The 56,533-nt window shown below is 65.4% G+C and carries 55 protein-coding genes (2 of these 55 only partly in view); 26 read left to right on the forward strand and 29 right to left on the reverse strand.

Going from position 1 to position 56,533, the window contains the following annotated elements:
* Both acnA and A7X65_RS21385 read left to right on the forward strand, forming a co-directional pair.
* A protein-coding gene (acnA, locus tag A7X65_RS21380; protein WP_063688383.1) for an aconitate hydratase AcnA crosses the window boundary here: on the forward strand, positions 1 to 362 show its 3' end. Its footprint begins 2,299 nt before the window's first position; 362 of the gene's 2,661 nt are visible here — the last part of the coding sequence; its start codon lies beyond the left edge, outside the window; it ends in the stop codon at positions 360 to 362.
* A gap of 109 nt (positions 363 to 471) precedes the next feature.
* Positions 472 to 1,791, forward strand: a complete 1,320-nt coding sequence (locus A7X65_RS21385; RefSeq protein WP_063688384.1) for a dicarboxylate/amino acid:cation symporter — start codon at positions 472 to 474, stop codon at positions 1,789 to 1,791.
* Between the two features lie 6 nt (positions 1,792 to 1,797).
* Here A7X65_RS21385 and A7X65_RS21390 read toward each other — a convergent pair whose 3' ends face one another.
* Both A7X65_RS21390 and A7X65_RS21395 read right to left on the reverse strand, forming a co-directional pair.
* On the reverse strand, positions 1,798 to 3,171 hold the full coding sequence (locus A7X65_RS21390; protein WP_063688385.1) for a hypothetical protein: 1,374 nt from the start codon (positions 3,169 to 3,171) through the stop codon (positions 1,798 to 1,800).
* 94 nt (positions 3,172 to 3,265) lie between these two features.
* Complete coding sequence (locus tag A7X65_RS21395) at positions 3,266 to 4,537, reverse strand: allantoate amidohydrolase (protein ID WP_063688386.1); 1,272 nt, start codon at positions 4,535 to 4,537, stop codon at positions 3,266 to 3,268.
* 403 nt (positions 4,538 to 4,940) lie between these two features.
* Here A7X65_RS21395 and A7X65_RS21400 point away from each other — a divergent pair, with 403 nt between their 5' ends.
* From A7X65_RS21400 to A7X65_RS21425, 6 genes are read left to right on the forward strand one after another with little or no spacing between them, the layout of a single operon-like run.
* Positions 4,941 to 6,053: a BMP family ABC transporter substrate-binding protein gene (locus tag A7X65_RS21400; RefSeq protein WP_063688387.1), complete on the forward strand. Its 1,113-nt coding sequence runs from the start codon at positions 4,941 to 4,943 to the stop codon at positions 6,051 to 6,053.
* Complete coding sequence (locus A7X65_RS21405; RefSeq protein ID WP_063688388.1) at positions 6,050 to 7,162, forward strand: ABC transporter permease; 1,113 nt, start codon at positions 6,050 to 6,052, stop codon at positions 7,160 to 7,162. Before A7X65_RS21400 ends, A7X65_RS21405 begins: the two co-directional genes overlap by 4 nt.
* Complete coding sequence (locus A7X65_RS21410) at positions 7,162 to 8,088, forward strand: ABC transporter permease (protein ID WP_063688389.1); 927 nt, start codon at positions 7,162 to 7,164, stop codon at positions 8,086 to 8,088. Before A7X65_RS21405 ends, A7X65_RS21410 begins: the two co-directional genes overlap by 1 nt.
* 17 nt (positions 8,089 to 8,105) lie before the next feature.
* A complete protein-coding gene (gene biuH, locus A7X65_RS21415) occupies positions 8,106 to 8,789 on the forward strand; it encodes a biuret amidohydrolase (RefSeq protein ID WP_063688390.1) in 684 nt (227 codons plus the stop codon).
* Entirely contained in the window at positions 8,786 to 10,318 is a 1,533-nt protein-coding gene (locus A7X65_RS21420; RefSeq protein ID WP_063688391.1) for an ABC transporter ATP-binding protein, read from the forward strand. The genes biuH and A7X65_RS21420 overlap by 4 nt, the downstream gene beginning before the upstream one ends.
* Before the next feature lie 13 nt (positions 10,319 to 10,331).
* Entirely contained in the window at positions 10,332 to 10,817 is a 486-nt protein-coding gene (locus A7X65_RS21425; protein WP_063688392.1) for a nucleoside deaminase, read from the forward strand.
* A 207-nt stretch (positions 10,818 to 11,024) separates the two neighbouring features.
* Here A7X65_RS21425 and A7X65_RS21430 read toward each other — a convergent pair whose 3' ends face one another.
* Entirely contained in the window at positions 11,025 to 12,134 is a 1,110-nt protein-coding gene (locus A7X65_RS21430; RefSeq protein ID WP_063688393.1) for a hypothetical protein, read from the reverse strand.
* 573 nt (positions 12,135 to 12,707) lie between these two features.
* Here A7X65_RS21430 and A7X65_RS21435 point away from each other — a divergent pair.
* From A7X65_RS21435 to A7X65_RS21450, 4 genes are all read left to right on the forward strand, one after another.
* Positions 12,708 to 14,279 carry an ABC transporter ATP-binding protein gene (locus tag A7X65_RS21435; protein ID WP_063688394.1) on the forward strand — a complete coding sequence of 524 codons (1,572 nt, stop codon included), beginning with the start codon at positions 12,708 to 12,710 and terminating at the stop codon, positions 14,277 to 14,279.
* Positions 14,263 to 15,354, forward strand: coding sequence for an ABC transporter permease (locus A7X65_RS21440; protein ID WP_063688395.1), 1,092 nt, complete (start codon positions 14,263 to 14,265; stop codon positions 15,352 to 15,354). Before A7X65_RS21435 ends, A7X65_RS21440 begins: the two co-directional genes overlap by 17 nt.
* Positions 15,341 to 16,258 (forward strand): ABC transporter permease, encoded by a 918-nt coding sequence (locus A7X65_RS21445; protein WP_063688396.1) that lies wholly within the window; start codon positions 15,341 to 15,343, stop codon positions 16,256 to 16,258. The genes A7X65_RS21440 and A7X65_RS21445 overlap by 14 nt, the downstream gene beginning before the upstream one ends.
* A gap of 78 nt (positions 16,259 to 16,336) precedes the next feature.
* Positions 16,337 to 17,413, forward strand: coding sequence for a BMP family ABC transporter substrate-binding protein (locus A7X65_RS21450; protein ID WP_063690672.1), 1,077 nt, complete (start codon positions 16,337 to 16,339; stop codon positions 17,411 to 17,413).
* 110 nt (positions 17,414 to 17,523) lie between these two features.
* Here A7X65_RS21450 and A7X65_RS21455 read toward each other — a convergent pair whose 3' ends face one another.
* Positions 17,524 to 18,873, reverse strand: coding sequence for an 8-oxoguanine deaminase (locus A7X65_RS21455; protein WP_063688397.1), 1,350 nt, complete (start codon positions 18,871 to 18,873; stop codon positions 17,524 to 17,526).
* A 150-nt stretch (positions 18,874 to 19,023) separates the two neighbouring features.
* On the opposite strand from A7X65_RS21455, the gene A7X65_RS21460 reads away from it, so the two are divergent.
* From A7X65_RS21460 to A7X65_RS21470, 3 genes are read left to right on the forward strand one after another with little or no spacing between them, the layout of a single operon-like run.
* Positions 19,024 to 19,848, forward strand: a complete 825-nt coding sequence (locus A7X65_RS21460) for an FAD binding domain-containing protein (RefSeq protein WP_063688398.1) — start codon at positions 19,024 to 19,026, stop codon at positions 19,846 to 19,848.
* On the forward strand, positions 19,845 to 22,568 hold the full coding sequence (locus tag A7X65_RS21465) for a molybdopterin-dependent oxidoreductase (protein ID WP_063688399.1): 2,724 nt from the start codon (positions 19,845 to 19,847) through the stop codon (positions 22,566 to 22,568). The genes A7X65_RS21460 and A7X65_RS21465 overlap by 4 nt, the downstream gene beginning before the upstream one ends.
* Positions 22,569 to 22,593: 25 nt before the next feature.
* Positions 22,594 to 23,991: a nucleobase:cation symporter-2 family protein gene (locus A7X65_RS21470; protein WP_063688400.1), complete on the forward strand. Its 1,398-nt coding sequence runs from the start codon at positions 22,594 to 22,596 to the stop codon at positions 23,989 to 23,991.
* Here A7X65_RS21470 and uraD read toward each other — a convergent pair.
* The 4 genes from uraD to A7X65_RS21490 form a co-directional block, all read right to left on the reverse strand.
* The gene (gene uraD / locus A7X65_RS21475) at positions 23,988 to 24,875 is read right to left on the reverse strand and encodes a 2-oxo-4-hydroxy-4-carboxy-5-ureidoimidazoline decarboxylase (RefSeq protein ID WP_063688401.1); all 888 of its coding nucleotides are present in this window, start codon (positions 24,873 to 24,875) and stop codon (positions 23,988 to 23,990) included. The two genes, A7X65_RS21470 and uraD, sit on opposite strands and share 4 nt — an antisense overlap.
* Before the next feature lie 7 nt (positions 24,876 to 24,882).
* A complete protein-coding gene (gene puuE / locus A7X65_RS21480; RefSeq protein ID WP_063688402.1) occupies positions 24,883 to 25,818 on the reverse strand; it encodes an allantoinase PuuE in 936 nt (311 codons plus the stop codon).
* Complete coding sequence (locus tag A7X65_RS21485; protein ID WP_036045261.1) at positions 25,819 to 26,232, reverse strand: DUF3830 family protein; 414 nt, start codon at positions 26,230 to 26,232, stop codon at positions 25,819 to 25,821.
* An 88-nt stretch (positions 26,233 to 26,320) separates the two neighbouring features.
* Positions 26,321 to 26,605, reverse strand: coding sequence for a hypothetical protein (locus tag A7X65_RS21490; RefSeq protein WP_063688403.1), 285 nt, complete (start codon positions 26,603 to 26,605; stop codon positions 26,321 to 26,323).
* 30 nt (positions 26,606 to 26,635) lie between these two features.
* Here A7X65_RS21490 and A7X65_RS43190 point away from each other — a divergent pair, with 30 nt between their 5' ends.
* Positions 26,636 to 27,046, forward strand: a complete 411-nt coding sequence (locus A7X65_RS43190; RefSeq protein ID WP_245323741.1) for a hypothetical protein — start codon at positions 26,636 to 26,638, stop codon at positions 27,044 to 27,046.
* Positions 27,047 to 28,129: 1,083 nt separating this feature from the next.
* Here the strand turns inward: A7X65_RS43190 and A7X65_RS21500 are convergent.
* A complete protein-coding gene (locus A7X65_RS21500; RefSeq protein ID WP_082885018.1) occupies positions 28,130 to 28,522 on the reverse strand; it encodes a hypothetical protein in 393 nt (130 codons plus the stop codon).
* Positions 28,523 to 28,812: 290 nt separating this feature from the next.
* Between A7X65_RS21500 and A7X65_RS21505 the strand changes: the two genes are divergently transcribed.
* Positions 28,813 to 29,070, forward strand: coding sequence for a DUF2798 domain-containing protein (locus tag A7X65_RS21505; protein WP_063688405.1), 258 nt, complete (start codon positions 28,813 to 28,815; stop codon positions 29,068 to 29,070).
* A gap of 48 nt (positions 29,071 to 29,118) precedes the next feature.
* On the opposite strand, the gene A7X65_RS21510 is transcribed toward A7X65_RS21505, so the two are convergent.
* From A7X65_RS21510 to A7X65_RS21520, 3 genes are all read right to left on the reverse strand, one after another.
* Entirely contained in the window at positions 29,119 to 30,903 is a 1,785-nt protein-coding gene (locus tag A7X65_RS21510) for a chloride channel protein (protein WP_063688406.1), read from the reverse strand.
* A gap of 11 nt (positions 30,904 to 30,914) precedes the next feature.
* Positions 30,915 to 31,568, reverse strand: a complete 654-nt coding sequence (locus A7X65_RS21515) for an L-fuculose-phosphate aldolase (protein ID WP_208608622.1) — start codon at positions 31,566 to 31,568, stop codon at positions 30,915 to 30,917.
* Positions 31,569 to 31,719: 151 nt separating this feature from the next.
* A complete protein-coding gene (locus A7X65_RS21520) occupies positions 31,720 to 32,346 on the reverse strand; it encodes a MarC family protein (protein WP_063688407.1) in 627 nt (208 codons plus the stop codon).
* Between the two features lie 165 nt (positions 32,347 to 32,511).
* Here A7X65_RS21520 and A7X65_RS21525 point away from each other — a divergent pair, with 165 nt between their 5' ends.
* From A7X65_RS21525 to A7X65_RS42725, 4 genes are all read left to right on the forward strand, one after another.
* Positions 32,512 to 33,078: a YciE/YciF ferroxidase family protein gene (locus A7X65_RS21525; RefSeq protein ID WP_063688409.1), complete on the forward strand. Its 567-nt coding sequence runs from the start codon at positions 32,512 to 32,514 to the stop codon at positions 33,076 to 33,078.
* 153 nt (positions 33,079 to 33,231) lie between these two features.
* Entirely contained in the window at positions 33,232 to 33,615 is a 384-nt protein-coding gene (locus A7X65_RS21530; protein ID WP_063688411.1) for an Hsp20/alpha crystallin family protein, read from the forward strand.
* A gap of 8 nt (positions 33,616 to 33,623) precedes the next feature.
* Entirely contained in the window at positions 33,624 to 36,029 is a 2,406-nt protein-coding gene (gene lon, locus A7X65_RS21535; RefSeq protein ID WP_063688412.1) for an endopeptidase La, read from the forward strand.
* Positions 36,030 to 36,033: 4 nt separating this feature from the next.
* Positions 36,034 to 36,189 (forward strand): hypothetical protein, encoded by a 156-nt coding sequence (locus tag A7X65_RS42725; protein WP_167358281.1) that lies wholly within the window; start codon positions 36,034 to 36,036, stop codon positions 36,187 to 36,189.
* Positions 36,190 to 36,261: 72 nt separating this feature from the next.
* Here the strand turns inward: A7X65_RS42725 and A7X65_RS21540 are convergent, their stop codons facing one another.
* The 7 genes from A7X65_RS21540 to A7X65_RS21570 all read right to left on the reverse strand — a co-directional run bounded on the left by A7X65_RS21540 (position 36,262) and on the right by A7X65_RS21570 (position 44,415).
* Entirely contained in the window at positions 36,262 to 36,564 is a 303-nt protein-coding gene (locus tag A7X65_RS21540; protein WP_008139488.1) for an HU family DNA-binding protein, read from the reverse strand.
* Between the two features lie 335 nt (positions 36,565 to 36,899).
* A complete protein-coding gene (locus A7X65_RS21545) occupies positions 36,900 to 38,132 on the reverse strand; it encodes an acetyl-CoA C-acetyltransferase (RefSeq protein ID WP_063688414.1) in 1,233 nt (410 codons plus the stop codon).
* Positions 38,133 to 38,399: 267 nt separating this feature from the next.
* Positions 38,400 to 39,863, reverse strand: coding sequence for a GH1 family beta-glucosidase (locus A7X65_RS21550; protein WP_063688416.1), 1,464 nt, complete (start codon positions 39,861 to 39,863; stop codon positions 38,400 to 38,402).
* 121 nt (positions 39,864 to 39,984) lie between these two features.
* A complete protein-coding gene (locus tag A7X65_RS21555; RefSeq protein WP_063688418.1) occupies positions 39,985 to 40,962 on the reverse strand; it encodes a Bug family tripartite tricarboxylate transporter substrate binding protein in 978 nt (325 codons plus the stop codon).
* A gap of 92 nt (positions 40,963 to 41,054) precedes the next feature.
* The gene (locus A7X65_RS21560; RefSeq protein ID WP_063688421.1) at positions 41,055 to 41,900 is read right to left on the reverse strand and encodes a fumarylacetoacetate hydrolase family protein; all 846 of its coding nucleotides are present in this window, start codon (positions 41,898 to 41,900) and stop codon (positions 41,055 to 41,057) included.
* Positions 41,897 to 43,519: a bifunctional 3-(3-hydroxy-phenyl)propionate/3-hydroxycinnamic acid hydroxylase gene (locus tag A7X65_RS21565; protein WP_063690678.1), complete on the reverse strand. Its 1,623-nt coding sequence runs from the start codon at positions 43,517 to 43,519 to the stop codon at positions 41,897 to 41,899. The genes A7X65_RS21560 and A7X65_RS21565 overlap by 4 nt, the downstream gene beginning before the upstream one ends.
* Positions 43,516 to 44,415 carry a VOC family protein gene (locus A7X65_RS21570; protein ID WP_063688423.1) on the reverse strand — a complete coding sequence of 300 codons (900 nt, stop codon included), beginning with the start codon at positions 44,413 to 44,415 and terminating at the stop codon, positions 43,516 to 43,518. The genes A7X65_RS21565 and A7X65_RS21570 overlap by 4 nt, the downstream gene beginning before the upstream one ends.
* 133 nt (positions 44,416 to 44,548) lie before the next feature.
* Here A7X65_RS21570 and A7X65_RS21575 point away from each other — a divergent pair, with 133 nt between their 5' ends.
* A complete protein-coding gene (locus A7X65_RS21575; RefSeq protein WP_063688426.1) occupies positions 44,549 to 45,259 on the forward strand; it encodes a GntR family transcriptional regulator in 711 nt (236 codons plus the stop codon).
* Positions 45,260 to 45,289: 30 nt separating this feature from the next.
* Here the strand turns inward: A7X65_RS21575 and A7X65_RS21580 are convergent, their stop codons facing one another.
* The 9 genes from A7X65_RS21580 to A7X65_RS21615 all read right to left on the reverse strand — a co-directional run bounded on the left by A7X65_RS21580 (position 45,290) and on the right by A7X65_RS21615 (position 52,002).
* The gene (locus A7X65_RS21580; protein ID WP_063688428.1) at positions 45,290 to 45,694 is read right to left on the reverse strand and encodes a hypothetical protein; all 405 of its coding nucleotides are present in this window, start codon (positions 45,692 to 45,694) and stop codon (positions 45,290 to 45,292) included.
* Positions 45,695 to 45,755: 61 nt separating this feature from the next.
* Positions 45,756 to 45,926, reverse strand: a complete 171-nt coding sequence (locus A7X65_RS41915; RefSeq protein ID WP_156527942.1) for a hypothetical protein — start codon at positions 45,924 to 45,926, stop codon at positions 45,756 to 45,758.
* 146 nt (positions 45,927 to 46,072) lie between these two features.
* Complete coding sequence (locus tag A7X65_RS21585) at positions 46,073 to 46,342, reverse strand: hypothetical protein (RefSeq protein ID WP_063690680.1); 270 nt, start codon at positions 46,340 to 46,342, stop codon at positions 46,073 to 46,075.
* Positions 46,343 to 46,529: 187 nt separating this feature from the next.
* On the reverse strand, positions 46,530 to 46,763 hold the full coding sequence (locus A7X65_RS42730; RefSeq protein WP_063688431.1) for a hypothetical protein: 234 nt from the start codon (positions 46,761 to 46,763) through the stop codon (positions 46,530 to 46,532).
* Positions 46,760 to 47,059, reverse strand: a complete 300-nt coding sequence (locus A7X65_RS42735; RefSeq protein WP_063688434.1) for a hypothetical protein — start codon at positions 47,057 to 47,059, stop codon at positions 46,760 to 46,762. The genes A7X65_RS42730 and A7X65_RS42735 overlap by 4 nt, the downstream gene beginning before the upstream one ends.
* 116 nt (positions 47,060 to 47,175) lie before the next feature.
* Positions 47,176 to 47,511, reverse strand: a complete 336-nt coding sequence (locus A7X65_RS21600; RefSeq protein WP_063688436.1) for a hypothetical protein — start codon at positions 47,509 to 47,511, stop codon at positions 47,176 to 47,178.
* 102 nt (positions 47,512 to 47,613) lie between these two features.
* Complete coding sequence (locus A7X65_RS21605; RefSeq protein ID WP_063688439.1) at positions 47,614 to 47,847, reverse strand: hypothetical protein; 234 nt, start codon at positions 47,845 to 47,847, stop codon at positions 47,614 to 47,616.
* Positions 47,848 to 47,990: 143 nt separating this feature from the next.
* Positions 47,991 to 50,480, reverse strand: coding sequence for a TonB-dependent receptor (locus A7X65_RS21610; protein ID WP_063688442.1), 2,490 nt, complete (start codon positions 50,478 to 50,480; stop codon positions 47,991 to 47,993).
* 163 nt (positions 50,481 to 50,643) lie between these two features.
* On the reverse strand, positions 50,644 to 52,002 hold the full coding sequence (locus tag A7X65_RS21615) for a histidine kinase (protein WP_063688444.1): 1,359 nt from the start codon (positions 52,000 to 52,002) through the stop codon (positions 50,644 to 50,646).
* Between the two features lie 193 nt (positions 52,003 to 52,195).
* On the opposite strand from A7X65_RS21615, the gene A7X65_RS21620 reads away from it, so the two are divergent.
* Both A7X65_RS21620 and fghA read left to right on the forward strand, forming a co-directional pair.
* The gene (locus A7X65_RS21620) at positions 52,196 to 52,816 is read left to right on the forward strand and encodes a response regulator (protein WP_008562541.1); all 621 of its coding nucleotides are present in this window, start codon (positions 52,196 to 52,198) and stop codon (positions 52,814 to 52,816) included.
* Positions 52,817 to 52,894: 78 nt separating this feature from the next.
* Positions 52,895 to 53,740, forward strand: a complete 846-nt coding sequence (gene fghA / locus A7X65_RS21625) for an S-formylglutathione hydrolase (RefSeq protein ID WP_063688447.1) — start codon at positions 52,895 to 52,897, stop codon at positions 53,738 to 53,740.
* Positions 53,741 to 53,912: 172 nt separating this feature from the next.
* Here fghA and A7X65_RS21630 read toward each other — a convergent pair whose 3' ends face one another.
* Positions 53,913 to 54,416: a DUF3280 domain-containing protein gene (locus A7X65_RS21630; protein WP_063688450.1), complete on the reverse strand. Its 504-nt coding sequence runs from the start codon at positions 54,414 to 54,416 to the stop codon at positions 53,913 to 53,915.
* Between the two features lie 128 nt (positions 54,417 to 54,544).
* Here A7X65_RS21630 and A7X65_RS21635 point away from each other — a divergent pair, with 128 nt between their 5' ends.
* Both A7X65_RS21635 and A7X65_RS21640 read left to right on the forward strand, forming a co-directional pair.
* Positions 54,545 to 55,726: an ABC transporter substrate-binding protein gene (locus A7X65_RS21635; RefSeq protein WP_063688452.1), complete on the forward strand. Its 1,182-nt coding sequence runs from the start codon at positions 54,545 to 54,547 to the stop codon at positions 55,724 to 55,726.
* A 22-nt stretch (positions 55,727 to 55,748) separates the two neighbouring features.
* Positions 55,749 to 56,533, forward strand: partial view of a YVTN family beta-propeller repeat protein gene (locus A7X65_RS21640; protein WP_063688455.1) — the 5' portion only. Its footprint extends 184 nt past the window's final position; the window shows 785 of its 969 coding nt (coding positions 1-785); its start codon is at positions 55,749 to 55,751; the stop codon falls past the right edge of the window.

Genomic DNA, 56,533 nt, shown 5'->3' on the forward strand with positions numbered 1-56,533 from the left:
CCGTGCTGGCGCTGAGCTTCGAGCGCATTCATCGCTCCAATCTGATCGGCATGGGCATTCTGCCGCTGCGTCTTCCCGCGAACCACGGGCCGCAAGCGCTTGGGCTGAGGCCGGACGACAGGCTAGAGATCGACGCAACCGTCGAAGCGCTCGCGCCGCGCGCCGCGGTCGCCGTTCGCATCCTGCGGGACGGCGCCGAGATCGACCGCTTCACGGCGACCGCAGCGGTGGAGACCAACCTGGAATGCGAGATCCTGCGCGTCGGCGGACTGCTGCCGCTGATCCTGCAGCGAAATTCGACTGAAGCGGCCGGTGAGGCCCGCAGGCCGGCTTCCTTACGGCCTGTCGCCGCACCGCTTTGAGCCACTGAGGGGCAAACTCCCGGTTTCCAGGGGGTAACCGCGACATTCTGGCACGGTTGTTGCTCCCTTTTTGGACGACGGAAGCGTCGTCCGAAACGGGGGAGTTCTCATGTCGACCATTGCCGCGGCCCCGGCCGCCGAGTCCAAGCCGCTCTACACCTCGCTGTTCGTCCAGGTCCTGGCCGCGCTCGTGCTTGGCGTCATCCTGGGGATGGCCGTCCCGGATTTCGCCATCGGCCTCAAGATTCTCAGCGACGCCTTCCTGAAGCTGATCTCGATGATCGTGGCGCCGATCGTGTTCTGCGTCGTCGTTCACGGTATTGCCGGTGCCGGCGACCTCAAGAAGGTCGGCCGCGTCGGCGTCAAGGCGCTGGTCTATTTCGAGGTCATGACGACCGTGGCGCTCGTGGTCGGCCTTCTGCTCGCTTATCTCTTCGGCCCCGGCCACGGCATGAACATCGATCCGTCGACGCTGGACGCCAAGGCGCTCAACACCTACGCCGACAACGCCCACAAGCTGTCCGGCGGCGGCATCGGCGCCTTCCTGATGAACGTAATTCCGACCACCTCCTTCGACGCGCTGTCGCGCAACGATGTGCTCCAGGTGCTGTTCTTCGCGGTTCTGTTCGGCGTCGGCCTTGCCCTCGTCGGCGGCGAGAAGGGCGCGCTGGTCACCAACATGATCGACGCGGCCTCCACGGTGCTGTTCCGTGTCATGGGGCTCATTGTACGCGTCGCACCGCTCGGCGTGCTCGGCGCAGTCGCCTACACCGTCGGCAAATACGGCGTTGGCTCGCTGAAGCAGCTCGTCTCGCTGGTAATGCTGTTCTACGTCTCGGTCGGCATCTTCGTGCTGGGCGTGCTCGGCGGCGTGATGGCGCTCGCCGGAATCAACATCCTCAAATTCCTCGCTTACCTGCGCGAGGAGCTGATGATCGTGCTCGCGACCGCCTCGTCGGACGCGGTGCTGCCGCAGATCATGAAGAAGCTGGAGCGCATGGGCGTGAAGGATTCCGTGGTCGGGCTCGTCATCCCGACCGGCTATTCCTTCAACCTCGACGCCTTCTCGATCTACCTCACGCTCGCCGTCGTGTTCATCGCGCAGGCGACCAACACGCCGCTGTCCTTCGGCGATTTGCTGCTGGTGCTCGGCGTCTCCCTGATCACGTCGAAGGGCGCGCACGGTGTTCCGGGTTCAGCCATCGTGATCCTGGCCGCGACATTGAACGCGGTACCGAGCATCCCCGCGATCGGTCTCGTGCTGGTGCTGTCGGTCGACTGGTTCATCGGCATGGCCCGCGCGCTCGGCAATCTCGTCGGCAACTGCGTGGCGACGGTCGTCGTGGCGGCCTGGGAAGGCGATCTCGACCGCGCCAAGGCGGCCAAGGTTCTCGAGGGCGGTGAGCTCGTGGATGTGACCGCGGGATAAGGTCGATCAATCATTCCACTGGAGGAGCGGCGTTCCATACGCCCTCCTCCAGACCGACAGGAAACGCGGAAACCAGGAATGCGCCACCGCGCCCTTGTAGGCCCAGGTGCGATATTTCAGGCCCTGCTCCGAGATCAACTCCTGATACCCGCCGTGGACCTCGGTCGCGGTGCGGATGTCCTTTAGAATCCCCTGCGCATAGACCCGGTAGGTGTCGCTCCCCGAGGCTTCGTCGAAGTCCAGCATGCGATCCGCGAACTCGACGTTGAACGTCGGCCAGGACGAACGTCCCTGGTAGGCCGGCGCCGCGATCTTGTGGATCATCTTGTTGCGCGGATTGTCCGTCGAGACGAAGAAATGGAACGTGCTGGGGATGCGGAAGCGCGGCTCGGCGATGATCAGATCCGTCGTCGCCGCGAACAGCGCGCGCTCGCCGGCATCGCTCATGTCCCAGAAGCCGCGATGCACGCTGACGAAATCCAGCGCGACCAGGGACACCGGCGGGCCCGCCGGGCCGTCGAGCGAATGCCTGACATAGCCTTCCTTGCCGAACAGGCGGAGCAGGTCCCTCTTGTACTGCGCGAGGTCGCGCCCGAGCAGCCGCTTCAGCTCGCTCTCGTCGACTACCCCGAGCTGCACGCCCCACACGAAGGTCGTGTAGACGCAGGCATTGGTGACGAAACGCCGGCGCTCGGCCCGCGTGTCCGTTGCCGCCGAGCGGGGCCCACTGGCGTCGCACAGCAAATATCCGACACCATAGGCCTCGAACGATTCGAGTTCGCTCGCAAGCTTCAGGATCGCCCGCTTCAGATCGGCGCCGTATTCGGCCAGCAGCAGGCGGCCGGCATGCGCGCATTGCGACATCGCCAGATAGGACGACGCCCGCTCCTCGGCCGAGAGCATCTGCTGGAGGCCGGCGATAATGCCGAGCAGCGTGTCCGAGGGGCGCGAGAAATAGTTCACGCCGAGATACCGGCCGCGTCCCGCCGGGACGATGGTCGTCGTGACGACGTCGGCGCGAACCGCCTCCAGCAGCAGGCGCACGCTTTTTTCGAGCAGGCGCGCCCGGCGCACCGCGTCCTGCGAGTCCATGATGGTCTCAGGGTCGAGAACATCAGGGTAGAACCAGGCGAAGTCGCGCGGGTAGTAGGCCGAGGCGTGCGGCGCGCCGGTGACGAGGAACGCCTCGGTCACCGAAAAGGCGCTGTCCATCGAGTGCCGGTAGAGGTCGGCGATCGCCGACAGCGAATGGGGCGACTGTCTCAGGAACCTGTCGCCGAGAAAGTTGACCGCCTGCAGTGCATTGGCGACGAAGGTCGCAGCCATGCCCTGGTAAAACCGATTTCCGTGGCGTGATGGCAAGGAAATTTCGCCGCTCATATGCGCTTGGTGTCTCATGATCCCGGCGATGGCCGGTCATCACTCCAATCGTGACCGATTCGTGTCTCACCCCGATGACGTTCGGCCCCGGCACTCAGCCCAGGCCGGCCGATTGCTCCCGCGGCCTGAAACTCTCGATCACCCCGAGCAGCACCCGCGCGCCGGCATCGGCATCGGCGAGCTCGACATGCTCGTCGGGATGATGGCTGATGCCGCCGCGGCAGCGCACGAAGATCATGCCGACATCGGCGATGTCGATCATGGCCATGCCGTCGTGGCCGGCCCCGCTCGGCAGCTCGAATACGCCAAAACCTTCCGCGCCGATCGCCTGCGCGATCTGCTCCTTGAGCCAGGGCGCGCAGGGCGCGGTGCGGTTCTCGTGGGTGACATCGAGCTGGAGCGCCAGTTGCCGACGCTTTGCAATCGCCTCGATCTGGCGGACGACGTCGGCAACCGCGCGCTTGCGGTGCATGTCGCTCGGCGCGCGCATGTCGATGGTGAAGGACACTTCGCCGGGAATGACGTTGGTCGCGCCGGGCCGCGCCTGGATGTAACCGACGGTGCCGACGAGGCCGTCCTCGTCGGTCCGGCAGAACTGCTCGATCGCCCCGATGCATTCGGCGGCACCGGCGAGCGCATCGCGCCTCAGCGCCATCGGCACCGTGCCGGCATGACCGGCCATCCCGGTGAGCCGCGCGGCAAGCCGTGTCGCGCCCGCGATCGCGGTGACCACGCCGACGGGCAGGTTCTGTGCTTCCAGCACGGGCCCCTGCTCGATGTGCAATTCGAGATAGGCGAGCAGCTCGCGCCGGGCCCTTGCGGCCGCGCCGATGTGATCGGGATCCAGTCCAAACTGAATGAGCGCATCGCGCATCGACACGCCGTCACGATCGCGCGTGTTCAGAACGCTCTCGTCGAATGTGCCGGCGACGGCGCGGCTGCCGAGCAGGGTCGAGGCAAACCGCACCCCCTCCTCGTCGGCGAAGCCGACGACCTCGATCGCGAACGGCAGGCGCTTGCCGCGGCGGTTGAGATCCGCGACGCAGGAGATTGCGGTGATGACGCCCAGCGGTCCATCCCATTTCCCGGCATCGCGCACGGTGTCGTAATGCGAACCGAGCATCAGGCAGGGCGCGCCCGGCCGCTCGCCTTCATACCGGCCGCAGACATTGCCGATCGCATCGAGATGCGCGCTCATGCCGGCCTCGCGCATCCAGCCCAAAATCAGGTCCGCGGCCGCGCGCAATTCCTTGCTGAGATAGATCCGGGTGAGCTTGTCGGACTCCTCCGAGATCGCGGCAAGCTCGTTGATGCGGCGAACGATCTCCTTGCCGAGTGATGCATCGTGAACGGTACCAGCGCCCATCTCGGCGAGCTTTCCATCTCTTGAGGACCGCAGCACGGCAGTCCTTGCGACAATCGATACAAGTTCGGTGCCAGCAAAAATCGCCGGCGGTGCCGTCCCAGTCAGGGCGTGGTTAGCATGGATACGCCTTGTCAGCCGACCGCCTGCCACCGGTCATGCACATCCCCGAACGGGTTAAGGCTGCTTAACTCCTCTGCATACAATAATGGAATAATGCCCATAAATTAACCTGCCGCTTTCCTGATCAAGATGTAGACCAGATATATAATTGTTATATTTCAATAGTTTGAATGCATATGCACGTATAATATCCTCTGGCACGAAGCTTGCGACATCTCGTCCGGCTCCGCCAGACCGGCGCGGCCGCGAGATCAGGCGGTTCGGCCGCCAAGGGGAGCGAGCAATGGATTTTGGCAGGATTTCACGACGTCATTTGTTGCAGGGCGGCGCGGCCCTCACCCTCGGTGCGGCAGCGGGCCTGCGCCCGGCCCTCGCGGCCGAGACCACCATCGGCTTCATCTATGTCGGCTCGCGCGACGACTATGGCTACAATCAGGCCCATGCGCAGGGCGCGGCGGCGCTGAAGAAGATTCCCGGCCTCAAGGTGGTCGAGGAGGAGAAGGTGCCCGAGACCGACGCGGTCGAGAAGACCATCGAGTCCATGATCAATCTCGACGGCGCCACCCTGCTCTTCCCGACCTCGTTCGGCTACTACAACCCGCACATGATCAAGATGGCCACCAAGTACCCGAAGCTGCGCTTCGAGCACTGCGGCGGCCTCTGGAGCGACAAGGACCCCAAGAACGCCGGCAGCTATTTCGGCTACATCGACGAGGCCCAGTACATCTCGGGCATCGTCGCCGGCCTGACGTCGAAGAGCGGCAAGCTCGGCTTCGTCGCGGCCAAGCCGATCCCTCAAGTGCTGCGCAACATCAACGCCTTCACGCTCGGCGCCAAGTCGGTCAATCCCAAGGCAACCACGCAGGTGATCTTCACCGGCGACTGGTCGATGCCGGTCAAAGAGGCCGAAGCCACCAACAGCCTGATCGACCAGGGCGTGGACGTGCTCACCTGTCACGTCGATGGCCCCAAGACCATGGTGGAGAACGCCGCGCGGCGCGGCGCGTTCGTCTGCGGCTATCACACCAACCAGTCGGCGCTGGCGCCCAAGGCGTATCTCACTGGCGCCGAATGGAACTGGGAAGCGCTCTATCCGAAGTTCGTCAAGATGATCGCGGCAGGCGAAGGCATTCCGAATTTCTATCGCGGCGGCCTGAAGGAAGAGATCGTGAAGGTCTCGTCTTACGGCGAAGCGGTCTCGGCCGAAGCGCGCAAGGCGGCCGACGATGCCAAGGCAAAATTCCTGTCGGCAGAAGGCTTCGCCATCTTCAAGGGCGGGCTTGTCGACAACAAGGGCAAGACGGTGATCGCCGCCGGTACCGACCGCGGCCAGAAGGATCCCGAGCTCGAGAAGATGGACTATCTCGTCGAGGGCGTGATCGGAGCGACTTCGTGACCACCGAAGCGGCGGATTCCACGGAAGCGGTCGGGGCAGTCGCCCCGGCCGCCGATCCCGGCTTCCTCCAGCGCTACGGCGGCACGATCGAATATGTGCTGATCCCGGGCGCGGCGCTCGTCGGCGCGCTCGCGGTCTTCGGCATCTTCGTCGCGATGTTCGGCAAGAACCCGCTCGACCTCTATTTCTACATGTATTACGGCGCGTTCGGCACCTGGTTCTCGTGGCAGAACACGCTGACGCGCGCCGCGCCCCTGATCCTCACCGCGCTCTGTACGGCACTCCCCGCGCAGCTCGGCATGGTCATCATCGGCGGCGAAGGCGCGCTGCTGATCGGCGCGCTATCGGCAACGAGCGCCGCGCTGGCGCTTCAGGGCATGCCGCCGTTCATCATCCAGACCGCCATGGTCTGCGCCGGCGTGATCGGCGGCGGCCTGTGGATCATGCTGTCGGGCGGCTTGCGCCAATACCGCGGCGTCAACGAAACGATTTCGAGCCTCCTGCTCGTCTACATCGGCCTTGCGATCCTCAACCATCTCGTCGAAGGCGCGATGCGCGATCCCGCCAGCCTCAACAAGCCGTCGACCCGAGAAATCGGTGCCGCCAACATGATCGGCTCCATTCCCGGCACCGACGTACATTGGGGTCTCGTCTTCGGGCTGATCGCCGCGATCGCCTCCTACATCCTGATCTATCACACCGTGTTCGGCTTCGCCGCGCGGGTGGCCGGCGGCAACATCCGCGCGGCGAAGATCGTCGGTCTCGGCGTCAGCAAGCTGATCCTGACCGTCTGCTTCCTCGCCGGCGGCGCGGCCGGGCTTGCCGGCATGGTCGAGGTCGCCGCCGTGCAGGGACGCACCAACGCCAATCTCGCGGCGGGCTACGGCTTCACCGGCATCCTCGTCGCCTTCCTCGCGCGGCAGAATCCGCTCGCCATCATACCCGTCGCAATCCTGCTCGGCGGCATCAGCGCCAGCGGCGGCCTGCTGCAGCGCCGCCTCGGATTGCCCGATGCATCGGTGCAGGTGTTGCAAGGCATCATCTTCGTCTTCGTGCTGGCCAGCGATGCGCTCTACGGCCGCATCGGCTTCCTGAAGGGAAAATCCTGATGGCAGACGGATCGATCGGACTCTGGACCGTCCCGCTCGCCGTGCTCGGCGGCGCCATTCGCGTCTCCACGCCGTTCCTGTTCGTGAGCCTGGGGGAATGCATCACCGAGCGCTCCGGCCGCATCAATCTCGGCCTCGAAGGCACGCTGGTGATGGGCGCGATGAGCGCCTATGGCATCTCCTACCTCTCGGGATCCCCGTGGCTCGGCGTGCTCGCCGCCGGCATCACCGGCGCGCTGCTCGGCGCGTTGCACGCCGGCATCTGCTCGCTGCCGCGGGTCAACGACGTCGCGGTCGGCATCGCCCTGATGCTGTTCGGCACCGGCCTTGCGTTCTATCTCGGCAAGCCGCTGATCGAGCCCACCGCGCCGCGCCTGCCCGCGATCGATTTCGGCTGGTGGAGCGACATCCCGCAGGTGCGCGCCGCATTGCGCATCAACGTGCTGTTCCTGATCGGCGTCGCGCTCGCGCCGATCCTCTATTGGGCCTTCCGCACCACGCGCTGGGGCCTTCTGATCCGCACCGCCGGCGAAAGCTCGGATGCCGCCCGCGCGATGGGCCATTCGGTGCTGTTGATCCGCCTGCGCGCCACCATGGTCGGCGGCTTCCTTGCCGGCATCGGCGGCTCGTTCCTGTCGCTGTTCTATCCCGGAAGCTGGAACGAGGGCCTCTCCTCGGGTCAGGGCATCACTGCCGTCGCGCTGGTGATCTTCGCGCGCTGGGATCCCCTGCTCTGCCTCTGGGCCTCGCTTGCCTTCGGCGGCGCGGCGGCGCTGGGACCTGCGCTGCAATCGGTCGGCGTCACCTCCGGCTATCATCTCTTCAACGCCGCGCCCTACATCCTGACGCTGGCGATCATGATCATCACCTGCTCGCCGAAGCGGACGCTGACCGGCGCGCCCGCCGAACTTTCGATCACACGCTAACACGCACGAGGTCGTTCATGCCCGAGCGCTACATCAAGTCCGAGCCCTATGCCTGGCCCTATAACGGCGATCTCCGTCCGGAGAATACCGCGCTCATCATCATCGACATGCAGACCGATTTCTGCGGGGTCGGCGGCTATGTCGACAAGATGGGCTATGACCTCTCCCTGACGCGGGCGCCGATCGAGCCGATCAAGCGGCTGCTCGCGGCGATGCGGAGCCAAGGCTTTCACATCATCCATACCCGCGAAGGGCATCGCCCCGATCTCTCCGACCTGCCCGCCAACAAGCGCTGGCGCTCGCGCCAGATCGGCGCCGGCATCGGCGATCCCGGCCCGTGCGGCCGCATCCTGGTACGCGGCGAGCCGGGCTGGGACATCATCGAGGAGCTGGCGCCGCTGCCGGGCGAGCCGATCATCGACAAGCCCGGCAAGGGCTCGTTCTGCGCCACCGACCTCGAGCTGATCCTGCGCGTCCGCGGCATCGAGAACATCGTGCTGACGGGCATCACGACCGACGTCTGCGTCCACACCACCATGCGCGAGGCCAACGACCGCGGCTTCGAATGCGTGCTGCTGCACGATTGCTGCGGCGCCACCGACAAGAGCAACCATGACCACGCCCTGAAGATGATCAAGATGCAGGGCGGCGTGTTCGGCGCGGTCTCGACCTCCGACGCGTTCATCGGAGCGATCTCGTGATCATCGGCGAAACGCCTCCGCCGTCCGGCGCCTTCGGCGTCGATGCCATCGCCATGACGATGCGGTTCGGCGACTTCCTGGCGCTGGACAATGTCGCGCTGAAGGTTCGGCCGGGCTCGTTCCATGCGCTGCTGGGCGAGAACGGCGCCGGCAAGTCGACCCTCGTCAAATGCATCATGGGCTACTACCACGCGACTGAAGGCGACATCCTCGTCGGCGGGCGCGAACAGGCGATCGCCAACCCCAAGGATGCCCATGCGCTCGGCCTCGGCATGGTCTACCAGCACTTCACATTGGTGCCGGCCATGACGGTTGCCGAGAACCTTGTGCTGGCGCGCGATGACGTGCCGGCCGTGGTGAACTGGCCCAGGGAGATGAAGGAGCTCGAGGCGTTCCTGGCGCGGATGCCCTTCAAGGTCCCGCTCGGCGCAAAGGTCTCCGACATTTCCGCCGGCGAACGCCAGAAGTGCGAGATCCTCAAGCAGCTTTACCTGAAGCGGCGTTTCCTGATCCTGGACGAGCCGACCTCGGTGCTCACTCCGGCGGAAGCCGACGAGGTGCTCGGCATGCTCCGCGGCATGGTCGTCAGGGGCGAGCTGACCATCCTGATGATCACCCACAAGTTCCGCGAGGTCATGGCCTTCGCCGACGAGGTCACGATCCTGCGCCGCGGCAAGCTCGCCGGCGCCGGCAAGGTCGCCGAGCTGACGCCGGATGCGATGGCGCGCACCATGATTGGCGCCGAGGAGCTGACGGTGCAGCCGCCGCGTACCGGCGAAGCCGGTCAGGCAAGGCTCGAGCTGCAGAAGCTCCGCGCCCTCGACGACGCCGGCGCCGTCGCCGTGCATGACGTTTCCCTCACCGTGCGCGCCGGGGAGATCGTCGGCATCGCCGGCGTCTCCGGCAATGGCCAGCGCCAGCTCGTCGAGGTGCTCGCGGGCCAGCGCGAAGCCGAGAGCGGCGATATCCGCGTCGCCGGCGATCCCTACCACGCCAGCCGCGAGGAGATGCGGCGCCACAAGATGTCCCTGCTGCCCGAGGAGCCGTTGAAGAACGCCTGCGTCGGCGGCATGAGCGTCGCCGACAACATCGCCTTCCGCGAATTCGACCGCGCGCCCTTCGCCACCGGCGGCTGGTGGCTCAACCGCGGCGCCTTCCGCAACGATGCCCGGAAGAAGATCGGCCAGTACAAGATCAAGACCCGCACACCGGATACGCCGATCTCGGCGCTGTCGGGCGGCAACGTGCAGCGCGCTGTGCTGGCCCGGGAACTTGCCGGCGACGTCGAAGTGCTGATCGCCGCCAATCCCTGCTTCGGCCTCGATTTCGCGGCGGTGGCGCAGATCCACGCCGAGATCATGGCAGCGCGCAATCGCGGCGCGGCGGTCCTGCTCGTCAGCGAGGATCTCGACGAATTGCTCGAACTGTCCGACCGGCTGGTGGTGATGTTCCACGGCGAATTCGTGTATGAAGCACGGACCAGCGAGGCCGACCTCACCGTCGTCGGCCGGCATATGGCAGGCCATTAGCCGCGGAGCATTGATGGGCAGCACCTCGGAACGCGACGAGCACTTCCTGCGCTTGTCCTTTGCGGTCGCACGCCGTTCGCTCACCCATGGCAACCATCCCTTCGGCTGCATCGTCGTCGATGCCGACGGCAATGTGCTGATCGAGCGCGAGAACGGCTACATGCCGGACCACGACGGCACCGCGCATGCCGAGCGCCTCGCAGCCACCCAGGCTTGCCGCACGCTCGACCGCGACGCGCTGGCCAAGGCCACGCTCTATTCCTCGGCCGAGCCCTGCGCCATGTGTGCGGGCGCAATCTACTGGGCCGGCATCGGCCGCGTCGTCTACGGCCTCAGCGAGCATCGCCTGCGCAGCGTCACCGGCAACCATCCGGAGAACCCGACGCTCGACCTGCCCTGCCGCGAGGTGTTTGCCAGCGGCCAGCGACCGACGGAGGTCGTGGGGCCGCTGCTGGAAGGCGAAGCCGAAGCGCTGCACGACGGGGTTTGGGCGAAATAGGTACTCAGCAAACACTCCCGTAGGGTGGGCAAAGGCGCCCTTGCGCCGTGCCCACGGTTCGCATGCAATAAGCCACAAATCGTGGGCACGCTCCGCTTTGCCCACCCTACGGCACCTAATCCACCCGACGTTCTTTCCTCAAACGAAGATGGCGCCGCGGAGGTTTGACGCGGCGCCATCGTCTTTCACCTGAAATCCCTCGGGTGATCAGAACTTTACGGTGATACCCGAGTAGAGCGAGGACTCCGTGCAGGATCCGGTGCTCACCTTGGTGGCACCGACGAAGGTGGTGCAGGCGAAGGCGTTGTTGTGATCGAGGCCGAACTTGTTCTGCCAGTAGCGATAGGCCACCCAGACGTCCACGAAGTGCGAGTACTTGTCACCCCAGAGCGCCTTCGAGGCATCCATCGTCAGACGGATCGGCTCCGAGTTGAACTCGACCTTGGTCGGATAGACGTTGTTGGCGACGCTGGCCGGAAGCGGCTCGGTGTCCGTGCCCTTCTTGCCATACCAGGCGGCGCGGCCGCTGATCGAGAAGTACTGCATGTTCGCCGGCAGGAAGCCGAGGTCCATGTAGTAGTTGGTTTCGATCGCCCAGGTCGGCTTGAACGAGGTGTTGCCGTCGGTCAGACACGGAGCGGAGAAGCCGGAACCGCACTGCGAGAAGGAGTTGTGGTTGGCGAACTCCCAGTAAACCAGGGGCGCGACGTTGAAATAACCCTTGTAGGGAAGGTCGAAGGCGAACTGCAGACCGGCGACGACGTCGCGCTTGGCGGCGCCGAAATAGCGGTTCTCGGTGTTGGCATCCATGCCAACCTCGAACGAGATGTTGTGCAGCGGGCCCTGCGTGAAGGCCTTGGTGTTGAAGATCTCGTTCCAGCCGAAGGTCGAACGGAACAGGCCGTAGATCTCGGTCGCGCCGGCGCAGCTCGCCGGTGTGAACGCGAAGCCCGCCGCCGGCGAAACGATACCGCCGGTCTGCGTGCAGGGAGCCGCCGGATCGTTGTGGTCCGACTTGAACATCGAGATCGTGAAGAAGTTGGTGCCGTAGGCCCAGGCGTCGAAATGGGTGAAGGAGTAGACCTGCTTGGTGGTCTTGGAGTTGATCACGCCGTTGGTGTTGGTGAACGCGCCGGGCTGGCTGGCGTCGAAGATGTAGGAGAAGGTGACGCGGTCGTCGATCACCAGGAAGAACGGAAGGTCCGGCGCCTTCTTGGCGGCCTTGACCGGCAGGTCCGCAGCCTGAGCCCAGCCTCCGGTGGCGAGCGTAGCAAGTGACAGCACCGTTGCTGCAACCGCCCTAGAACGAAACGACATCCTGAATACCCCCAAGTTTGGACACGTAAAAATGAACGTCCCTTGGGTGCGACACTTGCGCCGATCTCCCGAAGTGAGAAGCCTCAACTTTTTTCAAGGCATGCCGCATGTTTCAGCAGCCACGATTGCTCGCGCGCAGGATTCTGGGGTGTTTTGCGCGCGGCCATCACGCGCGTGCGGCCCCGCTAGAACTCCCCTTGCCTAACATTCCCGACTGATTTTGTTTGGCTTTTGTGTCGGCCGGATAGCGCAGACATGATCGTCGGCTGCGATCGCCGTCTTGATCGGCCATTGCATACTTGCGCTGGCACGTTTTTGCTCAGCTTCACGCCAAGTCTGCACAGCGGGTTCCGATTTCGTTTGGATCGTCACAAATTTGCAACAGGCGTCACACCGCGAGGGCGCTCTCGAACACCGGCGACGGATCATCGTCGGCCGGCGGGAGGAGATACTTGCCGACAACCGGCCGCCTGCCGAAGCGTTGAGCAAGGGATGACGCTTTTTCCCACCTTACGCGGCGGTTCAAACTAGCCCACTATTGAGGCACTTCACCCCACGCAAGCGCACCAGCGAATGTTAGATCCGACGTCTAATGGCCTGCATTCCGGCGAGCCCCCGCTGCTCCAGACGCTCGGGCTCACCAAGCGCTACGGGGATTTCCTCGCCAACGATGCCATCGATATCGACGTCTGGCCCAGGCAGATTCACGCGCTACTCGGCGAGAATGGCGCCGGCAAGTCGACGCTGGTCAAGGCGATCTACGGGCTGATCCAGCCCAGCGCGGGCGAGATCCGCTGGCAGGGCGAACGAATCGTGCTGTCGGGCCCGTCCGAGGCACGCCGCCGCGGTATCGGCATGGTGTTCCAGCATTTCTCGCTGTTCGACAACCTCACCGTCGCCGAGAACGTCGCCCTCGGTCTCGATGGGACAGAATCCTTCAAGGACATGTCGGCGCGGCTGGAGCAGGTATCGAAGACCTACGGTCTGCCGCTCGATCCCCGGCGCGAGGTCTGGCAATTGTCGGTCGGCGAGCGCCAGCGCATCGAGATCGTCCGCGCCCTGATGCAGGACCCGAAATTCCTGATCCTGGACGAGCCCACCGCGGTGCTGACGCCGCAGGAGGCCGACCAGCTCTTCATCGTGCTGGAGCGCCTCAAGGCCGAAGACCGTGCCATCCTCTACATCAGCCACAAGCTCGAGGAGGTGAAGCGCCTCTGCGATACCGCAACGATCCTGCGCGGCGGCAGGAAGGTCGAGACCTGCAATCCCAGGCTCGAGACCGCGGCTTCGCTTGCCCGCATGATGGTCGGCGGCGAGATCAAGGAAGTGAAGGCGCCTGCCGGCCGTAAGACCACGGTGCCACGGCTGGTCGTCAACGACCTCTCGCTCCCCCCTGGCGAGGCGCATGGCGTGCGCCTCGAGCACATCTCGTTCGAGCTGAAGGGCGGCGAAATCCTCGGTATCGCTGGCGTCGCCGGCAACGGCCAGGACGAGCTGTTCGCCGCGCTCTCCGGCGAGCGCTTGTCGAAGGACCCCGGCACCGTGGTGATCGAAGGCATCGCCGCCGGCCACCTTTCGATTACGCAGCGGCGCAAGCTCGGCGCCGCCTTCGTGCCGGAGGAGCGGCTCGGCCACGGCACCGCGCCGCGCATGAAGCTGTCGGAGAACGCGCTCCTCACCGGACATGCCGCGAGCGGCATGGTCCATCACGGTTTTATCGATACCGCGGCAACGCTGAAGACGGTGGACCGCGCAACCGAAACGTTTGACGTTCGCAAGGCCAAGCGCGATCCGGAAGCAGCATCGCTCTCAGGCGGCAATTTGCAAAAATTCATCGTCGGACGCGAGATCCTGCGCAATCCGGCGGTGCTGGTGGTGAGCCAGCCGACCTGGGGCGTCGATGCCGGTGCGGCCGCCGTGATCCGCCAGGCGCTGCTTGACCTCGCAACCGCCGGCGCGGCCGTGCTGGTGACCAGCCAGGATCTCGACGAGCTCGCCGAGATCGCCGACCGCATCGCCGTGATGTTCCATGGCCGGCTCTCCGCGCCGCTCGCGACAAGCGACGCGACCCGCGAAAAGCTCGGCCTGCTCATGGGCGGCAGCAGCCTCGAGCCGAGGGAGGCCGCGCATGCAGTTGGTGCTTGAGAAGCGCGCCGAGCGCTCCGGCACGATCGCGCTGATCTCGCCGCTGATCGCGATCGGCCTGACGATCGTCACCATGGTCATCCTGTTCGCGATCCTCGGCAAGAATCCGCTGCTTGCGCTGCACGCCTATTTCATCGCGCCCTTGACCGACAGCTATTCGCTGCAGGAGATCGCGGTGAAGGCGACGCCGCTGGTGATGATCGCGATCGGCTTGTCGCTGTGCTATCTCGCCAACGCCTGGAACATCGGCGCCGAGGGCCAGTTCCTGATCGGCGCCGTCGCCGGAAGCTGGATCGCAGTGAAGACGCAAGGCACCGACGCGGGCGTCTGGGTGCTGCCTGCGATGCTCGTGCTCGCAGCCGCCGCGGGCGCGCTCTATGCGCTGATCCCGGCGATCTGCAAAGTGAAGTTCGGTGCCAGCGAGATCCTGACCAGCCTGATGCTGGTCTATGTCGCCGATCTCTTTCTCGATTATCTCGTGCGCGGCCCCTGGCGCGATCCTCAGGGCTTCAACTTCCCGACCACGGCCGAGTTCGATCCCGTCGCGACGGTGCCGCTGCTGATCGAGGGCGGCCGGCTGCACCTCGGATCGATCATCGCCCTGTTCGTCGTCGCTGCAGCGGCCATCCTGCTCGGGCGCACCATCAAGGGTTTCGAGATCCGCGTGGTCGGTGCCGCGCCGCGCGCCGCGCGGTTCGGCGGCTTCAATGCCAACCAGTTGATCATCCTGACCTTCGCCGTATCAGGCGCGCTGGCGGGCCTTGCCGGCATCATCGAGGTCGCGGGACCCGTCGGGCATCTCCAGCCCGGCATCTCGCCCGGCTACGGCTTTACCGCGATCATCGTCGCCTTCCTCGGCCGGCTGAACCCGCTTGGAATACTAATTGCAGGCCTTTTTCTCGCACTGACCTTTATCGGCGGCGAGCAGGCGCAGATCGCGATGAAGATCCCGTTGGATGTCACCAAGGTCTTTCAGGGCATTCTGCTGTTCTACGTGCTCGCCTGCGACTCCCTCATTCTCTACCGCTTCAAGCTGGTGTTCCCGAACCGACAGGTGGCCAGTGGAACTCATTGAAGCCATCATCCTTGCGGTGCTCGCGGCGTCGACGCCGCTGCTGATCGCGGCAACCGGCGAGCTCGTGACCGAGCGCTCCGGCGTGCTCAATCTCGGCGTCGAGGGCATGATGATCGTCGGCGCGGCCTGCGGCTTTGCCGGCGCTTGGTTCACCGGCTCGGTTTTCATCGGCGCGCTGTTCGGCATCGTCGCGGGCATGCTGATGTCGCTGGTGTTTGCGCTGATGGCGCTCGGGCTGGCCGTCAACCAGGTCGCAACAGGTCTCGCACTGACCATTCTCGGCATCGGTCTCTCGGGCCTGATCGGCGCCGGCTTCGTCGGCGAGCGCATCACGCCCGCGGTACATCTTTACATTCCCGGCCTGACCGACATTCCGCTGATCGGCCGCGTGCTGTTTGGCGAGGACGGCTTCGTCTATTTCTCGATCGCGCTGATCGTCGGCGTCTGGTGGTTCCTGTACCGCACGCGAGCAGGATTGATCCTGCGCGCCTGCGGCGACAACCACGTCTCCGCGCATGCGCTCGGCTATCCCGTGCTCCGCATCCGCACCTTCGCCGTGATGTTCGGCGGCGCCTGCGCTGGACTTGCCGGCGCCTATCTGCCGCTCGCCTACACGCCCTTTTTCATTCCTGGGATGACCGCAGGCCGCGGCTGGATCGCGCTGGCTCTGGTGGTGTTCGCGTCCTGGCGGCCGGGCCGTCTCGTGGTCGGCGCTTATCTCTTCGGCGCGGTGACGATCCTGCAACTGCATGCGCAAGGATGGGGCGTCGGCATTCCCTCGCAATTCATGTCGGCGCTGCCTTATCTCGCGACGGTCATCGTGCTGGTTCTGCTGTCCCGCGCGCGCACTGGCGGTTCGACCGCGCCGGCCGCGCTCGGCACCGTGTTCGTGCCTGACCGCTAAATTTTCGTTTCCGCGGCATGCGCGATGGGGCGCGCAGGTTGCGGATCGTGGCTTTCCCCTGATGTTTGGAGATTGATGATGAGGAAATCACTTCGTGCGCTGGCTGCCGGGCTGTTGCTTGCCGGGAGCGTCAGTGCAGCCTCCGCCGCCGACAAGTTGAAGGTCGGCTTCATCTATTTGGGTCCGATCGGAGACCTCGGCTGGACCTACCAGCACGATCTCGGCCGCCAGGCGCTCGTCAAGGAGCTCGGCGACAAGATCGAGACCACCTATCTCGAGAACGTGCCCGAGGGCCCCGACGCCGAGCGCGCCATCGAGCAGCTCGTCCGCGCCGGCAACAAGCTGATCTTCACCACGTCGTTCGGCTACATGGACCCGACGCTGAAGGTCGCCAAGAAGTATCCGAATGTGCATTTCGAGCACGCGACCGGCTACAAGCGCGACAAGAACATGTCGACCTATTCGGCCAAATGGTATCAGGGCCGCTACATCCAGGGCCTGATCGCGGCCAAGATGTCGAAGTCGGGCGTGCTCGGCTATATCGGCTCGTTCCCGATTCCCGAAGTCGTCTCCGGCATCAACGCGACGATCCTCGCGGCCCAGACCATCAACCCGAACATCAAGGTCAAGATCATCTGGGCCAACACCTGGTTCGATCCGGGCAAGGAAGCCGACGCCGCCAAGGCGCTGATCGACCAGGGCGCCGACGTGATCATGCAGCACACGGACTCGCCAGCTGCCATGCAGATCGCCAGCGAGCGCGGCAAGCTCGCCTTCGGCCAGGATTCCGAGATGATCAAGTTCGGGCCCAAGACCCAGCTGACCTCGATCCTCGATACCTGGGGCCCCTACTATATCGAACGCGTCAAGGCCGAGCTCGCCGGCACCTGGAAGTCCGAGGACACCTGGGGCGGCCTCGACAGCCACATGTTCGCGATGGCGCCCTACACCAACATGCCTGACGACGTGAAGAAGATCGCCGAGGATGCCCAGGCCGCGATCACCGCGGGCAAGCTGCACCCGTTCAAGTGCCCGGTCATTGGGCAGGACGGCAAGGAGGTCGAGTGCAAGGGCGGCGCCAATCTCGCTGACGGCCAGATTCTCGGGATGAATTTCTACGTCAAGGGCATCGACGACAAGCTGCCGGGCAAGTAGCACGCTTCTTGCATTGCCTAAAACACCTGCTCCTCCCGGAGGAGGTTCGGAGGGGGTGGCCAGAAGCACCCGGCACTTGTGGTCGCCCCCTCCTTCAATTTTCGGCTTGATCAGCCCGTCTGCATGGCCCGCGCCGCCGAACTGTGGCGGCGGATGAGGTCGGCGACATCCAGGCCGGGGATCGCCCCGTCGATCACCGCCCATTTTCCCGCCACCATGACCCGGTCGGCCCGGTGCGCCCCGCACAGCACCAGAGCTGCCAGGGGATCGCCATGGCCGGAGAAGCGCAGCTCGTCGAGCTTGAACAGCGCGAGGTCCGCCGCCTTGCCGACCGCGATCTCGCCGAGCTCGGGACGGCCGACGCAGGCCGCCGAGCCCCTGGTGGCCCAGCGCAGCGCATCCTTGTGGCTGACCTTGGTCACGCCATAGCGCGCCCGTTGCAGCAGGAAGGCCGCGCGCACCTCCTGCATCAGGTTCGATCCGTCGTTCGAGGCGGAGCCATCCACGCCGATGCCGATGCCGACGCCCGCCTCCTCCATCTCGCACACCGGGCAGCAGCCGGAGGCCAGCAACTGGTTGCTGCACGCACAATGGCTGACGGTCGTCCCGGCCTTCCCGAGCCGCTTCATCTCGTCCGGATTGAAGAAGATTCCGTGAGCGAGCCAGGTCCGCGCATTGAGCCAGCCGCATTGCTCGAGATAATCGAGCGGACGGCAGCCATACATCTGTTCGCAGAATCTGTTCTCATCCTCGGTCTCGGCCAGATGGGTGTGCAGGCGCACGTCGAGCCTGCCGGCGAGATCGGCAGTGGCGCGCATCAGCGACGTCGTCACCGAGAATGGCGAGCACGGCGCCAGCGCGATCTGCACCATCGCGTCCGCGCCGCGCTGGTGATGTTTTGCGACCACGCGCGCGCTGTCGGCGAGGATGGTATCCTCGTCCTGGACGACGCTGTCGGGCGGCAGGCCGCCGTCACACTGTGACAGGTTCATCGAGCCGCGCGTGAGCAGCACGCGCATGCCGAGCCGCTGTGCGACGCCGACCTCGATATCGACGGACTCCTCGAGGCCCGCCGGGAAGACATAGTGATGATCCGTCGTGGTGGTGCAGCCCGAGAGCAGCAGCTCGGACATCGCCACGGTGACGCCGAGCTCCAGCCGCTCGGGCGTCAGCTTCGCCCACACCGGGTAGAGCGCCTGGAGCCAGGGAAACAGCTCGCGGTCCATCGCCGCCGGCAGCGCCCGTGTCAGGGTCTGGTAAAAATGATGATGAGTGTTGATCAGCCCCGGCAGCACGACATGCTCGCTCGCATCGAACACGGCGACATCGGCCGTCGCGGGCTTGCCGCCGGCCGGTACGAGCTCGACGATCCGGCCGTCCTTCACCACAAGGCCGTGATCAGCACCGTCGGCGAGGATGGCCAGGGGGTCCCGGATCCAGATCGGCTTTGGCTCGCTCATGATCCCGATTCTCCTTGAATTCGGTGACAGGCATTCAATGCGGCCAAGTGCCCGAACGCCATCTCGCACCGACTTGTTTGTTGCGACTTGGCTCCGGTCTTGCAAGACTCTATCGCACGATTCACCGGGCGGAAGCTTTCTGGCGCAGCCATGGATTTGAATACCATCACGACAGTCGCGCATCCGCAAACGCGCGCTGAGCTGCCCACCTGGACGCCAGGCGATGCTTGGCTTGCAGGCGGCACCTGGCTGTTCTCGGAGCCGCAAGCGCACCTGAAGCGGCTGATCGACCTCACCGATCTGAAATGGCCGGCGCTAACGACCGGCGAGAGCCATCTCAGTATTGCCGCCACCTGCACCGTCGCGCAGCTCGATGGACTCGCCTGCCCTTCCGACTGGCTCGCAGCGCCCCTGATCGGCCAGTGCTGCCGCGCGTTCCTTGCGTCCTTCAAGATCTGGAAGACCGCGACGGTCGGCGGCAATCTTTGCATGTCGCTGCCGGCGGGACCGATGATCTCCCTCACCGCGGCGCTCGACGGTGTCTGCACCATCTGGAAGGCTGATGGCGGCGAGCAGCGGATTGCGGTCGCCGACTTCGTGACCGGCAACCAGCGCAACCGCATGACGCCGGGCGACCTGCTGCGCCAGATCGATATCCCGATCGCCGCGCTGAAGCGCCGCACGGCGTTTCGCCAGATCTCGCTCGCACCGGTCGGCCGCTCGGCAGCGCTCCTGATCGGCAGCTTCGACGCCGACGGCACGCTCGCGCTGACGGTCACCGCTTCGACGGTGCGGCCGATCCGGCTGTCGTTTCCCAAGCCGCCCGACGCGGGCTCGCTTCGCGATGCGATCATGCAGCAGATCACGGATGACCTGTACCACACCGACATCCACGGCAAGCCGCTCTGGCGCAAGCACATGACGCTGCGGCTCGCCGAGGAGATCCGCGGCGAGCTCCTGGGGACGACATCATGAGCTTCGAGGTCAATGGGACGACGTTCGCGGAAGAGCCGCGCGCCGGTCAATGCCTGCGCACCTTCCTGCGCGAGCTCGGCCATTTCGGCGTGAAGAAGGGCTGCGACGCCGGCGATTGCGGCGCCTGCACCGTGCTGCTCGACGGCGAGCCGGTGCATAGCTGCCTGATCCCGGCGTTCCGGGCCGAAGGCCGAGCGGTGACCACGATCGAAGGTCTCGGCGGCGAGGCCGGCGCGCATCCGATGCAGCAGGCCTTCCTCGATGCGCAGGGCTTTCAATGCGGCTTCTGCACCGCCGGCATGATCCTGACCTGCGCGTCGCTGAACCAGGCGCAGCGCACCGACCTCGGCACGGCACTGAAGGGCAATATCTGCCGCTGCACAGGCTATCGCGCGATCGAGGACGCGCTGCTCGGCAAGACCAATGTCGAGACGAGCGTCGAGGCCGGCGCCGCCTTCGGCCGCAGCCTGCCGGCGCCCGCGGGCCCCGACGTGGTGCGCGGCGCGGCGCGCTACACCTTCGACACCGCGATCGAGGGCCTGCTGCACATCAAGCTGCTGCGTTCGCCCCACGCCCATGCGCGGATCGTCGCCATCGACGCCTCTGCGGCTCTCGACGTTCCCGGCGTGCACGCGGTACTGACGCATGAGGATGCGCCGTCCGTCCTGATCTCGACCGCGCGCCACGAGAAGGACTGGATGGATCCCGAGGACACCCGCGTCCTCGACGACGTCGTCCGCTTCATCGGGCAGCGGGTTGCCGCGGTCGTGGCCGAGAGCGAAGCCGCCGCCGAGGAGGCGTGCCGCCGGATCAAGGTGAATTACGAGATCCTGCCCGCGCTGATCGATCCGGAGCAGGCGATGACGCCGGGGGCGCCGGTCCTCCATCCCGACCGCACTCCTGCGAACCGCATCGCCGATCCCCAGCGCAACCTGGCGGCGGAGACGCATGGCGAGTACGGCGACGTCGCGTCGGCGCTCGCGACGTCTGCCGTCACCTATGAAGCCACCTTCCACAGTCACCGCGTGCAGCATGCGGCGCTGGAGACCCATGGCGGCCTCGCCTGGCACGACGAAGCGGGCGTGCTCAACGTCCGCACCTCGACGCAGGTGCCGTTCCTGACCCGGCGGGCGCTGTCGGACATCTTCCAGCTTCCCCTCGACAAGGTCCGCGTGTTCTGCGAGCGCGTCGGCGGCGGGTTTGGCGGCAAGCAGGAAATGTTCGTCGAGGACATCCTGGCGCTCGCCGCGCTCAGGACCGGACGGCCGGTGAAGCTGGAGCTGACACGCGAGGAGCAGTTCATCGCGACCTCGACGCGGCATCCGATGCGGGTCCACATCAAGGCCGGCGCCGGCGCCGACGGCAAGCTCACCGCGCTCCAGCTCGACGTGCTCTCCAACACCGGCGCCTACGGCAATCACGCCGGTCCCGTGATGTTCCACTCGCTGTCGGAGTCCATCGCCGTCTACAATTGCCCGAACAAGCGGGTCGACGGCTACGCCGTCTACACCAACACGGTGCCGGCGGGCGCATTTCGCGGCTACGGCTTGCCACAGACGCAGATCGCGATCGAGGCCGCGATCGACGAGCTGGCGCGGCAGCTCGGCATCAGCCCCTACGAGATGCGCCGGCGCAACATCATCAGGCAGGGCGATCCCATGCTGTCGCCGCCGCCGTCCGAGTTTCACGACGTGCTCTATGGCTCCTATGGGCTCGACCAGTGCCTCGATCTCGTCGAGCGCGCGATGCAGGCGGACGGCCCGCAAGCAGAGCTGTCGCGGGAATGGCTGATCGGCGACGGCGTCGCGCTGACCATGATCGACACCGTGCCGCCGGCCGGGCACATCGCGGATGCCACGATCACGCTCAATGACACCGGTGGTTTCGACCTCACGGTCGGCACCGCCGAGTTCGGCAACGGCACCAGCACCGTCCACCGCCAGATCGCGGCGACGACGCTCGCGACCACCGTCGATCGCATCCGTCTGCGCCAGTCCGACACCGCCCATGGCGGTCACGACACCGGCGCCTATGGCAGCGCCGGCACGTTCGTCGCCGGCAAGGCGACGCATGCCGCCGCCCTGCAGCTCGCGACCGAATTGAAGGCGGCTGCTGCGGACGCGTGGCTTTGCGACGTGGAGACTTGCGTGCTTGACGACGACGCGGTCGTCAGCGGCGTGCGGCGCATGCCTTTTGCGGAACTAGCGAAGCTCGCCCGCGAGCGCGGCCGGCCGTTCGCAGGCAGCGGCAATTCCGGCGGCACGCCGCGCTCGGTCGGTTTCAACGTGCAGGGTTTTCGTGTCGCCGTGAACAAGGCGACCGGCGAGCTCAGGATTCTCAGGAGCGTGCAGGCGGCGGATGCCGGCGTCGTCGCCAACCCCATGCAGTGCCGCGGCCAGGTCGAGGGCGGCGTGGCGCAGGCGCTGGGTGCTGCGCTCTACGAGGAGATGGTGATCGACGCGGAGGGGCGCGTCACCAATCCGAAGTTCCGCGACTATCATTTGCCCTCCTTCGCCGACGTGCCGCGCACCGAGGTGTTGTTCGCGCAGACGTCGGACACGATCGGGCCGCTCGGCGCCAAGTCGATGAGCGAGAGTCCGTACAATCCCGTTGCCGCGGCGCTCGGCAACGCGATCGCGGACGCCACCGGCATCCGCTTCACCGCGCCGCCGTTCAAGCCGGACCGGCTGTTTCCGGCACTGCACGACAAGTTCGGATAGGTCGATCATTCAGGGGGGATCATTCATGACCAGCGAAGTGCATCCCGTCGACGAGGTCCTGCCGCTCCCGCGCCTGCTGGCGCTCGGGCTCCAGCACGTGCTGGTGATGTATGCCGGCGCGGTTGCGGTGCCCCTGATCATCGGCCGCGCGCTGAAGCTGCCGCCGGAGGACGTCGCCTTCCTGATCAGCGCCGATCTGTTTGCCTGCGGGATTGCGACGCTGGTGCAATGCCTCGGCTTTCCCGGCGTCGGCATCCGCCTGCCCGTGATGATGGGCGTGACCTTTGCCTCGGTCGGTCCGATGCTGTCGATGGCGGCCGCGCCCGATATCGGCCTGCTTGGCATCTACGGCTCGGTGATTGCGGCCGGTCTGTTCGGCATCGTCGCCGCGCCGTTCGTCAGCCGGCTGTTGCCGCTGTTTCCGCCCGTCGTCACCGGCAGCATCATCCTCATCATCGGCATCTCGCTGATGCGTGTCGGGATCAACTGGGCCGGCGGCGGCCTGCCGACGCTGACGAAGGTCGTCGACGGCGTTCCCGGCAGCTTTCCCAATCCGGCCTACGGGCAGCTGCAGGGCCTCGGCATCTCGCTGTTCGTGCTGCTTTTCATCCTCGGCCTGATCAAGTGGGGCACGGGCTTTGTCGCCAATGTCGCCGTGCTGCTCGGCATCATCGCCGGCGCCGTGCTCGCGAGCGCGCTCGGCGTGATGCATTTCGACAAGGTCGCGGCGGCCTCCTGGGGCGCGCTCGTGATCCCGTTCCGCTTCGGCATGCCGCAATTCCATCTGGTGCCTGTCATCACCATGTGCGTCGTCATGATCGTGGTGATGATCGAGTCGCTCGGCATGTTCCTCGCGCTCGGCGACATCACCGGCAAGGCCGTGGACCGCGAAGCCCTGAGCCGCGGCCTGCGCGCCGACGGTGTCGGCACGCTGCTTGGCGGCATCTTCAACACGTTCCCCTACACCTCGTTCTCGCAGAATGTCGGCCTCGTCTCGGTCACCGGCGTGCGCTCGCGCTGGGTGACGATCACGGGCGGCTGCATCATGCTCGTGCTCGGCCTGCTGCCGAAGCTCGCCGCGCTGGTCGAGGCGGTGCCGCTGGTCGTGCTCGGCGGCGCGGGTCTCGTGATGTTCGGCATGGTCGCAGCGACCGGCGCACGCATCCTCACCTCGGTCGATTTCCGTACCAACCGCTACAATCTCTTCATCGTCGCGATCTCGATCGGCTTCGGTCTGATCCCGCTCGCCGCGCCCGGCTTCTTCCGCAATCTGCCGCACGACCTCCAGCCGCTGCTGGAATCGGGCATCCTGCTCTGCGCCATCGTCTCGGTGCTGCTCAATGCCTTCTTCAACGGATTGAGCGGCGGCGCTGCGGCGGAGACCGATGCAGCCTCAGCGGCAGCGTCGGCGCAGCATGTTTAGCTGCCGCGATAGGTCGAATAGCTCCACGGCGTGACCAGCAGCGGCACGTGATAATGGCCCTCCGGCTCGCTGATCGCGAAGCGCAGCGGGATCTCGTCGAGGAACGGCGGGTCCGACAGCGGCACGTTGCGCTCGGCGTAATACTTGCCGACGGTGAATCTGAGCTCGTAGCGGCCGATCGGCAGCGGCCGGCCGCCGATCAGCGGCAGATCGGTGCGGCCGTCGTCGTTGGTGACGGCGCGCGCGATCACGCGGCTCTCGCCGAGATTTGCGAGCTCGACGAGCTCGACCGGGATACCCGCCGCAGGCTTGCCGGCATGGTTGTCCAGCACATGCGTCGAGAGCCGGCCGTGCACTTTCAGCCTGTCGTCGGCGACGACGAGCTGGTCGAGCCGCAGCGCCGAGATACGGCCGATCTCCTCGATCGCGCGCCGCGTCTCGGTCTTGGCGATGTTGCGCAGCCGCGTCTCGAAGTCGCGAAGCACGGAATCCTTGGTGTGACGGCGCACGCAGACGATATAGGGGAAGCCAAATTTTTCGCGATAGGCGTTGTTGACGCGCTCGAACGCGGCGTATTCGGCCTCCGACAGCCGGTCGAGGCCGGCGCTGTTCTGCTCATTGGTCGATTCCGCCGTCAGACCCGCGGCGCGCTGGGTCTTGTTGGCGAGATCGGGATGGGCGCGGATCAGCGCCAGCTGCACGTCGGGCTCGGCAGCCTGGATCGCAGCAATCAGCGCGGCGTGCAACTGATTGACGCCCGCGAACGGCCGCTGCCCGGCGAGCTTCTCCGCGATCCACGGCGAATATTCGACGACGTTGGCGAGCGCGGCGACGAAATCGGCCTTGCTTGCAGCATTGAGATCGGCGAGCGGGATTTGCGACATCACACCATCATCCGATCTCGAACGCATCTGCCGCGAGATGAGCATGCTTGGCGTGCCAGTGCTGCGCGATCTGCAACCGCGTCGGCACCCAGACGCGCTCATGCTTGCCGATGTAGTCGAGGAAGCGGATCAGCCCCGCGGCGCGGCCGGGACGGCCGGCGAGGCGGCAATGCAGCCCTACCGACATCATCTTCGGCGCGGTCTCGCCCTCCGCATAGAGCACGTCGAAGGCGTCCTTCAGATAGGTGAAGAACTGCTCGCCTTCGGCAAACCCCTGCGGGTTGATGAACCGCATGTCGTTGGCATCGAGCGTATAGGGAATGATGAGCTGCTTGCCCTTGGCGCCCTTGACCCAATAGGGCAGGTCGTCGGCATAGGAGTCGCAGAGATAGAGGAAGCCGCCCTCCTCCATCAGCAGACGGTTGGTGTTGATCGAGGAGCGACCGGTGTACCAGCCGAGCGGCCGCGATCCGGTCGCCTCGGTGTGAACGCGGATAGATTCGGCAATCTCGGCGCGCTCCTGCGCCTCGGTCATGTCCTTGTGCTCGATCCATTTCAGGCTGTGGCTGGCGATATCCCAGCCCGCCTCCTTCATGGCCGCGACGATTTCCGGGTTGCGCTTGAGCGCAGTCGCGACGCCGAACACGGTGGTCGGCCACTTCCGCTCGCTGAACATCCGCCACAGCCGCCAGAAGCCGGCGCGCGAGCCATATTCGAACATGGATTCGATGTTGGCGTGACGCTGGCCGGGCCAGGGCTGCGCGCCGAGCACGTCCGACAGGAACGCTTCCGAGGCGCGGTCGCCGTGCAGGATGTTGTTCTCGCCGCCCTCCTCGAAATTGACGACGAACTGCACCGCGACCCGCGCATTATCAGGCCATTGCGGGTGCGGCGGGTTGCGGCCGTAACCACGGAGATCGCGCGGGTAGCGGATATCGGTCACTCAGACTTCCTCGAAGCGGATCGGCAGCGCGCCCTTCCACAGCACGCTCTTGCCCAGCGTGGCCAGGTTTTCCAGGCCCGAGGTCAGCGTGATGAAGTGATTGCCGGCGAGCTGGCCCATCTTGCTGGCGAAGTGGACGCCGCCATAGGCGAGCAGGATCTCGGTCTCGCTGATGCCGCCGGGATAGAGGATGATCTGGCCCGGCGCGGGATAGCTGGTGTGGTTCTCGTAGCCGACGCCGAAGTCGAGATCGCCGAGCGGCATCCACACGCCCTCGCCGCTCCAGCGCACATGAATGATGTGGCTTTCGAACGGCAGCGCCTTGCGGAACGCGGCGACGGTCTTGGGCGCGGCTTGCTCCTCGAAACGGGCATCGAAGGTGAAATCGCCGGCGCGGATAACGAGTTTGCTCATCTCATCTCTCTGGATCGGGGGCCAAGGCCCCGCGGGGAACTCTCAGCAAAGAGCACTCCATAAGGCTTCGCGCAAGGGCGAAGCCGCATCACCGGCGGTCGTAGGACCAACCGAAAATGCCGCTCCGCCGCACCTCGGGCTCCGGCTCGGTGGCGGCGGCCGGTGGCGGCGCCTCCTTCAGTTCCGCCTGCGGCGGCGGTGCGGGCGGTGCCGGCAGGTTCTCGCATTTCATGGAATAGACCAGCTTGCCGTCCGCAGTCCGCCCGATCGGCGCGCAGGGGTCCGGATGCGCCGCTGAACTCTTTGGCGAAGGCTTGACCTGCGCCGCCGCCGGCGCGGCAATCAGAAGCAGGACCAGCAGATATTTCGACATCGTTGTCGCCTGGAAAGCCAATTTGTCCCATTGAACCGGATTGCGCAGGCCAAGTCCACCGCGCGTCCGGGTGTGACTGCCGAATATTTAGCCGGGACCAGAAAATTTGCTCGCTCCAACGTGAAGGCCGCACCGCTGACATTCCAAAGGACGCATCGCCATGTGACCCGCGACGACGACGATATTTTTCACAGCCGGTGCGTCGTCACGGGAGAAACAACGATGCAAAAGACTTTCGTCCTTGTCGGCGCCATGCTGATTGCCGCCGCCACCGTCCAGACCGCCGCAGCAAGCGACCGTCACCACGCCCGCAAGGCGCAACCCGTTCCCATCACTCAATCGGTCCGCGACTCCAACGCCGCCATCTGGCCGTCGCAACCGACCGCGCCCGACTGGTCGCGCTACGCCAACGGCGCGATGTCGGCGCCGGCGGGTCGGTGATTGCCGGAAGCACAGAGCGGTCGAAGCGCAACCGCCTCCACGTCGTCATTGGGAGGAGCCTTGCGGCGAAGCAATCCAGAAATCTTTCTGCGGAGGGATTCTGGATTACTTCGCTGCGCTTGCAATGACGGAGTGTATGGCCTGCAGTTCTCCGACACGCACTCGTAGGATGGGTAGAGCGAAGCGAAACCCATCACGCATCCGCTTCGCCGTAGCATGATGGGTTTCGCTTCGCTCTACCCATCCTACGAACTCGCGGACACACCTCCGCAGCCTCGCGGCGCAATTCGCCCGAGCTTTGCCTGGTCATTCCACCCTCTCGATCCAAGAGGGCGCAGGGAAGGCCGGGTGCCGACTGGCACCCACGGTCCGCTGCGCGAAAGGTAGCGCAAAAGAACCGCACAGCAGCATACAGGTGTAGCCAATCACTCGGCCTTCCCTGCGCGATGGTCGGACGGCTTATGCCGTGCTCTCCCGGGAGCCGAATTCCTTCTGGCCTCCCTCACCCCAGCGAAACTCACCGGCGCCGCGCCGGTTGACGCGATCGCCGCATTCGCAAGAGCTTGGCCGTAGCAACGACGGCCAGGACCACACGGTTTTGCCGTACGCGCGGTCCGCCATGTTCGCCGCAGTTTTTCCAGCCCTGTCGACAAAGCCGGAAACCTACAGACGAGACGAGCCTGTCAGCGCCGTTCGTCCGCGCGATGCCCTGGGGGTTCACGGAGAGCAATCCGCCCTGCCCCGGTCATTCGCGCCGACGCTGCCGCGTCCACCGCAAGCCCGGCTCGCGACAATGACGATCACATGATCGCCCCTCAAGGATGAGCCGGGATGGGCGATACGTACGCCATTTCCGAATTTCGGTAAAGCGGAATATTTTCGCACGAATGGATTGACAGCGGCGCGACACAGCCCGGTCCCGTAGCCCGGATGAACGCAGCGACATCCGGGGTTCTTGCGACTGAGGCCCCGGGTATCGCTGCGCTCACCCGGGCTACGCACGAACGCAAGCACGACAAAGGGCGGCGCGAGGCGCCGCCCTTTTTGAAGCAAGATCGAAACCGGCCGCGGTACGCGCCGATATCAGTAGCCCGGGTCGTAGTAATAGGGATTGCCGCCGTAATAGCCCTGGCCGCCGTAGTAACCGGGGCCACCATAGTAGCGCCGGCCGTAGTAATAGTTGTTCTCGTAGTAGTCGCGGCGGCGCTGCTCGGCGATCACTCCGCCGATGATGCCGGCTGCCGCGCCCATGAAGGCGAGACCTGCGGCGTTCGACCCGCGCCGATAGTAGCGGCGACGGGCTGCGCTGAAATCAGTGACGTCGGAGGAGCCCTGCCCTGCGTTTACTGGCGCGGCCTGTGCCGGCCGGGGCGCTGCCGCGGCCGATGGCGACACCGAATTTGCGAGCAGCGCCAGGCCTGCGCATGCGGCCAGGACGGTGCTGCGGCCGGCTGCGGAAATCATGAATCTGCTCATCTTGATCTTCCTCTGCTTTCGGAAAAACACATCTATGCAAACCGTTGATAACGCGCAAACCACTGAAATGGTTTCATGATCGCGGCAATCTGCCACGCTTTGAACGATTGTAAACCGAACGACCCGATCCAGCTTGCGCCACTCAACCTGAGCGGATAATGAACAGCCGCGCCGTTTTCCGGTCGCCGTAAGCGTTCACGTGAACCAACGCATCAACCGACGCCGTCGGGATCGATGCCGATTTTGGGGTTCACCGTGCCTGACGCGTCCTATTCTCCAAGAGAAATCAGATGATTGCGGTTCGCAAACTGCCGGCGCGCTATGCGCCGATCGTAATGCCATTCGTGCTGTCCATCCTCATGACGGCCGTGGTGTCGGTCATTTCGACGCTCCGGAGCCTCGGCGCAACGCCAGCGTTCCTCGCGACATGGCCGGGTGCCTGGGGGCTGTCATGGCTCGTCGCCTTCCCGACGCTGCTGCTGGTGCTGCCGCTGGTCCGCCGGATCGTGGCCTGCCTCGTTGCGGCTCCGTCTCAACCAGGCCGCTAGACAACGCGGACGGCGCTGCGCATGCACGCCGTCCCGCCTCAACGTTGCCTACAGCGCCCCCAGCACGCCGCGCGTCGCCTTGTCGATCTCCTCGACATAGCGGCGGCGGGCAAAGGTCTCGGTGAGGAAGCCGACCACCTTGCGGCTGTCGGTGGAATCGACCACCGCCAGCATCTCCGCTTCCGCCTCGTCGAACACCGCCATCGCGCTCTTCACGTTCATTTCCGGGATCAGCACGATGTCGATCAGACGGGCGAGCTCGATCACCTGGATGTCGTCGGCGATGGTGTCGAGGTCGCTGGAGAACAGGTCGGGCAGCAGGACGAGGCCGATATATTCGTCGGCATTGTTGACGATGACGATGCCGGGCCGCGAGCCGAGCACGAATTCGCGGCGCACGGCGGCGATGGTCGTGGTCGACGGCACCTTGCCGACGTCGGAGCGCATCAAGCGCTCGACGGTGAGGTTGCGCAGCCAGCCGACGTCGTTGGCGCTGCGAATGGTCTCGCCGCGCAGATGCAGGCGCCAGGTCGAGAAGGAGTGGCCGAACATGAAGCGGACGCAGATCGAGGTGACGATGCAGCCGGCCAGCACCACGGCGGTGACGTCGACGTTGCGCGTCATCTCGAGCACGAGGAACGACATGGTGAGCGGACCGCCGACGATGGCGACGCCCAGCGTCGCCATGCCCGTCAGCATCGCCACCAGCGGATCGATCACGAAGTTCGGGCTGATCAAGAGCAGCACCGCGGCGAAGAATTTTCCGATCAGGCTGCCGACGAACAGCGAGGCGAAGAACAGGCCGCCGCGAAAGCCGGAGGCCAGCGAGATCAGGCACGCCGTTACCTTCAGGGCGATGATCAGCGCGATCAGCCCGATCGTCATGTCGTGGAACAGGTCCAGCACCATGGCGCCGTGGCCGGCCGCCAGCACCTGCGGTGTCGCAATCGCAAAGCTGCCGACGATAAGGCCGCCGATCACCGGGCGCAGCCAGACCGGAAGCCATTTGAACAGTCGTTCGAACATCGACGACGATCGCATCACCGCGATGCCGACACCGCTGGTGACGAGCGCAAGCCCGATCAGCGCCAGATATTGCTCGACGCCGACGGCGCTGACCTTGGGGATCTCCAGCGAATAAGGTGCGCCGCCGAGCCATTGCGCGGTCAGCGCTCCCGCCAGCGAGGCCGCGAGGATCGGCGCGGCGCTGCCGACCGAATAGACGCCGACGATCAGTTCGCAGGCATAGAAGGCGCCGGTGATCGGCGCACCGAACGCGGCCGCGATCGCGGCGGCCGCGCCGCAGCCGACCATCAGACGCAAATCGTTGCGGCGCAGATTGAAGAACTTGCCAAGCAGCGAGGCGATCCCCGAGCCGATCTGGGTGTAGCCGGCCTCGAGCCCGACCGAGGCGCCGCAGCCGTTGGAGATCAGCGTCTGGCTCGAGACCACCACGCTGTCGCGCATCGACAGATTGCCGCCGCGCAGGGCGTTGGCCTCGATCGGGTCGACGGCGTTCGAGATCTTCATCCGCCGCCGCGACCATTCCATGATGCCGAGCGCGAGGCCGCCAAGCGCGGGCGCCGTCAGTGCCGCCCAGGCGGTGACGCGCGCATTGGCCGAGAGGCGGACGTCGACGGGAATGCCGTAGATCACGACATGCGCGATCTGCGCGATCTCGGCCATCAGCGTCACGATGGCGCCGGCCAGCGTGCCGATCACCAGCGCCAGCGGGATCAGGTAGAACTCGTTGCTGCGCAGGAGCGCGCGCAGGCGAACCATGAAACGGTTCGATCCCTTGCGATCGACGAGACGTCTGAGCCGCACGAACACCTCTGGCCGCCCTACCCTTCCGACAGGCCGTAGCCTGCCATGCGCTGGCGGACCCGCTCGATCTCCTCGCTGGAGAGCAGCGGCGGCTTCCCGATCTGGAGGCAGCCGTGATATTGCCGCGCCAGCGTCTCGACCTCGACGGCGAGCCACATCGCCTTGTCCAGCGTCTTGCCGATCGCGATCATGCCGTGATGGTCGAGCAGGCAGGCGAGCCGGCCCTCGAGTGCCCGCACCGCATGGTCGGAGAGTTCCTCCGTTCCGAAGGTGGCATAGGGTGCGCAGCGGATGCTGTCGCCGCCGGCGGCCGCGATCATGTAGTGCACGGGCGGGATCTCCATGCCCATGATCGCCAGGATGGTGCAGTAGGTCGGATGGGCGTGGACGACGGCGCTGACGTCGGGCCGCGACTTCAGGATGTCGCGATGGAAGCGCCACTCGCTGGACGGCTTCTGGCTCGGGGCATGCTTGCCGTCCATCGTCATGAACACGATCTGGTCCGGCGTCATGGCCTCATAGGGCACGCTGGTCGGCGTGACCAGCAGACCGTCCGCGTGGCGGACGCTGATATTTCCCGATGTGCCCTGGTTGATGCCGAGCGCGTTCATGCGGCGGCAGGCGTCGATGATGGCCTGTCTCTTGGCGCGCTCGTCCGCTGTCATCGACATCCCGCCTTGCTGATGCTGCTGAAAGGGGAAGTACGTCAAAGCAACGTGGCTGCGCAAGCGAAAGCGACCGGCCTGTCCGGGATCTGGACGGCGCCCGCGCCATCCGGCGAAATAGATCGAAAAATCAACGGATTAACAGATTGTCGCAGGCCTATGTCAGGCTCGCGCGGACGGCGGCGACGCCATTGATCACGAACTGCACCGAATAGGCCGCGAGCAGCATGCCGAGCACCCGCGAGAGCACGGCATTTCCGGTGCGCCCGAGCGTGCGGGCGATCAGGTGAGCCGAGATGAAGCAGAGCATGCAGAGCAGGCACACCGCGAGCACGATCGCGATGATGACCACGAGCTTCATCCCATAGCCGGCATCGCCCGAGAGCAGCAGCGTGGTCGCGATCGCGCCGGGACCGGCCATCATGGGAATGGCCAGAGGAAACACCGCGACGTCGGACGCATGCTCGGAAGACGCCTTGTCGGCCTCGCGCGCCTCGCGATGCGGACGGTCGCCGAAGATCATCTGGTAGGAGACGCCGAACAGCAGCAGCCCGCCGGCGATCTGGAACGCGGGGATGCCGATCCCGAGCTGACGCAGCAGCCAGTTTCCGACCAGCGCGATCACCACCAGGATCGAAGCCGCGATCAGCGGCGCGCGCACCGCGATGGTCCGCTTGACCTTGTCGGGCATGCCTGACGTCGCGGCAAGAAACGCCGGCGCGAGGCCGACGGGATCGACCACCAGCAGCAGCGTCACGAAGGCGGACAGGGCGATGTCGAGCATCGGAAGGCGTCCCCAGGCAGGCTTGTCTCGGAAGAGCTTGGCTCAGGCGGCAAGCCATAGCGGCTCACGGCACGCTCCGCGAGGAACATTTGCGCATCCCGAATCTTGATCGCTCGAGGATTGAGGGAGGCGATGCCTTCCCGTGTCACCTCGAGAGGAGGACCCATGGCTAAACGAGCAAAGAAACGCACAACCAAAAAGACGGCGGCGCGCCGGCCGCGCCAGGCGCCGAAGATGCTCAGCGACCTGTTCCTGGAGACGCTGAAGGACATCTATTTCGCCGAGAACAAGATCATCAAGACCCTGCCCAAGATGGCCAAGGCCGCGCAATCCAGGGATCTCGCGGCTGCCTTCAACAAGCATCTGCGCGAGACCCAGGGCCAGGTCAGACGCCTCGACCAGATCTTCAGGATGCTGGGCAAGCCCGCACGCGGCAAGCCTTGCGAGGCCATCAACGGCATCACGGACGAGGGCGCCGAGATCATGAAGGAGTTCAAGGGAGCCCCCGCCCTCGACGCCGGGCTGCTCGCGGCCGCCCAGGCGGTCGAGCATTACGAGATCTCCCGCTACGGCACGCTGCGCACCTGGGCCGAGGAGCTCGGCATGCACGACGCGGCACGGCTGCTCCAGGAGACGCTGGACGAGGAAGAGGCGACCGACCACACGCTGACCGAGCTCGCCATCTCCGTCATCAACCTCGAAGCGGAAGACGAGTATCGCGCCGCCGCCTGATGGCACCCCGTGCGCTCATGATGGAACGCCGCGGCCCAGGCCGCGGCGTTTGCTTGTTGGATCGCACGATCCGCATGGCACGTCAGCGTCGCTGCACTGGATTTCCCGGGAACCAGCCCCATATGGTGACTTTCCCACCGCCGAGTCCGCATCATGCAACCCAAAAATCCCCTCGACTGGATGCTGTCCGAAGCCCTGGACTCGCTGACCCGCGCCGAACGGCTGCGGCAGCAGTTCGGCCGCCAGGACGCCTGCTGGGAGCCGCCGATCGACGTACTCGAGACCGAGCATGAGCTCCTGATCCTGGTCGCGCTTCCCGGCGTCAATCCGGATAACGTCGAGACGGTGATCCATGACGGCGTGCTCGTGATCTCCGGCCAGCGCACCCTTCCGCCGGAGCTTCGCAACGCCCGCATCCACCGGCTCGAACTGCCGCAGGGGCGCTTCGAGCGCCGGATTGCACTGCCCCTTGGCCGCTACGCGATCAGCCGCTTCGTGATGGACGGCTGCGTCGCACTGCGCCTCGCCAAATCCTGAGGTCGATCATGGCCACCGAACAGATGAATACCGAACAGACCAATTCCCAAGACATTACTCAAAACGGTCCCGACGTGAAGATCCCCGAGGACGCACTGATCATCATTCCCGTGCGCGAGATGGTGCTGTTCCCCGGCGCCATCGCGCCGATCGCGATCGGCCGTCCGAAGTCCATCGCCGCCGCGCAGCAGGCGCTGCGCGAGCAGCGGCCGGTCGGCATCGTCCTGCAGCGCAGCCCCGAGATCGAGGAGCCCGGCCCGGACGACCTCTACCGGGTCGCGACCATCGCCAACATCGTGCGCTACATCACCGCGCCCGACGGCACGCATCACATCGTCTGCCAGGGCGTGCAGCGCGCGCGCATCCTCGACTTCCTGCCGGGGACGCCGTTCCCGGCCGCGCGCATCCAGCAGATTCCCGAGCCCGCCACGAACTCGCCCGAGATCGAGGCGCGCGCGCTGAACCTGCAGCGCCAGGCGATCGAGGCGATCGAGCTGCTGCCGCAGGCGCCGCCCGAGCTGGTCGCGATGTTCCAGAGCACCACCGCGCCCGGCGCGCTGGCGGACCTGGCGACGTCGTTCATGGACATCAAGCCGCAGGACAAGCAGGAGGTCCTGGAGACCATCGACCTCGCCTTGCGCGTCGAGAAGGTGTCGAAGCACCTGGCCGAGCGGCTGGAGGTGCTGCGCATCTCCAATGAAATCGGCCAGAAGACCCGCGCCACCTTCGACGAGCGGCAGCGCGAGGCGATCCTGCGCGAGCAGATGGCGACCATCCAGCGCCAGCTGGGCGAAGGCGACGGCAAGGCGGCCGAGGTCACCGAGCTGACGGCTGCGATCGCCAAGGCCAACATGCCGCCGGAAGCGGAGGCGCACGCCAAGAAGGAGCTGCGCCGCTACGAGCGCATGCCGGAGGCTGCAGGCGAAGCCGGCATGGTCCGCACCTATCTGGACTGGCTGATCGAGCTGCCTTGGGCGCTGCCCGAGGAGAAGCCGATCGACATCAAGGAGGCGCGCCGCATCCTCGACGCCGACCATTTCGGCCTGGAAAAGATCAAGAGCCGGATCATCGAATACCTGGCGGTGCGCAAGCTGGCGCCGCAGGGCAAGGCGCCGATCCTGTGCTTCGTCGGCCCGCCCGGCGTCGGCAAGACCTCGCTCGGCCAGTCCATCGCCCGCGCGATGGATCGCCCGTTCGTGCGCGTCAGCCTCGGCGGCGTGCATGACGAGGCCGAGATCCGCGGTCACCGGCGCACCTATATCGGCGCGCTGCCCGGCAACATCATCCAGGGCATCAAGAAGGCGGGCGCACGCAACTGCGTCATGATGCTGGACGAGATCGACAAGATGGGCCGTGGCGTGCAGGGCGATCCCTCTGCCGCGATGCTGGAGGTGCTCGATCCCGAGCAGAACGGGACGTTCCGGGACAATTACCTGGGCGTGCCCTTCGACCTGTCGCGCGTGGTGTTCATCGCGACCGCCAACATGCTGGACCAGATCCCGGGTCCGCTGCTGGACCGCATGGAGCTGATCAGCCTCGCCGGTTACACCGAAGAGGAGAAGCTGGAGATCGCGAAGCGCTATCTGGTGCGGCGGCAGCTGGAGGCCAACGGCCTGACGGCCGAGCAGGCCGAGATCGAGCCGGAGGCGCTGAGGCTGGTGGTCAAGGGCTACACCCGCGAGGCCGGCGTGCGTAACCTCGAGCGCGAGATCGGCAAGGTGTTCCGCCATGCCGCGGTGCAGGTCGCCGAAGGCACGGCTGCGAAGGTGGTGGTGACGACCAAGGACATCGCCACCGTGCTCGGTCAGCCGCGCTTCGAGGGCGAGATCGCGCAGCGCACCAGCATTCCGGGCGTGGCCACCGGCCTTGCCTGGACGCCGGTGGGCGGCGACATCCTGTTCATCGAGGCTTCGCGCGTGCCCGGCCGCGGCGGCATGATCCTGACCGGCCAGCTCGGCGAGGTCATGCGCGAGAGCGTGCAGGCCGCGCTGACGCTGGTGAAGAGCAAGGCGCCGCAGCTCGGCATCGATCCCTCGGTGTTCGAGAAGAGCGACATCCACGTTCACGTCCCCGCGGGCGCAACCCCGAAGGACGGACCGAGCGCGGGCGTTGCGATGTTCACGGCGCTGACGTCGCTGCTCACCAATCGCACGGTGCGGAGCGACACGGCGATGACCGGCGAGATCTCGCTGCGCGGGCTGGTGCTGCCGGTCGGCGGCATCAAGGAGAAGGTGGTGGCTGCGGCCGCCGCCGGCCTGAAGCGGGTGATGCTGCCGGCGCGCAACAAGCGGGACTATGACGACATCCCGCAGAGCGCGCGGGACAATCTGGAGTTCATCTGGCTGGAGCGCGTCGACGAGGCCATCGCCGCAGCGCTCGAGCCGGCCGGAGCCAAGGTCGAAGCGGCGGAGTGACGCGATGAAGAAACTGCTGGAAGAAGCGAAGAGATCGCGCAAGACGCAGCGGCTGCGCCAGCTGCTCGATCGTGCCATCGACCGGGTTCGCGATGCGCTCGCAGGCCCCGAGCCGCGGCTTCAGCCGATCCCGGTCCGGGTGAAGCGCCGCAAGGGTTGAGCCCTCCGTCTCAGGCCCTCGCGGCTGCCCCAAATAAAAGGCCCCCTCCCATTCGAGGGGGCCTTTGCGTTATCAGGCCACGGCGTCCTTGGCAGCCTTGACCGGGCGGGCGCGGACGATCTTCCGGGCCGGCTTGGCCTTGAACATCATCTCTTCACCCGTGAACGGGTTGGTGCCCTTGCGCGCCTTGGTCGCGGGCTTCTTGATGACCACGAACTTGGCGAAGCCCGGCACCAGGAACAGGCCGTTCTTCTTGAGCTCCTTGTGGCCGACATCGGTCAGCGTCTCCATGACGCTCTTGACGTCGCGCTTGGAAAGCTCGGTGGCGGTCGCAATCTTTTCGATCAACTGCGATTTGGACATTTGGGCTGGCATCGTGTCTCCTCTGATTCGTTGCCGGTTGCATATTAGACCAAGCGGCGAAGGCCTATAGCCTTCTGCACAGTTTTGTCGCGATTTTACGGGCTTTTTTGGCCCTCTGTGGCAAAAAACCCTGCTTTTTAGCTACTTCCAGAGCGGAAGAAGCCTCTGACAGCGGATTTTACCTTGTTTCAAAGGCCCGCACGCACACTTGCTAAAGCTGATTCGCGCCTTTCGACAAGCGACGACCGAACGAGGACGCGCGATTCACCCTGAAAAATAAGGGTTGGAGCGCACGACAGCCGCTTTCTCTCCCCGTTTTTACGGGGGAGAGGCGACGGAGAAGGCAGCTAGATACGCTCGATGATGACGGCCGGCGCCATGCCGCCGGCGGCGCACATGGTGACGAGACCGCGCTTCAGGTCGCGCCGTTCGAGCTCGTCCAGTACCGTGCCGATCAGGATCGAACCGGTCGCGCCGATGGGATGGCCGAGCGCAATCGAGCCGCCATTGACGTTGACCTTGGCGCGGTCGAGCTTGAGGTCGCGGATGTATTTTTCCGCCACCACCGCGAAGGCCTCGTTGATCTCGAACAGGTCGATGTCGTCGATCGAGAGGCCGGCCTTCGCCAGCACTTTTCGCGTTGCGGGCACCGGCGCGTTCAGCATCAGGGTCGGCGAATCCCCCATGTTCGCCATCGCCACGACGCGGGCACGGGCTTTGAGGCCATGCGCCTTGGCGTAGGCGGGCGAGGCCAAGAGGATCGCGGCGGCGCCGTCGACGACGCCGGAGGAGTTGCCGGCGTGATGCACGAAGTCGATCTTCAGGTCCGGATATTTCTGCAGGATCAGGCCGCGATAGGTCGTGCCCTCGTCGTCGAGCGCATAGTCGGCGATCGCGGGGAATGCCGGCTTCAGGCTGCTGAGGCCCTCCATCGTGGTCTGCAGCCGCGGATATTCTTCATGGTCGAGCGCGAGGCTGCCGTCCTCGCGATGCACCGGCACGAGGCTCTTCTTGAAGTGTCCGCCGGCGATCGCCTGCGCGGCGCGCTTCTGGCTCTCGAGGCCGAGTGCATCGACGTCGCTTCGCGTGATGCCTTCCAGCGTCGCGATCGCGTCGGCGCAGACACCCTGATGCGACTGCGGATGCCGCGCGCGCAGGCGCAGGTTGCCGGAGTCCATCATCATCGGGCCGCCGCCGCGCCGCCCCTCCATCGACATCATCTCGCAGCCGCCGGCGATGACGAGATCTTCCGCGCCCGCCATGATCGAGGATGCCGCCATGTTGACGCTGGTGATGCCGGAACCGCAAAAGCGATCCAGCGTCACCGCGCTGGCACGTACGTCATAGCCGGCATCGAGCGCCGACATGCGGCCGAGATCGCCGCTCTGCGTTGCGACCTGCGCGCTGCAGCCCCAGACGATGTCATCGACATCGGCGGTGTTGATGCCGGTGCGCTCGGCGAGCGCGCGCAGCACGGTGGCTCCCAGCTGCTGCGGATGAATGCCCGAGAGTGCTCCCTTGCCGGCCTTGCCGACGCCCCGCGGGGTACGGCAGGCATCGATGATCAGCGCGTCGGTCATGGGCGTTGTCCTCTTGTTATGAGTGTTGGGGACGTTTTCGATCAGAGGACGAGGTGAGTCAATGTGCGGTGCTTGCGGCCTCACCCGGATTTTCCGCCGCACGTAAAATCTGGCCAATCGCATACGACCTGAGCTGTCGGCACTGGAGTTTCCGCAGCGTCATGGCCGGGCTTGTCCCGGCCATCCACGCCTTGGCATGTCGGACGAAGAACGTGGATGCCCGGGAAAAGCCCGGGCATGACGGCCCTCTGAGTGCGACAGAAGCGGTTAAGCTCCCGCGGCGTTCTTCGCGATCACGTTGCGATAGAAACTCGCGCTGAGTTTTGGTGTCCGGACCTGGGTGTCGAAATTGACGTGATAGAGGCCGAAGCGCTTGCTGAGGCCGAACACCCACTCGAAGTTGTCCATCAGGCTCCAGAGGAAATAGCCGCGCACCGGCACGCCCTCGGCGGTGGCGCGCTGCAGCTGGGCGAGATAGTTGCGCAGGTACATGATGCGATCGGTGTCGTAGATCTTGCCGTCGGGCGTGACCACGTCGTCGCCGGAGGTGCCATTCTCGGTGATGTAGATCGCATCCGTCTTCCAGATCTTGGCTGCGAGCTTCGGCACCCAGTACATCGTCTCCGGCGCGATGCGCAGCCAGTCCGAGCTCATATGCGGGAACGATTTCGGGATCGGTAGCGGCATGAAGCCCGCGCCCTCCGCTGAGGGCACCACATAGTTCTGCGGCGCGTAGATGTTGAGGCCGAGGAAGTCCACCGGCGAGGAGATGATCTTCAGCTCGGCCGCGGTGTATTTCGGCGCGTCGGCGCCGGCATATTTCAGGAAGGCGTCGGTATACTGCCCCGTCATGATGACGTTGAGATAGCCGGCATTCATCTCGCGCAGCGCGATCTCGGCGGCGAGGACATGCTCGGGCGTGTCGATCGCGGGAACGCAGACGTCGATATTCTCCGCAGGTCCGACCCTGGTGCCGTGACGGCCATGGGCCCGCACCGCCTGCACCGCGATCCCATGCGCGAGCGCGCTGTTGTGCCTGACCTGGTTGACCTCCCGTTGCGGCAGCGTCATGCCGGGCGCGTCGATGCCGAGGCCGTAGCCGAACTGCACGAAGCGGCCGCTCTCGTTCAGCGTGAACACGTTCTTGACCCGGTCGGTCAGGTGCTCGGCGACATAGGCCGCATAGTCGCCGAAGATCTTGCAGGTCTCGGTCGAGCGCCAGCCGCCGAAGCGATCTTGCAGCGATTGCGGCAGGTCCCAATGATAGAGCGTCGCCCACGGTTCGATGCCGTTCCTGAGCAGCTCGTCGACGAGGCGGTTGTAGAAGTCGAGGCCGTTGGGGTTCGGCTTGCCGTCTCCGTCCGGAAACACGCGCGGCCAGGCGATCGAGAAGCGATAGGCCTTGCAGCCGAGATCCTTGATGAGCGCGATGTCTTCCTTGTAGCGGTGGAAATGCTCGTTGGCGCGGTCACCGGTCGAGCCGTCCTCGATCTTGCCGGGAATGCGCACGAACTTGTCCCAGATCGAGACCCCTCGCCCGCCCTCGTTGACCGCGCCCTCGACCTGGTAGGACGATGTCGCCGTGCCCCAGACGAAACCCGTCGGAAAGCCGCTGTCGCGCGAGGCCGCCGCCGCCGGCTTGGCATCGGCGCCGTCCAGCGGATTCGCGATAGCTGCCGCGGACAATCCCGCCAGCGCGGCAAACTGGCGACGCGAGACCTTGTCCGACATGTGATGCTGCTCCGGGGGTGATTGTTGCAGCCGCACAATGACCGGTCACGGGCAGTTTGAGAAGCAGTGACGGCAAGAGTTGATGATGCAAAAATGCGAGAGCGCCCCGCTCCGCGCCGCACTATTCAGGCTCGATGCCGAGCCTCTGGATGATCTTGCCGGACGAGGCGAGCTGGTCGTCGAGGAAGCGCTTGGCGCCTGCCGTCGTCACGGCTTCGCCGACACGAACATCGAAGCCGAGGGTGGGCGCGCGCTCGCGCACATCGGGCGATTCCAGCGCGCGCGCAATCTCGGCGCTCAGTTTTTCGACGATGTCGGCGGGCGTGCCGACCGGGGCCATGAACATGAACCAGCCCTGGAGATCGACGCTTTGCAGCGTCTCCGCGATCGCGGGAACGTCCGGCAGGGACTCGATCCGTTTGGCGCCGGCAACGGCAACAGGCCGCAGCGTGCCTGCCTTGATGAAGGCCTCGGCGATCGAGGCGGATTGGATGGTCACCTGGATGCGTCCCGAGATGGCGTCCTGCACCGCATTCGTGGTGGTGTTGTAGGGGATGAGGACAAACCCGGTCCCGGCGTTCTTGTTGATCGCCTGAGCGATCAGGCCCGAGAGGTTGCGCGCGCCGTCGACGGCGAGGCTCAACGAGCCCGGTGCCGATTTTTCGAGTTTGATCAGTTCCGGCAGCGTAGTGGCCTTCACCTCGGGATTGACGAGAAGGACGTGGTTGCTTTTCGCCACCATGGCGATCGGCACGAAGTCCTTCACGGGATCATAGGGGAGCTTCTTGAACGTGTAGGGATTGGTGACGAGCGCCGCCGATGTGGCGAACAGGAACGTGTAGCCGTCCGGAGCTGCGCGCGCGACCGACTGCGTGCCGACGAGGTTTGCGGCGCCCGGACGATTCTCGACGACGAACTGCTGCCCGAAGGTCCGCGAGAGCTTCTCGGTGATGAGGCGGCACATCACGTCGGGGCTGTTGCCCGCAGGCTGCGGCACGACGACGGTCACCGGCCTCTGCGGCCACGACTGCGCGAAGGCCGGAAGAGAGRCGCAAAGCGCAACGCCGGCGAGCAGCAGACGACGCGAAAGTCCGGACATGGTGTTCCTCCCTGGAAGATGCCGCTTTTCGGGCTGTTATTGGTCGACCGTTCGCGCGCCGCAGCCGGCCGTTGCCGGCTGCGGCGGCTCGATCAAGCTTCGTCTGTGACGGGATTCCTGAGCACGCCGAGGCGCTCGACCTCGATCTCGACGACATCGCCGGGCTTCATCCAGAGCGGCGGCTCGCGCCGGGAGCCGACGCCACCCGGGGTGCCGCTGACGATGACGTCGCCGGGCTCCAGCCGCGTGAAGGTCGAGCAGTATTCGATCTGGCGCGGGATATTGAAGATCATCTGCTTGATCCGCGCTTCCTGCATGACCTCTCCGTTGAGACGGGTCTGCAGCTTGAGCTCGTCGAGCGGGCCGAGCTCGTCCGGCGTCATCATCCAGGGGCCGAATGCGCCGGTATCCGGAAAATTCTTGCCCGGCGTGAATTGATGCGTGTGACGCTGGAAATCACGGATGCTGCCGTCGTTGTAGCAGGAATAGCCCACGACGTGGTCCATGGCATCCGCGCGAGAGATGTAGCGGCCCGCCTTGCCGATGATGACCGCGAGCTCGCCTTCGAAATCGAGGTGGGTCGAGACGCGCGGCCGCACGATCGGCTGCAGATGTCCGGTCTGGCTGTTGGCATATCGCGAGAAGATGGTGGGATGTTCGACCTCGGCGCGGCCGGTTTCCTTGCGGTGGGTCTCGTAGTTCAGGCCTACGCACAGGATCTTGTCGGGGTTCGGGATGACCGGCAGCCAGGTGACTTTCGAGGTCGGAACGGCAGTCGCGGAGGCCTTTGCATCCGCAACACCGGCCAACGCGGCGCCGATCGCCGCCTTGAGATCGGCATAGCGCGCTTTGAGCACGACGCCGACATCAAAAAAGGTCTCGCCTTCGACGATGCCCCAGGTGGTGCGGCCATCGATGGCTACAGTTGCAAGTTTCACGGTGTTCTCTCCATTTTCAGATCGGGAATTCTGTCTTGCCCAGCCGGGACGTCGCGACGGCGCAGATCGACCTCGGCCAGGAGATCGCCGAGCTCGGTGGCATTGCGCGCGGTACCGAAGACGTAATGGTCGGGCCGAACGACTGCCGCGACCACAGCGTGACGGTCGAACCAGCTCGCCAGCACTCCCTCGGTCTCTTCGAGCGCATTCGCACAACCCATGCCCGCAGACGCGATTGCGGCGACAGACATGTCGGCACGCGTAAGGCCGAGCGAAAGTATGGACGCGGCGTCGTTGCTGCGGCCGTCGATGAGCAGCCGCCAACCGGGCCCGGTGATCTCGTCCAGCAAGCCAGACGCGGCGCCACGTGCAATGCACGGCTGCGGAAACAAAGTGCCGCGCGCCGGCATCTCGCGATACGACAGACATCCGGCACGGAGCGGCGGAATGATTTCCTGCCGCGTCAGAAGCAGCGGCTTGCCGCCGCCGTCGGCCAGGATCTGCGCATCGCGCCGCCGGGCGGCGGCCGGATCGCGCTCGCAGATCGACTGGCCGATTGCCTTGATCTTGCCGGTCAGCTCGATGACGTGCTGCTTGCGTTCGGCCGTGTAGCTGTCGAGCAGGCTGTCGGAAGAGACGCCCCTCAGCACATGATCCAGCTTCCAGACGAGGTTCGTGGCATCGCGCAGGCCCTGGCACATGCCCTGGCCGATGAAGGGAGGCTGCTGATGCGCGGCATCGCCGGCGATCAGGATCCTGCCGTTGCGCCACTCGTCGGCAACGAGGGCGTGGAAGCGATACGAGGCCGCGCGCCACAACTCCCCGTCCTCCGGCGTGAGCCAGGGCGCGAGCAGCTTCCAGACATTGTCGGGCCGCTCCATCTGCCGCGCGTCCTCGCCCGGCAGCAGCATGATCTCCCAGCGGCGGTGGTTCTTCGGGCCGATGAGGTAGCTGACGGGACGCGCCGGATTGCAGAATTGCGCGGAGCATTGCGGCAGGCGCGCGATCGCATTCTCGTCCACGCGGACGTCCACCACCAGCCAGGGTTCGTCGAAGATGAGATCCTCGAGGCCAAGACCTGCGATCTGCCGCACGGTGCTCGAGGCGCCGTCGCAGCCGATCACATAGCGCGCGGTCACGGAACGCTGCCGTCCATCGCCGTCCTTCAGTTGCGCCTCGACACGATCGGGCGTTTGCACGAGACCGAGCAGCTCGACGCCGAGCTCGGCGTGCACATTGGAAAAGCTCCGCGCGTGGCGCCGCAGCTCGGCCTCGACCGCGGGCTGGCTGAACACCATGCTCGGCGTGTAACCGAGCGGATAAGGCTTCGCGACCATGTCGATGCGGCGGATCAACTGGCCGTCGACGCCAAAATGCTCCGAGGCGGTGAAAGGCTCGATATGGGGCGAGATCGCCTCCGTGAGGCCCATATTGTCGAAGTGACGGAAGATCTCGTGATCGAGCGCGATCGCGCGCGGCTTGTCATAGACGTCGGTCAGCCGGTCGATGACCAACGTGCGATGACCGAGGCGGCCGAGCCGCCCTGCGGCAACGGCGCCGGTCGGCCCGAAGCCGACGACGAGCACGTCATAATCAATGGCGCCGGCAATATCCGTCATGCGCGCGCCGCCGCGAAGGGAACGGCAAGCTGCGCCGCTTTGCAGGCCTCCGACTTCGGCGGGGCGATGCCCCATTGATCGGTTCGGCCGGGAGGCCAGACCCAATCGCCCGGACCTTTCGCGACATAGCTATCGTCGATCTGCAGGACTTCGGCCGTGTATTCGATCACGGTGCCGGTCGGATCGACGAAATAGGCGAACACGTTGTCGCCCGGGCCGTGACGGCCGACGCCCCAGCCGATTGGATAGCCGTGGTCCACCATGCGGCCGGAGCCGCGCATGACGGACTCCAGATCGGGCATGAGGAAAGCCACGTGATTGAGACCGTTGCGAGGGGCCTCCGCAAGCACGACCGCGTGGTGATCGCTGTTGCAGCACAGGAATGCCATCAGCTTGGACCGATCCGACAGCCGGAAGCCCAGGGTCTCCTGATAGAACGCCGAAAGCTTCTCGATGTCGGCGCTGTTGATGTTGACGTGGGCCAACCGCTCGGGGCGATCGGCGATCACGCGCGCCGGCTTGGTACGATCGCCATGTACGAACTCGATGGCGCATCCCTGCGCTTCGCGAACCATGAAGCTTGTGCCGCCCGACGGCGCGGACGATGGCGCAGGTGAGCTGATCACCTCACAGCCGGCTTGCCGCGCACGCGCGAACAAGCGCTGCAGATCATCGTGAGAGCGGACGCGAAAGCTGATCTTGCGGAGCGATGCCGCCTCGCCCGATGTGAGCTCGAGGACGTGGAAATCGCTGCCCGTCGCGGCGAGGTACACCGTGCCGTCCGCCTCCGCCGCGACGTCGAGGCCCCAGACCTTGCTGTAGAACTCGACCGAACCGGCGAGCTGCGGCGTCGTGACCTCGACGCTGCGCAGGGCCGTCACCGGAAAGTCGGACATCGGATTTCCCTGTCAGGAACGGAAACGCCCGCTTCAGTAATATGTATAAAAACTCCAGTAAAGAAGAAATTTATAAATAATTGGCCCCAGCTCTGCTAATGTACACAGGCGGAGAGATTCCGATGGGATGCCCATGAGCCCTGACATCACACCCGAGCTGCCAAGCCAGAAGGTAGACCAGCCGGCAACGCTGGCGACCACGATCTACGCGCGCCTCAAGGCCGACATCCTGACGACGCGGCTCGAGCCCGGGCGCAAGCTGCAGTCGCGCTTCCTGATGGAGCAGTACAATGTCGGACAGACCCCGCTGCGCGAGGCCCTCAACCGCCTGACCACCGAGGAGTTCGTCGTCGGCATGGAGCAGCGCGGCTTCTACGTGAAGGAGGTCAGCAAGGAGGAGCTGCAGGAGCTGACCAAGACGAGGTGCTGGGTCGAGGGCCTGGCGTTGAGCGAGTCCATGCAGAATGCGACCCAGGCCTGGGAAGAGGCTCTGCTGGTTGCACATCACCGGCTCGATCGGACGCCGCGCTCGCTCAAGCCCGATACATTCGAGGACAATCCGGATTGGGAGAAGGTGCACCGCGCCTTCCATGCGACCCTGATCGGACTTTGCGGCTCACGGCCGCTGCTCGGCTTCTGCGAGCAACTCGCCGACCGGCTCTATCGATATCGCATGATGTCGATCGCGAAGGCCTATCCGGCGCGCAAGGTCGGTGCCGAGCACAGCGATATCCTTCAGGCGGTTCTCGCCAGGGACAGCGAGCAGGCCGTGCACCTGCTGCAGCAGCATTATCGGCGCACAGCCGACGTCATCTATTCCGACCTGGACGGATTGCTGGCCTAGCTTCGTCTCGGGGCATGGAGCGCATCGCGCTCAGCGCGAGCGCTTCGGCAGCTTCGGAAGCTTGTCGGGATTGAACGCCGGGATCTCGCCGGCCGGTTCGCGTGCCGCCGCTTGCTCGGTCAGGATCAGCGTTCCCTGCAGGACTATTCCCGGCGCCTGCGCTGCCGTCGCCGTGTAGGTCGCGATCTTGCCGGGGCACGTCCCCTCGATATTGAGCGTGAGCTCGTCCTCCACGCCGAAGACCGTCGCGCGTCCATCGGTATGACGCCTCGTCAACACGGTTGCCGTGAAGCGATCTCCGTCGACCTGACAGGAGCCGTGATAGGTCATCAGGCTGTCGCGGCCCCAGATCTGGCCGTCTGCAACATGGACGATGCCGGTACCCTGATCGATCGGCGTCTTGTACCAAGCCGCGTAGGTGCCGTCCTTCAGCATGGGAGCAATCTCCCTTGATAGTCCCCCACGGCTAATCCGCATGATCGGCGCTAAGAAAGCGTTAATCACGCGGCCCGTGACAATCCGGGATGTCCCTGCGCAGCTCCTCTTCAAGCTCCTCGATGATGCTGTGAAGCAGGCATACGGCAAGCGGATCGGTCACCTCCCGCTCCAACTGCCTGTAGCGCGCGATCTGACATTCCCGCTGTCTCAACTGGTGCTCTGTCATCATACGGGCCCTCCGGCGAACCGACGCACAGAGGGCCGCGCAGTTTCGTTACAATTTTCGGATCATTTTACATGGTTTCCGATCGGTAAAGAAAACGCCCCGCGGAGGCCGGCGCGCGCAACGCCGGCGCGTCGCCGCGGGGCGGTTCTCTAGCGCCGCACGCCGACGCGATTGACGCCGCCGTTCCAATTGGTCCCGCTCGCCGTGCCGGCACGCACTGCCGCGCGTGCCACGGGACGCGGACGGAGCACGACACCGGCCCTGGCGACGCAGCTCGGCGGATAGTCGACGTACTGACAATAGACCACCGCTCCAGCCGGTGTCGGGCTGAGCGTGAGGCTCGCCAGACCCAGCAGGGCGCTGGCGGCGAGGCCTGCGATTGTCGCGGACTTGAACGAATGACGCTTGCTGCGATGCATGAATTCCTCCTCATGGTACATGCGAACCGATGAGTGACGGACGCCACCTTCGAGCACGCCTGCACATGAGGCCAGCATCGATGAGCCGGCGGCCTTGACATGGATCAACGGTGAGCAGCGTCCACATCAGGGCCATTCACCGACAGCAATTTGCCGAGCGGGGGGCTGGGTGACGCCCCCGCCGGCTTCACGGCACGTCGGCGCTTCTGCGATTGTCGCCGATGCTGTGCGGCTTCTTGAGGAAGAACTCCCGATTGCCGAGAGCTGCTTCCGCGTATTGATCGATCGCGACCTGGATGGCCTCGATGTGCATGCGGCACCAGCCTTCAAGGCAGGACAGGCGCCGCGCGTGCTCGAGCGCTTTCAGGAACTCCGGCGGCTCCCGCATGTCGGAGAAGTAGGTCGGCCTCTCACCCTTCATGCCCGCGCGACCTCTCTTGGTGGAACAAGGCGGCGCTTCTCGACACCGATGCGCGGAGGCGCCGGGCGCCGGCGGGGGACGAAGAGGCTGGCAACGACGATCGGGTCGGTGTCGCCGAGCGCCGCCCGCTCCTGCGCGAGCCCGCTCATCACGGCCCGCATCTTCATGACTTCCCCGGCGACGAAGGTGCAGTCTTCATCCCGGTTGATTTGCTCATGCATGATGGCTTCGGCCTCACGCATGCTGACACGTAACGCTCTGATGATCTTGCGGATTTCGTTGATGCGGTTGTCCATGGCTCGCTCCTTGGTGGACGAGGAGCATAAGAACAAATCATGAACATTGAGTCAATCGGCCCGAGGTAGAACTCGTCCCGGTTCACCGCCCATTGCGGGAAGGCACTTGCCTCCGTTCAAGTGGCCAGGCGAAGCCAGATGTCCTTGCTCACCAGCGTACCGCTCGGCGTGGCGATCTCCAGATCCACGACGTGCAGCGAACCGGGCTGGTCGTCATAGATGTATCGGAGGTGCCACATGCGGCCGAGGTCCGGCGAAATGGTAAAGTCGTCCAGTCCGTCGGTGATGGCCCTGATCGCCTCGCGGTGCGGCAAGGGCGCGGAAAACATCGCATCGATCAGGTCGGCGAGGCTCATGCCCTCGACGAGCATGAGGCGCGCAACCTCGTCACCATAAACGTGTCGGAGCGCCGTAACGATGGCGGCGACGGCATCCGGATTTTTCAACGACACGACAAGACAAAGCCTCCGGCAGCATGATGCCGGAGGCAGGATATTCTACGCAAGCTGTCTGCGCAGGCGGTGCGGAGCATGGAATTCCGCCGGCCGCCTTGGTCAGTGCCGGTGCTTCCAGTTGCCGCGGCCGCGATACCAGCCGTAATGGTGACCGCGGTTGCCGTGCCAGCCATGGCCATGCCCGTGTCCATGACCGTGCCCGCCGCGGACCTGGATCACGGCATCATCAGTTGCTGTCGCCGGAGGGGCGAGGCCGATCCGTGCCGAAGCCGGGCCGGCAAAAAGCGTCGCCGCGAGAGCGCCCGCCGACAGCAACATGACTGCAAACTTCATTGCGTAGTCCTCCTTGTGTTCAGGCACAGCTAACCGGCCAAACCCCTCCTCGTTCCATTCCGGGAAAAATATGCAATCGAGCCGGCCCGCATGCGCGCGAGCCGCGGCTCCCGCCGGGCGGGACGCCAGCACCCTGGACGAGTCTAGAACGTCACCCGCATCCCCGCATAGAAGGCGCGCGGCCGTGCCGGGCTCAGCGAGCGCGGGTCGGTGAAGTCGGCGCCGCCATTGGTGAAGTTGGGCAAGGCTTCGCGATCGAAGAACTGTCCGTAGGTGGCGTAGCGCCTGTCGAAGACGTTGTCGACGCGGCCGTAGAGCTGGAAGTTCTTGGTCACCTGGTAGGAGGTGTGGAGGTTGAACACCGTGTAGGACGGCAGCTTCGAATATTGGTTCGACTCGTCGCCGACGAAATACTGGCTGGAGACGAACAGGGCGTTGCCGCCGACCTTCCAGACGTCGGTGACGTTGTAGTCGACGCCGACCTTGACCCGGTGGCGCGGGATCGCGGGAAGCTGGTTGCCTGGCAGGACCTGGATGGTCTCGGTCACGGGATCCCTGAACGGACTTTCGGAGCCGAGCTCGAACGCATCGAGATAGCGTGCGTCGACGAACGAATAGCTCGCCTGGAACTGCAGCGTGGGCGACTTGATGTTGACCTCGGCCTCGAGCCCCTGACGTCGCGTTCTGCCGACATTGCTGAAATAGCCGAAGCCGGTCCGCCCGACCGCGGGCACCGCGACGATGTCGTCATAGTTGGTGGCGCGGAACGCGCCGACCTTCCATCCGAGCGTGCCGATGTTGAGCTCCTTGCTGCCGCGGAAGCCGGCCTCGACGGTCTTGGACACCACCTGCTTCAGCGGCGGGTCCGAAACCAGGAAGGCCGCGATGAGACAGGGCCGGGTCGGATCGGCGCAGCCGAGCTCGAGCGGCGTCGGCACGCGGTTGGCCTCGGAATAGCCGGCATAGGCGGTCAGCTCCGGCGTGATCTTGTAGGTGCCGCCGATCACCGGGTTGAAGCGGGTGAAGGTGTGATCGCCGTTGAGAGCGGTGCCGAGCTGGTCTTCCAGCGTGATGCGCGCCACGTTGAAGCGGCCGCCGCCGGTGATGGCGAAGGCGTCCGTGACGTTGAAGGTGTCCATCGCGTAGACGCCGTTGTACTGGTTGACGGTCCGCAGCGAGACGGGACCAGCGACCGGATCTACCGTGGGCGTCGCACCCAGGAAGACGCCGCTGCCGCTGACGACGTAGTTTTCTCCCATCGATCCGATCTCGGCGGTGGCGTTGTAGCGCGTGACGCTGGCGTCGTAGCTCGTGCCCATCACGAAGCGGTTGTCGTGCCCGAACAGCAGATCGGTGTTGGTGGCCTGTCCCGACACGCCGAACGTGGTCGAACGGATCGAGCCGCGGTCGATCTCGCCGAGGATGGTCCCAGGCGCAAAGGGATTGGCGAGCTGCACGCCGCCCGCGCCATTGGCGGGCGTGGTGTCGTCACCGAAGCACAGCAGCGCCGGATCGACAGCGCACTCCTGGGCGTCGGTCGGATTGCCGTCGACGATCTTCTGCTCGTACCGGCGCACATGGGCGGTGCCTTCGAGCGTCCAGGTCGGCGTCGCGTCGACCTTTCCGGTGAAATTGAGATAGCCGACGCGGTTGCTCGTGGTCTGCGGCGTCGTGTAGGTCGCGCCCCAATATTTGTCGAGCAGCTCCGCCGGCACGGTGGCGCTGGCGCCGAAATCGTTCTTGGCGACGCCCATGTTGGCGTGGAATTCGCTGTCGCCTTGCTTATAGCCGACATCGCTGTAGAAGCGCCGCACGGTCGATTGCGAGAAATTGCGGAAGCCGTTGTCGCGCAGACCTTCGAGCGCGGCGTAGACGCCGTAGTTCTTGTCGACCTGCTTGCCCCATTGCGCCGAGCCCTGGATGCGGCCGAACGAGCCGCCCATCACATCGAGCTCGGCACCCTGATAGGTGAAGCCGTCCTTCATTTGCAGGTTGATCGCGCCGCCGAGCGCATTGAGGCCGAAGGCGGGATTGTTGGTGACGAGCGTCACCGACCTGATCGCGGCGGTGGGGATCAGGTCCCAATTGACGGCATCCGAAAAGGCTTCGTTGATGCGGACGCCGTTCTGATACACCGCAAGGCCCTGCGGCGTGCCCGTCACGGGCGAAGCGACGAAGCCGCGGAACTCGACATCAGGCGTGAACGGATTGCCGGTGACCTCGCTGATGTTGACGCCGGCGATGTTGTCGCGCAGCGCATCGGTGATGTTGAGCGAGCCGGTGCGCCTGATCTGGTTGGCATCGACCGCGTTGATCGACGAGGCGACCTTGTCGACGTCGAGACCCCGGCCGGTGCCCGGCGAGGTCGGGTAGACATAGATACGCGTCTTGGGGCGGTTCGACGATGAAGCGCCCGCGCGCGCCACCGGCCGCGTCGGCGTCATGCGTCTTGTCGCCGAGGGCGATGGCGCGCTCACCTCGACCGGCGGCAGGTTCTGGACGTTGGTCTCCTCGTCCTGAGCGGCCCCGGCGGGGCCCGCGACGACCAGCCCCGACAACAGCCCCGTCGATACCGAGGCCATCAACAGACGACGTTTGACCCAAAGACGCTTGACCCGAAGACGATTGCCCATCCCAGCCTTCCCACCCGTGACCGCCGGCTGTTTTGATGTTCGCCGGTTGGTGCAGACGAGTGTAATCGGCGGCCGCTCGCACGCCAGCCACAAAAGGTCGGGCACGATCCGCTCCCGCTTTCCCGACCAAATCGGGAATTTTTCCCGATGATATTGGGAACGGTCAGGCCGCCGCCGTCGGCACCAGCGCCTCGACGGTGACGCCGCCGTCGCCGGACACGACGTTGAGCGTGCCGCCGAGCGCCAGGATCCGCTCGCGCATGCCGACGAGGCCGAAGCCGAGCTTTTGGCCGGGCTCCATGCCATGGCCATTGTCACTGACGCGCACGCGGGCGCAGAGCCGGCCGTCACGCGTGAGCTGCTCGGCGGGCTCGATCACGACATTGACCGCGGTCGCGCCGGCATGGCGGAACACGTTGGTCAGCGCCTCCTGCACCACGCGATAGATGGTGAGGTCGGCGGTCTCGCCGGTCGTCCCCAGCTGCGGCGAGATCGTGGTCTCGATGGCGACCTCGGGATGCGATTCCCGCCACAGCCGCGACAGCGATTCCAGCGCCTGGCCGAGCCCTAGCTCGGCAAGGCCGACGGGCCGCAGGCGTTCCAGCACGCGGCGCGTGAATTGCTGGAGCGCGTTGATCTGCTCCAGCAGGGCGCTGCCGTGCTTGCGCACCGCCTCCGCGCTCGGCGCCTTCCCGTCCGCGAGCTTTGCCAGCGCGCTGGCATGCGCGCGCAGCGAGAACAGATACGGCCCGAATTCGTCGTGCAATTCGCGCGCGATCTCCTTGCGCTCGACGTCCTGCAGCGAAACCGCGCGCTCGGCGAGCCGCCGCTTGTCCTCGACCGCCTCGCCGAGGGTTGCGGCAAGATGATTGAGCCGGGTGCAGATAGCGGCGAGCTCCGGCGCGCCGCCCGGCGCGACGCGCGCCTCGTACTGCCCGCCTTCGAGCTTCCCCATGACCTCCGCCAGCGACTGCAGCGGCGCCAGCGCCCGGCCGACCACGTTCATCATCAGGAAAAACAGTGCGAGCGCGATCACCGAGCCGACCTCGAGCTGGGTCACGATGCCGTCCCAGATCTCGGCGATCTCGTCGTCGGGATGCGCGGTGATCCGGAGCGAGCCCGGCTTGCCATGGATCGAGACGGGTACGCTGACCGCGGTCTGCTCGGGATGAACCAGGCTGACGAACCAGGCCGGCGGGGCGCGCGTGTCGTCGTCGGCATCGGGCCGCGGCGGCGTCAGCGGGTTCCCGCCGGCGTCGTAAAGCGCGATGCTGACATGGCGCAGGCGGCTGAGATCGCGCGCGATCTGGTTCAGCCGCGCATCCGGATCGGGCGCCTCGTTGAGATCGGCAACGATCATCTCGATGAATTCGCGCGCGAGGCGGATCACGCTCTGGTCCTCGGCCTGCACGCGCGGCCCCGCCTCCGCGACCTGGCGGCCGATATTGACCGCGAGGCCCAGCGCCAGCAGCAGCGCCAGCAAGAGGTTGATGCGCCCGCGCAAGGAAAGATTCTGCCACATTGGTGCCGCCCGTGCCTCGCGAAGGTTGGCCCGCGCCTGTCCGATGACGTTGACAGGGGCGAAGCGCCCGATATCTAATCGAAAGCGTACAGCAATCCCGGCCGGGTTGCATGAGGCGACATGAGACGCACGCGTCTTGCCTGGTCGACGTCATGCGGCGCAGAACAGGCCGGCACTGTCGCAGGAAACGCCTATGCGCATTCTGATCGTCGACGATCATCCCATTGTCGCCTCCGGCTGCCGTGCCGTGCTGGCCGACGAGGGCGAGATCGAGATTCTGGAGGCCGCCGACGCCGAGGACGGCGAGTGCGTCTTCATCGTCGAGCGCCCCGACCTCTGCATCATCGACATCAACCTGCCGACCGTCTCCGGCTTCGAGCTCGCGCGCCGCATCCTCGAGCGCGCGCCGGAGGCCCGCATCATCATGTTCAGCATGAATGACGACCCGGCCTTTGCCGCGCGCGCCATCGAATGCGGCGCCAAGGGCTACGTGTCCAAGACCGGCGACCCGGACGACCTCGTCGAGGCGATCCGCGCCGTCGGCGGCGGCGGCACTTATCTTCCGACCGCGATCGCGCGCAGCATCGCCTTTGCCGGCCCTGCGCTGGCGCAAAGCCCGCTGTCGAAGCTGAACGCGCGCGAGATGGAGATCCTGCGGCTGCTCAGCGCCGGCAAGAGCCTGTCCGAGATCGCCTGGCTGGTGCAATCGTCCTACAAGACGGTGGCCAACACCTCCTCGATCATGCGCCAGAAGCTCGGCGTGAAGACTTCGGTCGAGCTGGTACGGCTGGCGATCGACAGCGGCGTGGCCTGACGCGTAGACGTCCGCCACAAATTCGGTCACACAAGCGTTGCATTCTTGATGTGGTGAGATGCCACGGAGCAAAACGGCATGACGATCCAGACTGTCTCGACCAATAAATCCTATGGCGGCGTGCAGGGCGTGTATCGCCATGCCAGCCAGGCGACCGGAACCGACATGGTGTTCTCGGTCTACGTTCCGCCGCACGCCGACGGCGCCAAGCTGCCCGTGGTCTGGTACCTCTCCGGCCTCACCTGCACGCATGCCAACGTCACCGAGAAGGGCGAATTCCGCAAAGCCTGCGCCGAGCTCGGCCTGATCTTCGTTGCGCCAGACACTTCGCCGCGCGGGCCGGACGTGCCTGGCGATGCCAACAACGCCTACGATTTCGGCCTGGGCGCCGGCTTCTATGTCGACGCGACGCAAGACCCCTTCGCCCGCAACTATCGCATGTGGAGCTACGTCACCGACGAGCTGCCGAAACTTGTGGCGGGAAATTTTCCCGTCGACGCCAAGCGGCAATCGGTCATGGGCCATTCGATGGGCGGCCACGGTGCACTGACGGTCGCACTGCGCAACCCGCATCGCTATCGCGCGGCCAGCGCCTTCGCGCCGATCGTGGCGCCCTCGCAGGTGCCCTGGGGCATCAAGGCCCTGACCGGCTATCTCGGACCGAACAAGGATGCCTGGCGCAACCACGACACCGTGGCGCTGATCGAGGACGGCGCCAAGTTCTCGGGTTTCCTGGTCGATGTCGGCGAGGCCGACAACTTCCTGAAGGAGCAGCTCAAGCCCGAGCTGCTGGAAGCCGCCTGCACCAAGGCCAGCATCCCGCTGACGCTGCGGCGACAGCCGGGATACGACCACAGCTATTATTTTATCTCGACCTTCATGAGCGATCATCTGCATTGGCATGCGGAAAGATTGAAGGGGTGATTTTTCTTCCCTTCTCCCCCTGTGATGAGGGGTGTCTCTCCGCGACCGCAGTATCGTAGGGTGGGCAAAGCGAAGCGTGCCCACGATTTCTCTCGAATCATTGATTGACCGTGGGCACGGCGCAAGTGCACCTTTGCCCACCCTACAATTCCCGACTCGCGGGGAGAGAGCCCTACTCCGGCTTGCCGTAATTCGGCGCCAGCAGGCGGTTGCGGATGAGATAGCTCATCGTGCGCGACCAGGATTCATCGGTGTTGCCGCGCATGTCGGCGCTGGCCGCGGCAATCATGTTGCCGGTCTTCACGTCGCGCAGATAGATGTTGAGGTTGATGATCAGGTTCGAGACCTTCTGCACCATGCCGGTGATCTCGAGCTCGGCACCGAGCTGCCCGGCGAGCTTGAGGTCGCAGCCACCGCAGGCCTGCAAGTTCGCGTGGCGGGCGGCGTCCCTGACCGGCGCGATGTCGAGCACCTGGAACCGGCCCGAGTCAGTCAGCTCCTTGCGGAGCTGTTCGCTGATGCGCAGCAGCCGCGCCTCCTCCGGCTTGGAGCCGTAGAACTCGCCGGGCAGGCTGGTGTCGATCAGCTCGAAATCGAACACCGCGAGCTTCGGCGGATCGGCGCGTGCGACCGATCCGGTCAACAGCAATGCTGCGAAACATAGCAGTGCTCGCATGATCGTGATTCCGCCTCCTCGCTTGCAGGGACGAAATGCGGGGTTGCATGCCCTGACAAATCGGTCATGCTTTAGCAGAGACAATTCTCCACCGGCGGTCAAGCCGGGGAGATCGTCCAGGAGGAAACATGATCCGATGGTTGGTCGGCCTGATCGGCTGGAGTCTCGCCGCGACGAGCGCGCTCGCGGCCGACCCTGTCACGATCGGCGTCGGCTATCTCGGTGTCGCCGGCACCAGATCGACGCTGTCGCTGGTCGAACAGCCCGCCGAGAATGACGGCGTCGCCGGCGCGCGCCTCGCCATCGAGGACAACAACACCACCGGAAAATTCACGGGCCAGCGTTTCACGCTGGAGGAACGCCGCATCAAGGAAGGCGAGGACGCGGTCCAGGCCGCAACTGATCTTGCGGCTCGCAACGGCTTCATCATCACCGACCTGCCGGCCGACGCGCTGCTGAAAGTTGCCGATGCCCTGCGCGAGCGCGGCACGCTGCTGTTCAACGCGGGGGCGATCGACGAGCGGCTGCGCGAGGCCGATTGCCGCGCCAACGTCATCCACACCGCGCCGACGCGGGCGATGCTGGCCGATGCGCTCGGCCAGTATCTGGTGTGGAAGAAATGGTCGCGCTGGCTGCTCGTCGTCGGCTCGCACGACGAGGACAAGCTGTTCGCCGATGCGCTCCGGCGCACCGCGACGCGGTTCGGCGCCAAGATCGTGCAGGAGCGCACCTTCGAGGACAAGGGCGGCGCGCGGCGCACCGACTCCGGCGTCACCCAGATCCAGCGGCAGATGCCGGTGTTCACGCAGCAGGCGCCCGCCTACGACGTGCTGGTCGCCGCCGACGAGAGCGAGGTGTTCGGCGCCTATCTGCCCTATCGCACCTGGGATCCGCGGCCCGTCGCGGGCTCGGCCGGCCTCGTGCCGCGCAGCTGGGACGCATCGCAGGACCAGTGGGGCGCGATCCAGATGCAGAACCGCTTCATCAAGCTGAATTCGCGGCGGATGACCCCGCTCGACATGCAGGCCTGGACCGCGGTGCGCATGATCGGCGAGGCCACCTCGCGCACCAAATCAGGCGACGTCGGCAAGGTCACCGATTTCATCAAGGGCCCGGATTTCTCCGTTGCCGCCTTCAAGGGCACGCGGCTCACCTTGCGCGACTGGAACCTGCAGCTCCGCCAACCGATCCTGCTGGTCGACGGCCGCATGGTGGTCTCAGTGTCGCCGCAGGAAGGGTTCCTGCACCAGGTCTCCGAACTCGACACGCTCGGCTACGACCGTCCGGAGAGCAAATGCAAGTTGAAATGAGGACATTAAAGTGAAGACTTGGATGTTGCGCATGTGGCGTGTGGGGCTTCTCGCCGGACTGGCGCTGGCGGCGGCGCCCGCGCATGCGTTCATCGCTTATGTCTCGAACGAGAAGAGCAACACGGTCTCGGTGATCGATACCGACAGCTGGACCGTGACAAAGACCATCAAGGTCGGCCAGCGTCCGCGCGGCATCGATTTCACGCGCGACGGCAAGTTCGTGATGGTCGCGGTCGGCGACGACGACACCATCCAGGTGATCGATGCCAAGACGCAGGCCGTGGTGGACAGCCTGCCCTCCGGTCCAGATCCCGAATTGTTCGCGCAGGATGCGGCGGGAAAAATTCTCTATGTCGCAAACGAGAACGACAATACGGTCACCGTGATCGACCTCGAAAAGCGCACCCGGCTCGGCGACATCCAGGTCGGCGTCGAGCCCGAGGGCATGACGATCAGCCCGGACGGCAAGACGCTGATCAACACGTCCGAAACCACCAACATGGCGCATTTTATCGACACGAGCTCGCGCCAGATCGTCGCCAACGTGCTGGTCGATGCGCGGCCGCGCTTTGCGGAGTTCAAGCATGACAGCTCGGAGCTCTGGGTGTCCTCCGAGATCGGCGGCACCGTGTCGGTGATCGATCCGAAGAAACATGAAGTGATCGGCAAGGTCACCTTCGAGATTCCGGGCTTGCGCAAGGAGGCGATCCAGCCGGTCGGCATCGGCATGACAAAGGACGACAAGACCGCCTTCGTCGCACTCGGTCCCGCCAACCGCATCGCGGTGGTCGACGTTGCCACGCGCAA

The organism is Bradyrhizobium stylosanthis (assembly GCF_001641335.1).
Lineage (GTDB): Bacteria > Pseudomonadota > Alphaproteobacteria > Rhizobiales > Xanthobacteraceae > Bradyrhizobium > Bradyrhizobium stylosanthis.

Coding starts and splice junctions, on each gene's coding strand:
- A7X65_RS21540 (WP_008139488.1), bottom strand. CDS start 36,564: ATGCCAGCCCAAATGTCCAAATCGCAGTTGATCGAAAAGATTGCGACC.
- A7X65_RS21410 (WP_063688389.1), top strand. CDS start 7,162: ATGGCAGACGGATCGATCGGACTCTGGACCGTCCCGCTCGCCGTGCTC.
- A7X65_RS21440 (WP_063688395.1), top strand. CDS start 14,263: ATGCAGTTGGTGCTTGAGAAGCGCGCCGAGCGCTCCGGCACGATCGCG.
- A7X65_RS21430 (WP_063688393.1), bottom strand. CDS start 12,134: ATGTCGTTTCGTTCTAGGGCGGTTGCAGCAACGGTGCTGTCACTTGCT.
- A7X65_RS21525 (WP_063688409.1), top strand. CDS start 32,512: ATGGCTAAACGAGCAAAGAAACGCACAACCAAAAAGACGGCGGCGCGC.
- A7X65_RS21505 (WP_063688405.1), top strand. CDS start 28,813: ATGATTGCGGTTCGCAAACTGCCGGCGCGCTATGCGCCGATCGTAATG.
- A7X65_RS21425 (WP_063688392.1), top strand. CDS start 10,332: ATGGGCAGCACCTCGGAACGCGACGAGCACTTCCTGCGCTTGTCCTTT.
- A7X65_RS21530 (WP_063688411.1), top strand. CDS start 33,232: ATGCAACCCAAAAATCCCCTCGACTGGATGCTGTCCGAAGCCCTGGAC.
- A7X65_RS21605 (WP_063688439.1), bottom strand. CDS start 47,847: ATGAAGTTTGCAGTCATGTTGCTGTCGGCGGGCGCTCTCGCGGCGACG.
- biuH (WP_063688390.1), top strand. CDS start 8,106: ATGCCCGAGCGCTACATCAAGTCCGAGCCCTATGCCTGGCCCTATAAC.
- A7X65_RS21615 (WP_063688444.1), bottom strand. CDS start 52,002: ATGTGGCAGAATCTTTCCTTGCGCGGGCGCATCAACCTCTTGCTGGCG.
- A7X65_RS21470 (WP_063688400.1), top strand. CDS start 22,594: ATGACCAGCGAAGTGCATCCCGTCGACGAGGTCCTGCCGCTCCCGCGC.
- A7X65_RS21570 (WP_063688423.1), bottom strand. CDS start 44,415: ATGTCCGACTTTCCGGTGACGGCCCTGCGCAGCGTCGAGGTCACGACG.
- A7X65_RS21385 (WP_063688384.1), top strand. CDS start 472: ATGTCGACCATTGCCGCGGCCCCGGCCGCCGAGTCCAAGCCGCTCTAC.
- A7X65_RS21455 (WP_063688397.1), bottom strand. CDS start 18,873: ATGAGCGAGCCAAAGCCGATCTGGATCCGGGACCCCCTGGCCATCCTC.
- A7X65_RS21635 (WP_063688452.1), top strand. CDS start 54,545: ATGATCCGATGGTTGGTCGGCCTGATCGGCTGGAGTCTCGCCGCGACG.
- A7X65_RS21490 (WP_063688403.1), bottom strand. CDS start 26,605: ATGTCGAAATATCTGCTGGTCCTGCTTCTGATTGCCGCGCCGGCGGCG.
- A7X65_RS41915 (WP_156527942.1), bottom strand. CDS start 45,926: ATGATGACAGAGCACCAGTTGAGACAGCGGGAATGTCAGATCGCGCGC.
- A7X65_RS21395 (WP_063688386.1), bottom strand. CDS start 4,537: ATGGGCGCTGGTACCGTTCACGATGCATCACTCGGCAAGGAGATCGTT.
- A7X65_RS21485 (WP_036045261.1), bottom strand. CDS start 26,232: ATGAGCAAACTCGTTATCCGCGCCGGCGATTTCACCTTCGATGCCCGT.
- fghA (WP_063688447.1), top strand. CDS start 52,895: ATGACGATCCAGACTGTCTCGACCAATAAATCCTATGGCGGCGTGCAG.
- lon (WP_063688412.1), top strand. CDS start 33,624: ATGGCCACCGAACAGATGAATACCGAACAGACCAATTCCCAAGACATT.
- A7X65_RS21390 (WP_063688385.1), bottom strand. CDS start 3,171: ATGAGCGGCGAAATTTCCTTGCCATCACGCCACGGAAATCGGTTTTAC.
- A7X65_RS42725 (WP_167358281.1), top strand. CDS start 36,034: ATGAAGAAACTGCTGGAAGAAGCGAAGAGATCGCGCAAGACGCAGCGG.
- A7X65_RS21585 (WP_063690680.1), bottom strand. CDS start 46,342: ATGCATCGCAGCAAGCGTCATTCGTTCAAGTCCGCGACAATCGCAGGC.
- A7X65_RS21500 (WP_082885018.1), bottom strand. CDS start 28,522: ATGAGCAGATTCATGATTTCCGCAGCCGGCCGCAGCACCGTCCTGGCC.
- A7X65_RS21550 (WP_063688416.1), bottom strand. CDS start 39,863: ATGTCGGACAAGGTCTCGCGTCGCCAGTTTGCCGCGCTGGCGGGATTG.
- A7X65_RS21400 (WP_063688387.1), top strand. CDS start 4,941: ATGGATTTTGGCAGGATTTCACGACGTCATTTGTTGCAGGGCGGCGCG.
- A7X65_RS42730 (WP_063688431.1), bottom strand. CDS start 46,763: ATGAAGGGTGAGAGGCCGACCTACTTCTCCGACATGCGGGAGCCGCCG.
- A7X65_RS21630 (WP_063688450.1), bottom strand. CDS start 54,416: ATGCGAGCACTGCTATGTTTCGCAGCATTGCTGTTGACCGGATCGGTC.
- uraD (WP_063688401.1), bottom strand. CDS start 24,875: ATGTCGCAAATCCCGCTCGCCGATCTCAATGCTGCAAGCAAGGCCGAT.
- A7X65_RS21435 (WP_063688394.1), top strand. CDS start 12,708: ATGTTAGATCCGACGTCTAATGGCCTGCATTCCGGCGAGCCCCCGCTG.
- A7X65_RS21450 (WP_063690672.1), top strand. CDS start 16,337: ATGAGGAAATCACTTCGTGCGCTGGCTGCCGGGCTGTTGCTTGCCGGG.
- A7X65_RS21620 (WP_008562541.1), top strand. CDS start 52,196: ATGCGCATTCTGATCGTCGACGATCATCCCATTGTCGCCTCCGGCTGC.
- A7X65_RS21580 (WP_063688428.1), bottom strand. CDS start 45,694: ATGCTGAAGGACGGCACCTACGCGGCTTGGTACAAGACGCCGATCGAT.
- A7X65_RS21545 (WP_063688414.1), bottom strand. CDS start 38,132: ATGACCGACGCGCTGATCATCGATGCCTGCCGTACCCCGCGGGGCGTC.
- A7X65_RS21610 (WP_063688442.1), bottom strand. CDS start 50,480: ATGGGCAATCGTCTTCGGGTCAAGCGTCTTTGGGTCAAACGTCGTCTG.
- A7X65_RS21515 (WP_208608622.1), bottom strand. CDS start 31,568: ATGTCGATGACAGCGGACGAGCGCGCCAAGAGACAGGCCATCATCGAC.
- A7X65_RS21575 (WP_063688426.1), top strand. CDS start 44,549: ATGAGCCCTGACATCACACCCGAGCTGCCAAGCCAGAAGGTAGACCAG.
- A7X65_RS21520 (WP_063688407.1), bottom strand. CDS start 32,346: ATGCTCGACATCGCCCTGTCCGCCTTCGTGACGCTGCTGCTGGTGGTC.
- A7X65_RS21465 (WP_063688399.1), top strand. CDS start 19,845: ATGAGCTTCGAGGTCAATGGGACGACGTTCGCGGAAGAGCCGCGCGCC.
- A7X65_RS21460 (WP_063688398.1), top strand. CDS start 19,024: ATGGATTTGAATACCATCACGACAGTCGCGCATCCGCAAACGCGCGCT.
- A7X65_RS21565 (WP_063690678.1), bottom strand. CDS start 43,519: ATGACGGATATTGCCGGCGCCATTGATTATGACGTGCTCGTCGTCGGC.
- A7X65_RS42735 (WP_063688434.1), bottom strand. CDS start 47,059: ATGGACAACCGCATCAACGAAATCCGCAAGATCATCAGAGCGTTACGT.